The following is a 57,671-nucleotide window of genomic DNA, read 5'->3' on the forward strand; positions in this document are numbered from 1 at the left end:
GCCGCAACCAGCAATGATTTAGGGCTTATCAACAACACCTTAATTGATGGCGCTAAATTAATTGAAGTGCAAGGCACTGCGACGATTATCAATCCTTATAAAGTGCACCAATCGCATTTAGGTGAGCGCTACTATATTGGTTCGTTACCGCTGCACACACTTATTTGGTTCCACTTGTCAGATCATCCGCTGTTATTAGCATTTATGACCATTATTACATTACTTATTTTATCTGTTATCTTATGGCGTGTTCTCAATACTTTAGCGCGCAAACGTGTTGGTAATAAGGAAGACTAAATATGAAAAAGTTACTCATTGTATTATTGCTTCTAACGCCAACATTGCTGAAAGCAGAAAGTTGTATGGTGTGGCCTGAGTGGCAGACCTTTAAAAACAATTTTATCTCAAAAGAAGGTCGCGTAATTGATCTTGGGTCTGAGAAAAACATTACCACCAGTGAAGGTCAATCTTACGGTTTATTCTTCGCACTCGTGGCGAACGATAAAGAAACCTTTGATAAGTTACTTAATTGGACCGAGCGTCACCTTGCTGAAGGTGATTTAAGCGCACGTTTACCTGCTTGGCTTTGGGGCCGTAAAACGCCAACCAGTTATGGTATTTTAGATTCAAATCCTGCGTCTGATTCTGATTTATGGATTGCCTACGCGCTTGCAGAGGCGAGCCGTTTATGGAATGAGCGTCGTTACGCGGTACTTGCTGCGGTAATGGCAAAGCGCATTTTAAAAGAAGAAACTGAATTTTTACCTGGACTAGGGTTAACCCTATTACCTGCGCCTTATGGCTTTGAAGTAGGCGAACAAACATGGCGTTTAAACCCAAGTTATTTACCTCCGTTTATTTTCCAACGATTTGTTGAGCTCTATCCAAGCCAACCATGGCAAGAAGTGTTAAATTCATCGTTGGTAGTGCTTTCAGAAAGTGCACCAAAAGGCTTTAGCCCTGACTGGGTGTTATACAATCCCAAAAAAGGTTTCCACTTCACTAAAAAGCACAATGATGAGGGTAACTTCAATGCTATTCGCAGTTATTTATGGGTAGGTTTGTTAGCTGACGATGTTAGTTACAAAGAACAGCTGTTGTTTAAGTTTGACCCAATGGCGCGAAAAGTAAGTAGCAATCGCACAGTACCACTCAACACCTATGCTAAAACAGGACGTACTACAAAAACTGGCCCTCTTGGCTTTCAAGCAGCGATTCTACCTTTTATGAAATCATTTGGTGATCGCGTAACGGCAAGTATGATTAATCAAAAGATCAACGCCAACATAGACTATGAGCTGCGAAATAACTATTACAGCAGTGTACTTACATTGTTTGGCACCGCCGCAACCAATGCACGTTTTGAGTTTTTAAATGACGGTTCGTTAGTGCCGGCATGGAGCACCGAATGCAACTAAGAGCGGCAGCATTATTAGTAAGCTGTTTACTTGGGTCACAACTGCACGCCAGTGAAGGCCTTGATGCTCAGCCTATTAGTTGGCTTTTAGAACAAGTTGAACTCGGCGAGGCACAACAAAAGCCACAACTGGTGATTGATAGTCTCGCCCGATTAGAGCAAGTTGAACCTGGCAGTCTCGATATTCGCGCTGCCTGGATCCGCTACTACTTCGAGCAAGGTGAAACGGAAAAAGCCGTTGAAGAGCTCAAAGCATTTAAAAAAGATGAACCGTTTTATCCGTATATTCAACGCTTAGATAGCATTGCGTATATTCACTCACCTGAAGGTAAAGAAAAACTGCAAGCTGTGCGCTTATTATCACGAGCAGGTCAATCAAAAGAAGCTGCTAAGCAATTCAAAGCGCTATTTCGCGGCGAAATACCAACGGCGAGACTAAAGTTTGAATATGCCAACATACTTTCTGCCGATCCAGATAGTTGGCAACAAGCAAAAAAGTTATTTACTAAGCTGACGCAACGCTACCCTAATACTGCACAGTTTGAAGTCGCCTATGCGCGCCATATCTTAAAACGAAAACCCACTGACAAAAAATCGCTGGCAATACTGCGTAAATACGCAACCCATTCGCAAATGCGCATTGAGGTTGAGCGAGTATGGTTAAATGCGTTAGAAGATATGCCAATTAGCACCTTTACTCGCTCACAATACAGTTACTTTTTTAGCCTCTATCCGCAAAGTGATTTAGGTAAATTACAGTACGAAGTATTTAGTGAAAAATTAGTTGCGCAACTAAAGCTAGAAGCCGACCCTAACTACCAAGCCTGGCAGCGCGCAAAACGCCATATGGCAAAAGAAAACTACGCACTTGCAGAAAAGCTGTTACGTAAAGCAGCCGCTGGCAGACCAAAAGACGCTGATATAGTGGGCGACCTTGGCCGCAGTTTAATGGCACAAGGCAAACATGCCGATGCCCAACAATATTTTAGTAAGGCCGCCAAACTCGCAGACAGTAGCGATAAATCAATTTGGTTAGGGTTATTAAATACTGCCAAGTTTTGGGGGCTGATCAGCGAAGCAAGATCTGCAATTGATGCCTTAGAGCTGACAAAAGCCGAACAACTGTTAGCCAGTGCGCTAAAGCTCAAAGAAGACACTAATACCGTTCTGATTTATTCATCACAGGTAGCACAGGCCAAAGGTGACACAGCGCAGACGACAAAATACCTGCAAACCGTATTACGCAGTGACCCTAATAATGGCTATGCCCTGTCTTTATTGCTTAATATTGTAGAACAGCAACAAAGTATTAATGCACTAGAGCGATTTGAATCAAGTTTAACTAAAAAACAACGCGAAACGGTCAGTGCGGAAATAAACGCTGCAAAAACGGCAATTTACCGTGAACAAGCCGAAGAACTGTCTGCGCGAGGCGAGCCCAAAGAAGCGATTGCACTGCTTGAAAAAGCAATTAAAACTTCACCTACAAATGGCTGGCTTTATTATGACTTGGCCTTCGAGTGGCGCAAGTTAGGCGATATTGACACCAGTAAGAAGGTATACAACCAAGCGCTTTGGCGTTTTCCAATGAACCCAGAAATTCGCTATACCCACGCACTCTATATGCGTTCGCTAGGCGATTTTCGTGCTGGATTACAAAGCTTATCTTATATTCGGGTGAAAGATTACACGCCGCAAATAAAAGAATTAAAAGAAACGTTGGCACTCGGTGAGCAATTTGAACAAGTCGATGTGTTAATTGAGACCGAACAAAAAGCCTCTGCCCTTACCCTATTGCAAGACATCGAAAATCAAAATGATTTAAGTAACCTGCAAACAGCACAAATTGCAGCGCAATGGTACAAACTAGGCATGCATAACCGTGCCACCAGCCAGCTCAAAAGCGCGCTAAATAGCGCACCTAAACTCGACTTCTACTGGTATCAGCTCTACAGTGAATGGTTGCTTAGCGCAGACGACGCCGATGATCTCGATTCATGGTTTGCCAATTTGCATATGGCGCCGGCGCAAACCCAAAGTGAAAAGCGCGAAATTGAAAACTTAAAGGTGCGCTACCAAGTAAAAAAACAGCCTGATCGCGAAGAGATTATCTTAACATCATACCTTAGCAACAACCCATCGAGCATTCCTGCAAATGCACGCTTGCTTGAATTTGCGTTAAATAAAGGTGATTTTGAGCAAGTTGATTTTTTATATGAAAATGCGCACAAATACGGCGAATTAGAGTTCGAAACTGAGTATCAAGTTGCCGAAAAAGCCCTATTTAGTAATAAATATGCGCTGGGTGAAAAAGTAGTTAGACACTTAGTTTATCGCGTTCCGGCAGATGAAAACTATAATCAGCGCCGATTAATGGCCCTGTTACTCGATTTTAAAGATCAAGACAATGCGCTCAGATACCAAAAAGATCTACTCGCACTTTCACCAAGCGATGGCGAATTACTCAATCTTGCAGGCCAAGTAGCCGACAAATTTGGCCAAAGCGAACTTGCGATTGAATACTATCGTCAAGTACTTACAAAACAACGTGTTGATGTTGCCGACAAAAAAGTGCTGCATGACTTAGCACAAGACCAAGAAACCGATACTTGGTACATGCGTTCTGCTCGTTCGGGCATTGCAAAAATTAAAAACCGTACCGATGGGCATATTGCGCTTGCTGGGGACTTTAGCGGCCAAACCAGTACACAAAACGATCATGAATTGGGCTTAGGTGCAGCGTTATTTGAAGGCTACTTCCCATTTTTAGAGGGTCAGTTATTTGTTAAAGCGGATGCCGTTAGCATCTCAGCCCAACAAACTAACTTTTCAGAACGATTTGCCGCAAGTCGTTACGGCACTGGCGCACTTTGCTATGATACTTGCTCGTTATTTAGCATTACCCCTCGCGATCAAGGTGTTGCTTTAGGTGTTGGCTGGCAAAACGAAAACTGGCGTGTGGATATTGGTACCACACCACAAGGCTTCTTAATTTCAAATATCGTAGGTGGCGTGCTCTATCAAAATAGTCTGGGAGACTTTAGCTACGACATTGAAATTGAGCGTAGAGCACTCACTAACAGCGTATTGTCATATGCAGGCCTTGAAGACGTCAATCAAAATGAGATTTGGGGTGGCGTTACCAGCAATGGTATTACCCTTGGCTTGTATCACGATCTTGGCCTCGATTGGGGTTTTTGGGCGACGCTCGATTATCAGTATTATCAGGGCAAAAATGTACTTGATAACGACCGAAAACGAGCGATGACAGGTGCCTACTATCGCTTTATCCAGCAACCAGACTTTGAACTGTCTGTCGGCACTAACTTGTTGTATTGGGGCTATAAGCATAACCTTTCAGAAGAAACGTACGGCCATGGCGGTTACTACAGCCCACAAAAATACCTTGGTCTGTCAGTGCCTGTTACAGTAGATGGTCGATTTGAGCAGGACTTAGTTTATCGCCTCAAAGTGAACGGTGGCTATTCGCGTACAACCACAGATGCCATTGAACTTTACCCAAATAACCCGGAATTACAAGCTGTTGCAGAGCTCAAAGCAGTAGAAACGGGCATTGAACCAACATTTGCTGCAGATAAAAGCAGTGGATTTTCATGGGGTATTGAGGGCTTAGTTGAATACCGCGTGCAACCTCAATGGTTAATTGGTGCGAGCTTTAATATCGACCGCGCTGATTTTTACGAACCAAATTATGGTCAAATTTACGTGAAGTATTTGTTTAACCCAGTTTACGGTGAGCTGCCATTAGTACCAAGGCTAATCGTGCCTTACGCTAACTATTAATCACATAATTGAAAAAGGGAGCAAAGCTCCCTTTTTTATTTGTTAATTACTGACTTTGACTGCGCCAAAGAGCGGCATAACGCCCTTCTTTTTCAAGCAGTTGTTGGTGTGCCCCCTCTTCCACCAGCTGCCCTTGCTCTAAATAAAAAATGTGATCCGCATCGGTCACAGTTGAGAGGCGATGAGCAATCATAATCGCCGTATGATGGCGTGCCACTTTTTTGATGGTTCGCATTATGGCTTCTTCGTTATGGCTATCAAGTGCTGAAGTTGCTTCATCAAAGACCATAATGGGGGAATCTTTCAATAGTGCCCTCGCAATAGCAACGCGCTGTTTTTCACCTCCTGAGAGCTTTAAACCGCGCTCGCCAACATGGGTTTCAAAACCATCGTTAAGCGATTCAACGAAGGTTTTAAGATTCGCTGCTTCACTTGCTGCAATCACTTGCTCTTTCGTTGCCGATAAGTTGCCGTAATGAATATTGTCATAAATACTGGCATTAAATAACACGGTATCTTGTGGCACCACGGCAATAACTTCGCGCAATGAATCTAATTTAACCTGAGCGATATTCTGCCCATCAATTTGAATGCTGCCATTGGTTACATCATAAAACCGGCATAGCAACTTGGTTAAAGTACTTTTTCCAGAACCACTCGGGCCAACAATTGCAACCTTGCTGCCCGCCTTAATATTAAGAGACAGATTATTTAAAATTGTGCGCTCTTTTGCATAACCAAAGCTGACATTTTCAAATGTAATGGCCCCTTGGTTTACCGTCAGTGACTCACTTTTGCTATTGCGCGATACAGATGAGTTAACCTTGAGTAAATCGAACATGTTTTCAATATTGGTGAGCGAGCCTTTGATTTCGCGATAGACAAAACCCAAAAAGTTAAGCGGCATAAATATTTGCATCATAAAGGCATTAACTAATACAAAATCACCTAGGGTCATCACATTTGCTTCCACATCAAGCGCTGCAAATAACAGCATTGATGTCATCGCTGTCGCAATAACCAATGCTTGTCCGCCATTTAACGCAAACAGTGATAAACGGTTTTTACGGCGCGCTTTTTCCCAAGCCGCAAGCTCAACGTCGTACTCTTTAATTTCGTGTTCTTCGTTATTAAAGTATTTTACGGTTTCAAAATTTAACAGGCTATCAACGGCGCGGGTGTTTGAGCGATTATCCGCCATATTGGCTTCGCGAATAAACTTTAATCGCCAATTAGTCACATACACAGTGAAAGTAATATAAACCACCACTGAAGCGGCAATCACTAGCCCGTATTTAGCGCCATACTTGGTAGTTAAAATACCAATTACCAACATCAGCTCAATTAACGTTGGGCCAATATTGAAAACAAAGAAGCGCATCACAAAACTAATGCCCGATACCCCGCGTTCAATATCACGGGCAAGGCCACCTGTTTTGCGATCTAAATGAAATTTAAGGTCGAGGTGTTGTAAATGGCTAAATACTTTCATACTAATACGGCGCATGGCGCGCTCAGTAACACGGCCAAACAGCATGTCGCGTAATTCAGACAACACCACATTGGCAAGGCGCAGTACACCATAGGCGGCAATTAAACCAACCGTGCCTATTAACACCACATTATTTTGTTGATCTAACGTGTCTACCGTGTATTTCAGCACAAAAGGTAAATAAACACTGGCAAGCTTAGCAAATACTAAGCAACAAAACGCAATAATAATGCGCGTGCGAAATTCTAATAAATAAGGTACAACTTGTTTAAAGACGCGTATATTAAAGCTGTCATTTTCGTTTGGCACAGAAAAACCGCGGCGCATAACTCACTCGTGCTCATTAAGATCAAATATAGGATGTATTATGTATTGGCAAGCAGTTGAACAGCAAATAGAAATCGCACTAAAAACAAAAACGCTCCAGCCACTCACAACACAAAGCCAATCCTTTTTGGATAATAATATTCACTTCACGGTGCACTTACGCGTCGCTAAAAAAATCGATAAACCCCATCAAAGCACGCAAAAGACCAACCCATTTTTACCTCATGAAGAGGCGATGTTTGTAAAAGACTGCCCACCGTCACACAAGCTGCTGTTAAATAAGTTTCCGGTATTAAAACCCCATGCTCTTTTGTGCAGTAAAGAATTTGTGTCGCAGCAAAGCCCATTAACGGAATCTGATTTTTCAGCGTGGCTTGAACATTTAAATTCGCCTTATGATGTTGGCTTTTATAATGCAGGCCCTATTGCTGGTGCGAGCCAAGGGCATCGTCATATGCAGTTAATTCGCTTAGTACATAGTGACACCATTACAGCTATTGCAAAACAACTAGACGACATCAGCTTTGTGCGATTTGGCCCTCTAAATTTAGCGCTGTGTATCAAGTATTATCAACAAGCGCTTCAACAATTTGCTTTAAATAAAAGTGATATTGAGAGCGGTGCATACAACCTAATTATACATAAAGACTTATTCTGGTTAGTGCCACGAAAAACCGCGCATATCGAATCAATATTCGCTAACGGACTTAATTTTTGCGGCCATTTTCTGGTAAAAGATGAAGCGCATCTACACTGGTTAACGGAGCACGGTTTTATCGTGTTTTTAAGAGGCCTGTGCCAAGACCTGCATAAATAAACGGCAAAAGTGCATACAAACAGGTCAAATCTGTTAGATAAGGGCTTTTGTTTAAAAAACTCTCTAGGTATACTGGCCGGATGCAGTTTGTATTAATAACCTTATTTTACCCCTCGTTCAGTATGTTTATTAACACAAATCTGCTTTTTGGGTAACTGTTACCCAAACATAACTATTGGCCGCCCGTTCAAACCGAAAGGTAGTAACAACAATAATAATATTGGCCACAACAATAATTTGAATTAGGAAGCATACGATGAATTCAGTCCCTAAAGCAGGTGAAATGTTAGGCCACCCGAAAGGCCTATTCCTGCTATTCACTACAGAACTTTGGGAGCGCTTTAGCTACTACGCGATGCGCGCAATCTTAGTACTTTATTTAGTAGACCAAGTATATTCTGAAGGCGGTAACGGTATGGGTTGGACCCAAGCCGATGCACTTTCAATGTATGGTACATTTACCGGTCTTGTTTACCTTACGCCATTAATCGGTGGTTGGTTAGCGGATCAATACTTAGGGCAACGTAAAGCAATTTATATCGGCGGCTTCTTAATGGCTGCGGGTCAATTTATCTTAGGTACGCCGCACGCATGGGTACCTGGCATGGAAACGGAAGCGTTCTATGTAGGTTTAGGTCTATTAATTGCTGGTAACGGTTTATTCAAGCCAAATATTTCAACCATGGTTGGTGATTTATATGAAGAAGGTGATAACCGTCGTGATGGCGCATTTACTATCTTCTATATGGGTATCAACGTAGGTGCTGCACTTTCTGGTATCGTAGTAGGTTCAGTTGTTGCACATTATGATGGTAACTACCAAGCGGGCTTCATTTGTGCCGGTATTGGTATGATCTTCTCATTGATTATTCAATTCTTATTTGCGCAAAAACTACTTGGTAACATAGGTACAATCCCTGCGGCTAAGTTAGAAAAGCAACAACAAACAGAAGTACGTAAAGAGCCATTAACTGCTGTTGAGCGCGACCGCATTAAAGTAATCATGGTATTAGGCCTTTTCACTGTTGTTTTCTGGGCAGGCTTCGAGCAAGCTGGCGGCTTAATGAATATCTTCACTAACGAATACACAGACCGTAACATTGGTAGCTTCGAAGTACCGACTACGTGGTTCCAATCTTTAAATGCGATTTTCATCGTTGTATTTGCTCCGGTAATTGCGTCTATCTGGATCCGTCTTGGTAACAAAGAACCTAACTCACCAGTTAAATTTGCACTTGGCCTTATCTTATTAGGTATTGGTTTTGTATTTATGATGGGTGCGGTTATGGAAATGGACGGTGACCCATCAAACAAATCAAGCATGTGGTGGTTAGTAGGTGCATACTTCTTCCATACAATGGGTGAATTATGTTTATCACCAATTGGTTTATCAATGGTAACTAAACTAGCTCCGCTACGTATTGCATCATTAATGATGGGTGCTTGGTTCCTATTTATTGCTATTGCTAACAAAGTTGGTGGTATCGTTGGTTCATTTATTGGCCACGGCGATACGACTAAAGAAGAGCAACTTGCAAATGCAATGTCTATCTTTGGCGGTATCTTTATTACTGCGATTGCTTCAGGTGTTTTACTGTACTTTATGGCAGATAAACTTGTTGATTGGATGCACGGTGCAGAAGATCACCACCACACTGAAGAAGAAGTGTTAGAAGAAGAGCTTGAAGTAACAGCAACTCGTTAATAACGCACTTATTGCAAAAAAAGGCCTATACTTTCTATAGGCCTTTTTTTATGTCATTAAGTGTCATTGAAGCTTGGCTGCCAGATATGGTATTTTCCACTCTCAATTTAATTCTTTTGGGTGATATGTGAAAACTTCGAAGCTTTTAAGTTCATTACTAATATGTTTAGTGCTGAGTGCATGTGGTGGTGGCGAAACTGAAAAAGTATATGTGCCAGATCTAGAACAAGGTGGCTCAATCACACCATCGATGAGTTTAAACGCCAGCTTTGATAATGGCAGAATGGCGCTGCGTATACCCAAAGGTGTTTCAGACAGTGATTTCACCTTAAAAGTTACCACTTCACAAAGCGCGCCTTCAACGCAAACGCAACAGGTAATTTCAAACACCTATACGCTCTCTCCTGAAGACAAAACACTACTCAACCCAATTGAAATGGAAGTGTTTGTTGATTTAACTGAATATCAACAAGGCAAAGTGTATTTAGCCCGTTTAGAAAATACAACTTGGTATCCCATTACCAGCAGTGTCGGTGCTGCAAGCGTTAAAGCTAATCTTAGTCAACTTGGTCAATATGCGGTGCTTTTTGAGCCAAAGCGCGAATTAGAAATTAGTAAAGTGATTGGCCCAGAGTGTGATGCCAATGCCAATGAGCAAGCGCTACGCTTTATTCATGTTGCCGATTTACACTCTCGTTTTGGCTATAAAGAACAACTCTTCAGTCGCATAAAAGGCCACTACCAAAATGCCAAATCAGCACAGCCGTATACCTTATTCACTAATGGTGGCGACGACTATGAAAAAGGCACAGTAGCAGAACAAATTTCACAAGGGCTTGCCACGGTCGATGCGATAAAAGCAATGGAGTTTGATGTGCGTGTTGTTGGTAACCACGATTATGCCTGGGGACCAGCACAACTGTTAGATTATGCCAATGACGATCATGCCATTGTACTCGCCAGTAATACACGCTATATCGGCAATGACGAAAACGGCTTCGCCGCTGTTGATTTTGCCGCGGTGCAAGTAGGTTGTTTAAAAGTTGGCTTTTTTGGTATGACATCAGTACCATGGAACGAGCTCGATGAGCCCTTACAAACCGCTCCGATTCCAGATTTTATCCCCGACTTTAAAATGAACTGGGACTGGACTTCCGTTGCACAAAGTATTGTTAATACCTATCGTGAAGATGTTGATTTTATGGTTATGCTTAGCCACATGGGTATAGGTGGCGACACCCGTATTGCCGAAAACATCACTGGCGTTAATTTAGTATTAGGTGGCCATACCCACGGTGGTGAAAGTATTCAGGCACTCGATAACGGTGCGCTGGTTATTCAGCCAAACTTTTTTGCGCAAGGCCTAACGGACTTAACCCTGACGATAAATACCGATTCAAACACCATTACTAACTATGACTACAAAACATATTTAACGAGTAATATCGATGTCGTTGACCAACAAATGGTCGGCACTATTGAGCAAATTATGGGGCGCTACGCGCCTGATACTAATACCGCTATTGCCTTTTCTGAAAATTACCCTAATGAAGCGCAAACCGCCGAAATTTTAGCAAATGCAACATTCTTTACCCACAGTGTCGATGCCGCCTTGTTTGACCCAATTCAAGTACAAAACCGTTGGACTCCGGGCAAACTAACTCAAGAGAAATTTCACGAGATCTACTATGTTGAAAGGCAGCCATCTGATACGCCTGGGTTTAACGCACTTTATGAAGTCTCTGTTTCTGGCAGCGAGCTAAACCAAATGCGTTTAGCGCAGCCAGAATGGGTATTTAAACTGGCAAGTGATAAATCTATCAGCAATGACAAAACCTATCGCTTAGCACTACAAAAAGGCCCTGCCTATAACGGCAGCCTGTTCTTCTCGGGGGTTACGTTACCGACTCCTACAGAATTATCGGAATCTTGGTGGGCGCTAGATCAATATGCCCGCCAGCGAACCAGCCAATGTGTGCATATTGATACCAACCAACCGTTAAATAGCTGCCTTGAAGATAACTATGTCACAATTTGGAATTTCAATGATTTAGATGCGCCATTTAATGCCGACTTTGGCCCGAGTGAACTGAGCTATTTTGATCCACTCAATAAAGATTGGGGGCCGGAACGCAGTCCATTTGTAAGCACCAGCGATGCCAATATTGCAGATCTACCCGATGGCGGCTCTGGCGTGCTGGCTTTTGGTCGTCATAGCCCATCGCAAGGCTTGGCATTAAAGCACAATGTGCCCGCTAACGGCGATTTTTACCAAAACAATAAAGTAGCCGATTACACCTTAGTAATGGATATTATGTGGCCGCAAAGCAGTAGCAATGAATTCCGTGGGCTACTGCAAACAGACCCGCTTAACAACGACGATGCGGATCTATTTGTTGACCGCGACACCAATGGCGTAGGTATCACAACCCGTGATAGTGGCTTCTTTGGTAACCTACAACCAAACACTTGGTATCGCGTGGCGATTGTGTTTTATAGCGCGCCTGAAAATGGGGTTTTAAAAGTATTTATAAACGGTGAGTTAGTCGGTGAAAAAGACGAAGGTGAAATCGGTGAACGCTGGGCGCTCAGTAATACCTTGTTACTGCTTACAGACGACACTTATGAAACTGAGCCGGGCTATTTAAACGCACTGCTTTTTGCTGGACGTAGCTTCGATGCAGATGAAATAGCCAATCTTGGCGGCCCAAGTAAAACGATGCGGTTTAATCAAAGTACTCGGGCACTCAATCAAAAAGTGGAACGTCACAGTGAAAGTGTTGCCACGATGGCGATTAATCCCTGGTTAAAACAACGTGAAAAGTTCTTTAAGGCAAAAAAATAGGGATTTGATAAAAAGGGGCCTACGCCCCTTTTTTTGTGCGTACGCATCGCTTTCTCAAAATTGTAAACAAAACTGCACAAAAATGAGTAAAAATCACACGCCATTAACAGTGCTACATTTTAGCCTGTTTTTATCTACTCACCATTCACACCGCAGAAATCAAAATTTTACTCGTTCAAAATAGGCTGTTTTTTACGCACCAATAAATCGCAATAAAAGAAACAGCTAAATATTGCCTTTTTTGTATTTAAAAGTTTACAAAAAGCCACCCCTAGCAAAATCACCTTAGCTCTTTTCCTTTTACAACTTTTGCATAATTATCTAGCCAATTCGTGTTTAAAGAGTTGGCCACTCGAAACGTAATAAGCCATCTCTCACTCTTTAGGGGACAAAAAATGACTCAAGTAAATAACCCACTCGGTTTATTAGGTATCGAATTTACTGAATATGCGACACCAGATGCAGATTATATGGACAAGATCTTTGCAGACTTTGGTTTTTCAAAACTGAAAAAGTTTAAAGGTAAAGACATCACCTACTACAACCAACATGATATTCATTTTTTACTAAACAATGAGCGTGATGGTTTTTCAGCTGAATTTGCTAAATCACACGGCCCTGCAATTTGTTCAATGGGCTGGCGTGTAGCTGATGCACAAAAAGCATTTGATGTTGCTGTTGAGCGCGGTGCAAAGCCTGCAACAGATGCGGCTAATAAAGATTTACCATACCCAGCAATTTACGGTATTGGTGACAGCCTAATTTACTTCATCGACGTGTTTGGTGATAAAGGCTCTATCTATGCAAATGACTTTGAAGACTTAGCTGAGCAAAACATTGTTGAAGACAAAGGTTTCCTTCGCATCGACCACCTTACTAATAATGTTTACAAAGGCACTATGGAAACATGGGCGAACTTCTACAAAGACGTATTTGGTTTTGAAGAAGTACGTTACTTCGACATTAAAGGTCAGAAAACAGCACTACTGTCTTACGCACTTAAGTCACCATGTGGCACATTCTCGATTCCAATCAATGAAGGTAAAGACGATAACAACAACCAAATTGATGAATATCTAGATGAATACAATGGCCCAGGTGTTCAACACTTAGCGTTTTTAACTAACGACTTAGTGGGCTCACTAGATAAGCTTGACCAAACAAACATTGCAACTTTAGATATCGTAGATCATTACTACGAGACTATTTTTGACCGTGTTCCTTGGGTTAAAGAAGACAAAGATAAAATCAGAGAGCACCAAATTCTGGTAGACAGCCAAAGCGAAGATTGTTACTTACTGCAAATCTTCACTAAAAACCTATTTGGCCCAATCTTTATCGAAATGATCCAACGTGTTGACGATGGTGGCTTTGGTGAAGGTAACTTCCAAGCATTGTTCGAATCAATCGAGCGTGACCAAGAGCGCCGTGGTGTTCTCTAAGTTAAGATAAGCTAACAACATAAAAAGCAGCTTTCGTCTTTTTTGACCAGGCTGCTTTTGCTATTTCAAGGCTAACATGTTTTCAAACTTGAATTTATTAATTCAATCGCCATATTTAGCCTAAGCCAATAAAAGCAAAAGGAAAGACTATGTCTTTTATCAATGAAACGCACGATATTAATTTAAAAAGCTGGATAAGCAGCGCAAACGTTGCTGGCAATGACTTCCCAATTCAAAACCTGCCATTTGCTTCTTTCCGTCGTAAAGGATCATCAGAAGAATTTCGCGGTGGTGTCGCAATTGGTGACCAAGTATTAGATTTAGCCGTAGTTGCAGATGCGGGCATTTTCTCAGGCATTGCTCAAGAAGCTGTAATTGCTGCCAACGCACCTGCACTCAACGAATTTATGGGCATGGGTAAGGCACATTGGTCTGCTCTACGTTTAGCGCTTTCAAAAGCACTACGTGAAGGTTCTGAGCAGCAAAGTGCTCTTGAATCTGCACTTGTAGCACAAGATGACGTTGAATATGCACTTCCGTGCCATATTGGCGACTACACCGATTTCTACACATCGATTTACCACGCAACAGCCGTAGGTAGCTTATTCCGCCCTGATAACCCGCTTTTACCTAACTACAAATGGGTGCCAATCGGTTATCACGGTCGCGCATCATCAATTGGCGTGTCAGGTCAAAGCTTCCCTCGTCCAAAAGGGCAAACTAAAGCGCCTGATGCAGACGTACCGTCATTTGGTCCTGCAAAACGCATGGACTATGAGCTTGAGCTAGGTATCTACCTTGGTAAAGGCAACGAGTTAGGCGATGCAATTAGCATTGAAGATGCAGAAGATCATGTATTTGGTTTCTGTTTATTTAATGACTGGTCTGCGCGTGATTTACAAGCGTGGGAATATCAGCCGCTAGGACCATTCCTTGCGAAAAACTTCGCATCAACTGTATCGCCTTGGATTGTCACTACTGAAGCGTTAGCGCCTTACCGTACACAGTGGCATCGTGATGAAAACGATCCACAGCCGCTTGACTACCTTGAGTCTTCACACAACCGTGAAGCAGGCGCATTCGATATTCAGATGGATGTGTTACTTGAATCTGAAAAAATGCGTGCTGACGGTGCTGCACCAAGCAAGCTTTCTGAGTCGAGCTTCAAACACAGTTACTGGACAGTAGCGCAAATGGTGACACACCACACGGTAAATGGCTGTAACTTTATTCCAGGTGACATGCTAGGTTCAGGTACTCAGTCAGGCCCTGAACATGAAGAAGCAGGTTCAATGCTTGAACTATCTCGTGGTGGTAAAGAAAGCATTAAACTGAACAATGGCGAAGAGCGCAAGTTCTTGGAAGATGGCGATAAAGTGATTATGCGTGGTTGGTGTGAAGCCAACGGCTTTAACCGCATTGGCTTTGGCCGCGTTGAAGGCACAGTTTTACCTGCCAAGTAACCTCCTGCCCTTTTTAGGTGGCAAGCAAATTGCCACCTAATACTCCTTCTTAAGTCGTATTTCAAAAATTTTCCTGGATTTTTTGCAGTATGTTGGTATCTTGTACCGGTTAACTTGCCTGCTAATTAATAATAATCAAAGGCAGTATATTTAACTACGTCGGTTTTCATAATGTTAAAAGCACTTTTTCCAGATAAACAGTTACTGATCCGCCAAAACGGTGACGTAAAATACCTTACTTTGCCAAGCTGGCTGCAAGTAACGCTATTTTTCGTAGGTCTTGCTGTGTGCATTATTGCTAGTGCGGGTAGCTATCAATACGTTGAGCTAAATGGCGTGATCACCGAACAACAGCAAGTCATTGAGCAAAAGCAATCTGAACTTGATGCGCTACACCTATCCTATCGTGAAAAGCACAGCGAACTTTCAAGTCGCATTTCTCAAATTGATGAAAAATCGCAACTAATGACCAATATGCTTGAGTCATTACCTGAAGCGCAGCAAGAAGAATTTCAGGCGCAACAAGACGCCACACAAAAAGAAAGCCCAACAGTTCAAACAGAGCAACAAGCGAAAACATCTGGCACCGAAACAAAGCCTGTAGACGCTGGCGCGACAAAAAAAGCGCAAGATAAAAAACAAGATATCAAACCTGAGCCTAAGGCTGAAAGTGAAGGTGAATCTGACACGCAAGATGACAGCACTAGCGAAGAAACCATTGAAAGTGACATCGCGCGTGAAAACCAACTGCTTGATACTCAGTTTACTACTCTTTCTCAAGTTGTCGATGGCCGTACTGAGAGCCTATTAAAAGCGTTGGAAAAAGCTGGGGTTGACCACACAACCTTAATTAACAAAGAGTTAGATGAAACAGCTCAAGGTGGTCCATTTAATGCGGTTGATGCATCTGTATTGAGTAAAGAGCAGCAAGCGTTATTAGATAAAATAGTAGTACTTAATCAGCTAAGCGGTAACCTTGAATTACTACCGACCAGTTTGCCGGCTAAAGCATTTTATGTTTCAAGTAGCTATGGCCTACGTACCGACCCTGTTACCAAGCGCAGAGCAATGCACCGCGGCGTTGATTTAGCTGGCTGGCACAAAACTGAAATTTTTGCCCCAGCACATGGCACAGTAAAACGTGCAGGTCGCAATGGCGGCTATGGTAAATTTATCGAAATTGAACATAAGAATGGATTCGTAACACGCTACGGGCATTTGGCTAAAATTAACGTAAAACGTGGACAAGAAGTACAAAAGGACCAAGTTATCGGGTTAATGGGTAACTCAGGACGCAGTACAGGCACCCATTTACATTATGAAATTTTACACAATGAAAAACACATTAACCCGTTAAAATTAACTAAGGCATTTGAGAATGTTCTCCAATAAGAAAAAAAATTCGTTTCCTTCTATTATCTCATCAGACGTTGAAATCTCCGGGACAATTAACAACTCAGGCACAATTCAGTTAGAAGGCTGCATCATTGGCGAAGTGAATGTACAAAGCCTAACTATCGGCAATGACGGCCGTGTAGAAGGCGATATAAACGCGCAAGAAGTAATTGTAAAAGGTACCGTTAAAGGCACGATTAAGGCTAAAAAAGTGGTATTAGAGCAGTCGGCAAATGTAGTTGGCGATATTTTTCACGACACTATTAGCATTCAAGAAGGCGCTTCAATTCAAGGCTCTATGACACAAGCAGCAACGCCTGTAGTAACAAATACTGAAGAAAAAGCACCAAAAAAAGAAAAGAAGACAGCCTAAATGACTTTATTACGTAATACCCTACTCGCGCTTACATCAGCCGCTATTTTATCTGCATGTTGGTTTCAAGATCCTGCTGTAAAGCAAGTTGAACAATTTATTAGTGAACAAAAAGTCGATAAACAAGATGAGAAATGGCGCACCAAATTAACGCTGCCGCCAAAACTTGAATTTGCACAAGACACAACCTATTACTGGGTACTTAAAACAAGCTTAGGCGAAATGAAGTTTGAACTGTTTCATAAAACAGCGCCTATGCATGCCTCAAGTACGATTTATTTAACCAAGCTTGGCTTTTACGATTCACTGACGTTTCATCGTGTTATTAGCGATTTTATGGCGCAAGGTGGTGATCCACTTGGCAATGGGCAAGGTTTCCCAGGATATCGTTACGGCGGTGAATTTGAACCTTTAGTATCGCATGATCAAAAAGGCTTATTGAGCATGGCCAATGCCGGTCCAAATACCGACGGTAGCCAGTTTTTTATTACCTTTCGCGCAACTCCGCACCTAGATGGCAAACATACCGTGTTTGGCAAGCTAGTTAGCGATGAAGCAGTGTTAGATCTGTTTAACGAAAACGCGACACGCTTTGGTAAGCCAAAACAACAACTCATTATCCAATCAGCGCATATTATTACTGAATAACAAACCAGTTAGTAACCAAGCGCTAACCACAAGCCTTAAGCCAACGCTTAAGGCTTGGATCTTCTAAGCATAACGTATACAATTCACCGCCCCTGATAATTGTAGTGAGATTATGCTAAAATTCGCCCTCGTTCTGCTTGTAATCTTTTGTCCAATGGCAATCGACCTTTACCTACCAGCCATGCCTCAGATGGCTGACAAACTCGATACGTCAATTACCAATATTCAATCAAGCATTACTGTTTACATGCTATGCGTGGGCTTTGGACAGCTCTTATTTGGTCCCTTAAGTGACCGTTTTGGCCGCCAAAAAATAGCTATATTTGGCGTTTTTGCTTACTTTGTTGGCTCAGTACTTGCGGCGTTTTCCGATAGCGTCACCTTGCTAATTATCGCCCGTATCATTCAAGGTGTTGGAGCAGCGGCAACATTTGTTAGCACATTTGCGTTAGTGAGAGATAACTACAATGCCAACAAAAGTGCCCAAGTAATTTCTTACTTAAATGGTATTGTCTGCTTTATTCCTGCATTAGCTCCTATTTTAGGCGCTTGGCTAACCTTGCAATTTGGCTGGCAGAGTAACTTTTACTTTTTAGCCGGATTTGCCGCAATCGGATTTATCGTGTTGTTGATTGCAATTCCTAAACGCCCTGCTATTACAACTCAGCAACAAACTGAGGAAAAACTGTCTTATTGGCAAATAATCTCACACCCAACATTTTTGTTTAATGCCACAATTTGCATGCTAGCTATGGGCGCTATTTTGGCATTTGTTGCACAGGCCCCTAACTACTTAATTAACCAACAAGGGCTAACCGAGCAAGAATTTACGCTCTGGTTTAGCATTAATGCCACAGTGAGTATTATAGCCAGTTTCACGGCACCGCAATTAATCAAGCGCTCTACATCACTCGCCTTATTATGTGGTTTGTTGCTGATGGTCAGCGCTGCATGTTTGGTTTTACTATTTCAATTTACGTTTGCAAATGTTAGCAGCTTTATGTGTGCAATTTTTGTCGGCTCCATGGGCTATTCGTTCGCTATGGGCGCTGCTGCAGGTAACGCACTAGGGCCTTTTAAAAAGCAAGCAGGCAAAGCATCGGCCTTACTTGGCATGATGCAAATGAGTGGCGCGGGATTAATCGTTAGCTTAACCCAATACCTACCGCTTGCGATTCCATTTATTATTGCGCTGCACTTACTTAGTGTGTTGCCTTTTTTATTAACGCTAAAACGCTATCAAAGCGCGGTAAAACCGTCTTACAACTAGAGATATCAATTAATGATTAACTTTGAATCGCTGCTGTCATTTATCACCTTAAGCTTCTTACTTGCGGTGTCACCGGGGCCATCAAACGCGTTTCTAATGGCGCAAACATTTGCTAAAGGCAAAGCTGCTGGCATGCAAACAGCATTTGGCTTTGCCACCGCGGGCGTAATACACACAATATTAGCGGTAGCTGGCCTTAGTGTGATTTTAAAAACATCTCAATTAGCGTATCAAACGGTTCTTATAATAGGTGCGCTTTACCTTGTGTACTTAGGTGTCACCAGCATTATTGATAGCTTACGAAAACCAGAAATTATTCACTGCGAACTTACAAATAAAAAAGAAAAAAACATCTTTGTACAAGCCATGCTGACCGAGATTTTTAACCCCAAAGTCGCGCTCTTCTTTTTAGCCTTTATTCCGCAATTCGCCGACAGTTCGCTAAGCACACCAGTATGGTTACAGTTGTTGATTTTTGGCTTGCTTTACCCAATTTTGGCTTTCCCTATCGATGTGTTGTACGTAAAAAGCGGAAACAAGATTGCAGGTTACTTTAAACATCACCCCAGCGCGCAGCAATGGATTGACCGCATTGCCGGTAGTATTTTTGTTGTATTGGGGTTACGCTTGGTGTTCGAAGTATTTTAAAGTGTGAAAACATGGAACAAATTACCACTGCAATCCCCGCCAAAAAAAGCATTGCGCTTGTTGCCCACGATGGTAAAAAATCAGCGCTAACTCTATGGTGCCAAAAACACCAAGATGTACTCAGCCAACACAATTTATACGGCACAGGTACTACTGGCCACTTAATAGAAAAAACCACTGGGCTGGCGGTTGAAAAGCTTTTAAGCGGCCCTATGGGCGGCGACCAGCAACTTGGCGCTAAAATCGCCGAGCATGAAGTCAACCTACTGATTTTCTTTTGGGATCCACTTGCTTCACAGCCTCACGACCCTGATGTAAAAGCACTATTGCGACTTGCTGCGGTGTGGAATATTCCCGTTGCCTGTAATGAAGCGACTGCTGATATGCTGATTGCCAGCGAGCTTATGTCACAACAAATACATCGTACAATCCCTGACTACCATAATTATTTGGCCGATCGACTCGATTAAATCATTCAGAGTGCCTAACACGTAAAAACCGTGCAAAACGAGGCTTGCCGTATTTCGTCAAGCCATTGTAACGATATGTCACCATTGACCCTATCTCGGGCGGTGTGTTTCTCATAACATCTGACAAACCACTGCCCAGCTTGATTTGTTGACCGTTTGGCAGCTCAACAATTAATGCGCCAACTAACCCATGGTATTTTCCTTTACCCTGACTGTAACCCACCACCTTAGCCTCGGCATCTTGATACGGCTTAAGCTTGAGTAAATTATCACTACGGCCATCGCTGAACTGAGCGGCTTTTGCATGTAGCATAATGCCCTCGGCCCCCTGTTTTATTCGGGCTTGATAGTAGGCATCCAACTCCTGATGAGTAGTAAATTGACGCTGTTCAATTGCCGTCAAGTAGTCAGAAGGCGTTGCTTCTATCAATGTTTTGTAATTCAAGTAGCGCTGGTGAAATGCTTGGCTGTGATTCGGCATATCAAATACATAAAACCTTATTTTACGCCATGCTTGATGATTTGCCTTGGTATCGAGTACCGTGCTAGCAATAAACTCAAAATCACCATGGCGACTCCACAATTCACCATCAAGCCACTCACGCGGCCAATGTTCAGTAAACCAAGTTGGCGCATGAATAACGTTACCATTTCGGGTCACAAGCTGGTTGTTTTTCCATATGGCACGCACGCCATCAAGCTTCTCGCTCACTAGGTAATCTTTAATGGGCTGTTGTTGATAGGATTTAGCAAGCTGCACTTCGACACAATCAGCAGCAGATGTAATAAGTGATAAGGTTAAGAATAGAGAAATTTTAAGAGCCATTTTTTCCTCCTTGAAAATTCAACGGCTCTTTAAAGTGTACTTTAAATTTTAAAGTTTGCTGGCGATAAGTGCTTGAACATCAAAAAGCGATGAACAGCGATCATCAGCGTGTGAAAAGTCAGCACTTAGGCTGTATTTATTAGGCACCACAACAGTGTATAGTTCGGCTGATTTGGCACTGCTAGAGCCAGTAACGGTATCTTCAACCGCAAGTCCTGAACTTGCTGTTAATGAAAAATGTGCGATTGCCCTTAAATAAGGCTCTGGATGCGGTTTTGGCTGTTCAACATCATCACGTGTGAAAATCACATCAAAGTACTTTGCAAGATCGTGTCCTGTCAAAATAGAATGCGCTTCTTCTTTCGCACTCCCGGTCACTAACGCAACCTTTACCCCCTGCTCGCGACACCAGGCTAGCAACGCTTTCGCACCCGGTAACAATGCGGGTAAATGCAATTTAGATATCTCAGCGAATACAGTGTGTTTCTTCTTTGCTAATACCGATGCGGATAAACTCAGCTGGTGCTCTTCAACCAGCACTTTAGCGGCTTCAAGCGTTGGTTTACCAGCAAACTGCTGGCAAAACTCAGCCTCACTAAAGTGTAAATCAAACATCGCAAGTACTTTGTTCCAACTAACGGCATGCAAATGCTCGGAATCAACCAAGGTACCATCTAAGTCAAAATAAATTGCACTTAATGGCATTACCTTAACCTTGCTCTTGTAGGGACTCTGGTACTGGCGAATTTGCTACGTCACCACTTTCCACTTCAACCAATTCATAACCACGCGCTAAGCGTTTTACGGTGAGCACTGGCTTTTCTAAAGCCTGTTTTTGACGCTCAATATCTTCTGCTAAGCCCGTTAAACTCGTACCAAAAGAGCCTTCAGCCGTTTCAGACCAATTAACTGCTTTACCATTAATATTGTATTCAACAACATGTACTTGAAACAGTGTACCTTCATCACTTGGGCACTCAATAACGCGATAATTCCAAAATGCAGACATAATATTTTCCTCTAGTTAACGCGCGCTGACTGTAGCATATTTCACCTCAGATATGGATAACTAATGTGCTGCTAACGGTTATTTATACTGACTTCAATTTAACGTTATATGAAATAAATACCATCTCTCAGTAGTAAAGCTAGATTAACCTAGTTTGGGTGTCCGAAATAAACATAAAGTATGCAAAATCCAACTGCATAAAACTTGCATAAATATGCGCAAACTGTTTGTATATCAAATAAACAAGCAATTTAGTGTAGAAATTATGTGGTTGCAAAAAGTAGTTTTATTGCTGATATTCGGGTTTAGCGTTCAATCTAATGCTGAATCTAAAGAACTTATTGATGTACCCGTTTTAATTGCTGAGGATGTCAAATTACACTTACAACGCTTAAGTAAACAGACGGATATTCTGGCTATCTCAGATTTTTCAAATTTACCGCAGGGTCGTGATTTAGTTGATGTGATTCTACTCAATCAAGCACTGCACTTAGGCAAGTGCCAGTGTCGTTTAGTATATTTTGATAATTCAGTATATGGCCGCAATATCGAACTACTCAAAAGCGGAAAATACGCACTAAGTGCCGACACGCTATGGCTTTCTGATATTACAAGTCATCCCAATACATTACTCTCGAGCCAAGCGGTTATTCGCAATGGTGAATACGACGTTGGCTTATATACGTCAGTAAATAACGAGCGCGCATTAAAGGCGCAAAACAAAGATGATGTGTCGCGCTTAACCGCAATTTCAAATCGCTTTTGGAGTGCTGACTGGCAGGCAATTAATCAGTTAAACCCAATTAAGCTGGCACATATCGAATCATTTCCAAACATGAAGCGCCTTGTTAAAAGTGAAATTGCCGATTTTACCTTGCTGCATTTTCGCATAAATGACAATGATTTAAGCTTTGAACAGTTAACGCCTGTTCCAAATGTAAAAGCGGTACTGTGGGATAGCCGTCATTTCGCAATATCAACTCAATTTCCTAATTATCAACATATTGCAGACGCATTAAATAAAGGGCTTAAGCAACTTCATAAGCAAAATAAAATCAGTAGCGCTTATTTGGCGGTGGGCATTAACCACCCTCTCACTTCAGACTGGAAAATACTAAATGCGCCCGATTTTTAAAGCATTAATTTTTAATGCAGCTCTAATTACAACTTCGATTTATGCGAATGAATACAATACTCAATGCGCCAGCGATAAATACTCTCAGCACTTAGTCGATCTCATTATAAGTGACCACGAACAGCAGCGTACCAAATTGAGATGTGACAAGAGACTAGTTACCGCAGCTATTGAGAAAGTAGCTGAAATGGCCGAAACCGAATTCGTTTTTCATGGGCGAGCTAATGGTAGGTTACGTGATCAAGGTGTTGAACTGCCCATTTATTATGGTATTGGTAATGCCAATCAAGTAGAAGCATTAGCAGGCGGACAAAAATCGCCTGAAGTAGTTTGGAAAAGTTTTAAAGAATCGACTTCTCATGCAGATCACCTTTTAGCACGCAATGCATTTTATCGAAAACAAACACTTATCGGAGCTGCACACATTTATTTACCAAGCACAAGTCATGGTCACTATTGGGTGGTGTACATAACCGAAGAGGATAATGCATCAGAAAAAAATATTTTCCACGGTCCAATACCTAACAAAACCTCTCATGGTGTTTTTTATCAATCTCAAAACGAAAAAAAGCCCATCAACTGATGGGCTTTCTGCTATGAAATCTAAATAAATAGGTGCTTAGAAAAATGACACCTTAAACTCAACACCCATAATACGAGGTTGGTTTACCATAGCGGCATTGTTTGAGAAATCTACACCACCAATGAATACTTGCTCATCAGTAATATTTCTAACAAATGCAGATACTTCGTATTCGTTGTCGCCAGCTTCCCACAGGTAACCTGAGCGAATACCGCCTTCTAGTAATGCTTCGCCTTCAAATTCAACTGACTCATATAAGAAGAAGTCAATTTCACTGCGGTAAGACCAATCAGTGTATGCGAAGAACTCACCGTCGCCAATTTCTTTGCTGTAGCGTAGTGTGAAGTTAGAAATCCACTCTGGTGAATGTGGTAAGCTGTTGCCGTCTAAGCTATAGCCTTTACCTTCAACAAATGGGTCTGTAATTGTACAGTTAAAGCAGCCTTGCAAGAACAGTGAGTTGTCTTGTAATTCAGTTTTGTTGTAGCTGATGTTGAATGTAGCGAATAGCTCATCAGTTAAAATCCACTCTGAATCTAACTCTAGACCGTAACCAACTGTTTTATCAGCGTTAAGTAAACGGTTAAAGTTTGCAGAACCACCTACTGCAGTTACTTGCTGGTCATCCATCTGGAAGTAATATGTTGTCGCATTTACACGGCCACGGCCATCTAATACATCTGACTTAACACCAAACTCAATTGAGTTGATAGTTTCAGAGTCAGCTACAGTTACTTCGTCACCAAATAAGATTCGACCTTGAACACTTGGTGCACGGAAGCTGTTTGCTGCACGTGCGAATAGGTTTACATCATCAGTAAGCTTATAAGCTGCACTTAAGTCCCATGATACGTGTGAATCTTCTGGGTTAGCAGATTTTTCTAAGTCGATATTGTTGAAATCACCCGGAGTTACCAGACGTACCGCTCTAAAATCACGCTTGTCATCTGAATAACGAAGACCACCACTCACTTTTAACTTATCTGAAACGTGATAATCTGCCGAAGCAAAAACAGCCCAAGCCGTTGTATCTTGCTCTTGGAATACATAACCCCAGTTAAAGTCGCCACCTAAACCATCAAAACCAAAGGTTTCAATTGTTTGTTCTTCATTGTAGTAGTAAGCACCCACTTGGTAATTAAAATCACCCGCAAAGTTACTTGCTAAACGAATTTCTTGTGAGATTTGGTCATGTGATGGGATTGCATCAGCACTTTCTGATGCAAGGAAAATGAAGCCAGGGCCCATTTCAGGTGTTGGACAACCAAATACAAAATCGTTACCACAACCATAACCACCATCAACGTCTGCACGTGAGTAAATCTCAGCGCTTTCCCAACCAGTGATTGACGTTAGTGTGTGATCTTCAAAATCATACTCTAATTTGAGGCTTGAACCTTGAGACTCAACTTGCTGTGTAGCAAATTGTACTGAGTCTTGGTAAATCACTTCAGGATCAAAACCTGCAACAGGCTTGTTTGTGCCTTTTTCAATTGCATTTGCATGGAAAACAATTGGCTTACCATCTAAATCACGCGTGTGGTAATTTAGTAACGCAGTAAAATCACCTGCTTCATATAAAAATTGAATACGTGCCGCTTGCTCATCGTAACCACCGGTTACATCATTGATGAAGTTATTTGGCGCACGGTTATCAATATAATCATCGCGCGTTTGCTTAAGTACTGAAACACGAGCTGAAAGGTTATCGGTTAAACCACCGCCTACAGCACCTTCAAAATCTACTGAATTAAATGTGCTGTAAGATAATGCACCGTAACCTTCAAATTCTTGCGACGGCTTAACTGAGTCAAACTTTACAAGACCTGCAGGCGTGTTACGGCCGAATAATGTACCTTGAGGGCCACGAAGTACTTCTACACGCTCAACATCAAATACCGGAAAGCCTTTTAAAATTGGGCTTTCTTGTACAACGTCGTCTACCACTAACGATACTGGCTGTGATGCATTCAGATCGAAATCGGTGTTACCTAAACCGCGCACGTAAAAACGTGGGAAAGTACGACCAAAAGAAGATTCAACTGATAAGCTTGGGATTTTCGCGTTCATAAAACGGATATCCATACCAGCAGAACTGTATGCGTCTAGGTTATCGCCTTGTAGCGCAGAAACCGCAACAGGCACTTCTTGCGCGTTCTCAACACGTTTACGAGCAGTTACTTGAATCACTTCTAATTGTGCAGATTCAGCGCCTGCTTCTTCACCCTGTGCAACCGCAGCACCTGATAAAACTAATGATGAGAATAACGAGCCTTGAATTAATTTAGCTAGCTTTGACTTTTGTAGATATTTCATGGTGGTTTAAAACCTTGTGCACTCAAAATAAAACGTTTGATTAGCTGAACTCAGTTGCCTTGAGACAGTCATAATCATGCTTGTATCCTTTTAAAGTGAATGGCGAAGTTCAACTTTACACGTGTTTAACGCGGACCCATCAATACGAGTACTTAATACTGCGGGTTGAACATCGCCGCAACAGCCAGCCTTTCGGTTAACATGTTGTTTACACCCGTATCCATTTGCGGCAAAAATAATACAAATCGCCACCGTTTAAAAAGGACATATATCCTTGAAAAGTTTCAACAGATCGAATATGAAATATAGTTTAAATGCACTTTCTTGCATCTTTTAGCAGCATTTTTTGCAAAATACTCTAAAAAAGTACATTTAAAGAAAGGACAAATGGCCGCACAGCATTTACATTAAATTTACATTTTTATGCTGAGAGTAACTCCGGTGATGCCAAAGTAAGTTGATGTTGATGCAACAATGCCATAATTTGAAAGTGAATTTCATCACTAACTTGCAAGTAGGTTTCGAAGTTTGTGGTAGCAATATACGACAGTACGTACAATTCAACAGCAAACGGGCTAAACCCTTTAAAATAAACACGACACGGATTTTCATCTATCAACTCGTGATTATCTAACAAGGCCTTTAGCGCCACATTAAACTGCTCCAACTGGCTGTTTGACTCTGGCATCGCAAGCAATAACTTAGGACGAAACGCCATCTTTTCACGTTCCGAAAAGTTTTCAATTTCCATATCAATAAACTTAGCGTTGGCAATGTACACCACTGTACGTTCGATAGTGCGCACGCGGGTGGCGCGTAAGCCAATCTCTTCAACTGTGCCAATAAACTGGCCAATACGGCATAAGTTCCCTACTTTAACGGGCGTTGATGAATAGAGAGTGATCGCCCCAATTAAGTTCTCGACCGACTTTTGCGCCGCAAGTGCAACAGCCAAACCGCCAATTCCTAAACCAGCCATAATGGTAGTGGCACTGAATCCTAAATTCTCTAACCAAATTAAGGCAGCTGCAATCACCAATAATGACTTAATGACATTGCCTGCTGGCCTTAGTAAGTAAGTTGCATGATCTTTTCCCTCGGCAATTAGTTTTTCTGAATACTTTTGCTTGAACAAATCGGCAATTCGCCATAAAAACCACAACCACGCAAAAATAGACAATGTCGACGCTTCAGCAACGGCTTTTACCGCAAAAGTTACATTCGAGGTATCTGCGTAATTGCGCGCTAGAATCGTTGCAGTCAAAAAGCTTAATGGACCATAGAGAAACTGCAAATAATTAGCGACTTTGAGATTGGCAAAACGGGTAATACGGATTAACAGCCAAAAGCCCACTGAGGCAAGCACCACATAAAGCAGCAAGGTTACCGAAAAATAAAGCCATTGCCATAACATCACCCCCATAAAGCGATAACTTGGCAAATTCATCGATAGCCATTCACCTAACTCGCTGTAGCCGTAGTACTTATCGAGCAGCGGGGTTTTTGCCACCGTCGCATTAGAAATTTTCCAAATTCGATTATCGTTAAACGGAACTCGTTGCAGCAACACGGCAACTTTGCCTTCAGGCGTATCTATGGAGCCAACTAAATCGCGGTAGTCAGGTACATTTTCAGGCAAGGTGCCTAATGGGTCGTTCGATAAGCCATCAATATCAACCCAAAGCGCACGGTCTAAACTAACATGTAATTGGCGGGCGATTTCAGCTTTATGTGTCTCTTCTACCTTAAATGGTAGATTGCGAAAATCGAGGTAATTTGCAGCCTGTTCATAATCTGATTGACGTGCGGCGGTTAAAAACCCTTGCATGCTGCTGCGTGGTGTTTCGCGACCGAGCATATCCCAGCCGATAAAGGTGTTAAGTGACTTGTCTTGTGAATGAGTTTGCTCAACGTCTTCTTGTTCAAGCAAATCTTTAACGGTTACTTCGTTTTTCGGCTGCGCTAACGCGACGCCGAAAAACAGGAATAAACTCAAAAGCAAACTGTGCCAGATTGTGTCTTTCATGTGCTACATTCCCTATTCACATTTGAGTTTATTTTAGCGATTAACTGTGGCTTTTTACCTTATTAAATAACGCTACTTGTTCGTTACTTGGTTCATCAGTGAGACGACTGACAATCACAATCGCCAAAGTAGCAATAATAAAGCCGGGTACGATTTCGTACATTAAGCTACTTAAGCTATCACCATTTACACTAATTGGTAAATAAATCCACAGTAAAACTGTCACCGCACCCGAAATAATACCCGCAAGCGCCCCCTGCTTAGTCATACGCGCCCAATACAAGCTTAAGATAACAACCGGACCAAATGCCGCACCGAAACCAGCCCATGCATTACTTACTAAACTTAAAATTGAACTATTACGATCGTAAGCAAGGAATATAGCAAGCAGCGCTACAGCAAGCACTGAAATACGGCCAACCGTTACTAAGGTTTTTTGTGACGCTTGCTGATTAAAGAACGCTTTGTAAATATCTTCAGTAAGCGAGCTAGACGTTACCAACAGCTGTGATGAAATCGTACTCATAATCGCAGCTAGAATTGCTGCTAATAAAAAGCCTGCAATTAATGGGTGAAACAATACTTGCGATAATAAAATAAAGATGGTTTCAGCATCTTTTAATTCAGTACCCGTTTGATTGACATACACAACACCAACAAACCCTGTCGCTAATGCACCGATAAGCGACACAATCATCCAACTCATGCCAATACGACGCGCCGTTGGTAAATCTTTAACTGAGCGAATAGCCATAAAGCGCACAATAATATGTGGTTGTCCAAAATAACCTAAACCCCATGCCATCGCAGAAATAACACCCAGTACAGAAACACCCGACGCAAAACTGAGTAAGCTTGGGTTAATTTGTTCTACCGTTGCCACCGCATTAGATAATCCGCCAACTTCACTTAGTACCACAAACGGCACCAATACCAAGGCTAAAAACATAATGCAACCTTGTACAAAGTCAGTCAGGCTAACCGCCAAAAACCCACCAAACAATGTGTACACAACAACAACGCCAGCAGTTACATACAAACCTAACTCGTAGCTTAAGCCAAAACTTGATTCAAACAGCTTGCCGCCTGCAACCACACCAGATGAGGTGTAAAGTGTAAAAAATACAATAATTACAATTGATGAAATAACGCGTAGCACGCGCTTATCATCATTAAATCGGTTTTCGAAAAAATCAGGAAGCGTAATTGAGTCATTTGCCAATTCGGTATAACTACGCAAACGCGGTGCAACAATCAGATAGTTAAGATACGCACCAATAATCAAACCAATGCCAATCCATGCACTACTGAGTCCCGACAAGTACATTGCACCTGGCAGACCCATTAGCATCCAGCCACTCATATCGGATGCGCCCGCCGATAATGCCGTAACACTTGGGCTTAAATTTCTACCACCTAACATATAGCCTGATACGTCACTCGTTGACTTTTTATAAGCATAAAAACCAATGCCTAACATCACGATAAAATATAAGGCTAACGAAAAAATTGTGCCAAATTCCAAGTTATCTCTCCTAGGTACTAAACTTAGTACTTTATTCGCATTTTCACATCAAATGCGAGCTGTCATAATATTTCACTATATCAAAACATTACTTTGATTTGTTTATTTCTTGCGATTAATGCAACTGATAGTGCGTCAAATTTGTTCACCTAGGAAAAAATAACCAAAAACAGGTGAAATGCACACTCAATTATCCTATATTCAAGTCATAAAAAATTCTAAAGACAACATACAGGACCTCTGCTTTTATGTATTTTTATGCAGCGAGACAGCCTATTCTAAACCGAGAAAAGAAGCTAATTGGCTACGAACTACTTTTCAGAGACAGTTTAGAAAATGTATTTCCTAATATAAACGAAGACGAAGCAACATCACGTTTAATTGAGGGTAGCCAATTAAGCCTTGGTTTAGAGGATATGACAGGCGATAAGCCTGCGTTTATCAATTTCACTCTTGAGACGCTACTTAAAGGGTATGCAAAAACCCTTGAGACAAAAGAAGTGGTTGTTGAAATACTTGAAACCGTACAACCGGGCAAACGCCTATTAGCCGCCGTAAAAGAACTCAAAGAAATGGGCTATACGATTGCGTTAGACGACTACAAACATGCCCCCGTATGGCGTCACTTCTACCCTTTCGTCGATATTATCAAAATTGACTGGCTCGACACCTCACTTGAGCAAATACAAGAAATCATTGCTCAAACCAAAGACTTCCCAAGCATCAAATTTCTCGCAGAAAAAGTAGAAACACCTGAGCAATTTGAAAAAGCAATGGAACTTGGATTTGATTACTTCCAAGGGTTCTTCTTTGCTAAACCTGAAGTGGTACAAAGCCGTGCGCTAGCGCCAAACGAAATGACATTAGCTGAACTGCTTTACCAAACATCAAGCCCAGATATGGACTTAAAGAAAGTAACCGAAGTATTTGAGCGTGATGTTAACTTATCGTACAAGTTATTACGTTATTCAAATTCAGCGGCATTTAAGCGTCGCGCAGAAATTAGCACTATTAAACAAGCATTGGTTGTACTCGGTGTAGAAGAGCTGAAACGTTTCTTATCAGTACTATTTACCGCGCAAGTTGCTTCAGATAAGCCACCGGAACTAATGCGCCTTTGCTTAACACGTGCTAAGTTTGCTGAGCAACTATCTGAACAATCAGGTCAGTTCCAAGAATCATCTAAAGCGTTTTTAACTGGCATGTTATCGCTTATTGACGGTATTTTAGATCAGTCGATGGACGCCATTTTAGAAAAGCTACCGCTTTCTGAAGAGATTAAACTTGCCATTATAAAGCGTGAAGGCCGTCTAGCAGACTACCTTGGCTTGGTTGAAGCGTATGAACAAGCAAAATGGCAAGAAGCCAATGAGATTCAAACCAAACTGAACTTAAATGCAGATGATATTCCCACTGCATACCACGATGCATTGCAGTGGGCTAATTTACAAATGGAAGCAATGAGTAACTAAACTCAGAGACGATCTATTTTGCACAAAAAAAACCGACAATTAAGTCGGTTTTTTTATGTCTTAAGCGAAATTCTTTAGCACTTTACAAATTCTCGAAGAAATCGTCATTCGCAGTTTCTTCTTCGGTCTTTTCGACTTTTGGTAACGGTGGATTACCATCATGCAGTTCGTAAAGCTGACGCTGAAGATAAATATCTTTCATAAACAAATATGGATCGAGTGATTCGTTCAGCAAAGCCTCCTGAGGAATAAGCGATGCACGCGCCTCTAACACTTTGATCACCCACTTACCAATTGTGGCTGGCGTACCAAAGGAAATACTTGGCAATACAAATGCGTCCATCACATCACCAGAGATATTTCTCGCCGTACTTGGGCCGTAAGCAGGGAACATTAAATAAGGCCCGTTATCGGCGCCCCATACTCCCAGTGTTTGACCAAAGTCTTCCGGCTCTTCAACCAAACCAATCTCTGAGGCAACATCAAAAATACCAAAAATACCGACAGTCGAGTTCACTAAAAAGCGTGCAACGCTAACGCCCGAATTTGAAACCTTGCCCTGCAGCAACGAGTTTGTTGCATCAATTGGCGCATCGAGATTATTCGTTGCATTAACTAAACCATTACGCACGGGCTGAGGCGTTACCTTGCTGTAACCTACCGCAGCTGGGCGCAATACGTACGCATCCAACACATCCATATTAAAGTCATAAATCGGACGGTTCATCGATTGCAACGGATCTCGTGGATCGTCTTTTTCTGGTGGCACCTGTGCGCAACCTGCGAGCAGCAGTACAATAACTGCCGCTAACAGGCTAAACACAGACTGGATTTTTTGATTAAGCACTCAGTATCCCTATTAAAACTTACAGTAATGTATCAATCGTTAATTCAACTTGATTGACTTGCTCGATATCAAAACCTTTGGTCTGTCCTTCAAGTTCGCCAGCTTGCGTATCAACTTTATCGTCATTACTCACACGCGCTATCACTTTAACGCGGTTAAACTCAGCAAAACTCATGCCCGCAACCATCGCGTCACTTTCTGATAACGTTACTTGCAGCGGTAATTGCCATTGTGATTTTTTCACAACAGCTAACGGCATTAGTGGACCGCTTTCGGCTTTTGCAAAGACAAATAACACTCCATTACGCGGTAATTTGTCTTTCAGTTCATCTGATAACGTAATATTTACCGCGACTGAACGCCCTTGTCCAAGTGAATTTTGTTTAGAAGTGTTAGATTGCTCAGCAACCTTTGCTTTTAACTCTTCAACGCGCGCTGACAACATTGCATAACTCGGGTTAGTTGTCGACATGCGTCCCAGAATAAGCTCAAATGCGGCCAGTGACTGTTGCCAATCACCACGCTCATAAGCAATTAATGCTAGCATTGAGAGTGCGTCAGTGTTGCTTGGCTCTAACTTTAATACTTGAGACACCGCCTTCGCTGCTTGATTCATCGAACTTTCTGAACCTTCAAGCATCAGCACTTGTGCCTTACTAACCAACGCATTTACGCTTTTGGGGTTCATCGCAAGCGCTTTATCGAACGACATGTTTGCTGCTTCAAAATCATTTAGCATAAGCATAATACGTCCGAGTAACAACCAAGCCATCTCGTCGTCGCCTTGCTCGGCTAATTTAGTGCGAAGACCTAACGCCAGCTGCTGCATCTCATTATTAGACAATGGTTCGCCCTGCTGCAATACCGCGCGCTTGCCGAGCTCTGGCAAGTTATCTTTCGCTTGCTGCCACTGAGTAAGTAAATTAAAGCTGCCTGTCATTAAATAAAACACCGCGCAGAATGTTAGCGTAAACATACTTGCCGTGAGCGCAATAACCGAGCGGTTACCACGCTGATTTAATTGTTGCTCAGGCGCAAGCTCTTGTAACAAAGCTTGCTTTTGCTCTATTACCGCAGTGTTATAGGCATCGTCACTCAGCTTACCGGTATCAACTTCTTGCTTTAGTTCATCAAGGCGCGACTCATAATCTGAAATACGAAGTGCGTTCGCATTAGGACTCGTTTTTACCGCTTTTTCTTTGCGGATAAATGGAAAAACAACAAACAATAAACCAAATACAATTAACGCCGCAGCATAGATATAAAATGAGGTGATCATGCTACTTCCTTATACTTGGCAATCAGTTTTGACAGTTTTTGTTCATCTGCATCTGTCCACGTTGAACGACTTTGCGCTTGTTTCTTTTGCTTAAAAAGAATTAGCACAAAACCAAGCAACACAAAGCCAAGTGGTAACACCCAAAGAAGCAGTGTTAACGGTGTCACTGGCGGCTTGTAGTGAACAAAATAACCATAGCGATCGATCATATAGTCAACCACTTGATCTTTAGTATTGCCCTCTTGTACTAGCTGAAGCACTTTATCACGTAAGTCTTTGGCAACCACTGCATCAGAGTCTGCAATATTTTGGTTTTGACATTTAGGGCAACGTAATTCAGCCGTTAATTGGCGAAATAATTGCTCTTCTTCTGCGCTATTAAATTGATATTGGTTCTCGGCGGCAAATAGCTGCGCAGCAAATACCGTTAATAAAACCATTAAAAAATTCTTCATTACTGGAGCTCTAATAACTTAGGTGCAAACTTGGCACGCCATACTCGTTCATTAATATCACCGGTGTGATGTAAAATTATCTTACCGTTTTTATCTACTAGGAAGTGCTCTGGCGCACCCGAAACACCTAAATCTAACGCCAGTGTGCGATTAAGATCGAGAATGTTAAATTGATACGGGTCACCTGTGCGCGCCAACATACCCTTTACTTCACTTTGCAATGCAGGCAAATCAAACACATCACCGAAGTCTGGGTCATAGTTTTGTTCGTAATACAAACCGATAATTTTTACGCCTTGTCCGCGCAATTTAGTCAGATAAGGTAACTCAATTAAACATGTTGGGCACCAAGTACCCCACACATTTAATAAGTACACTTCACCAAGTAAATTTTTATCGCTCCAGCGCTTATTTTCATCCATTAGATCCGGCAGATTAAACGTTGGCATAGTGTGCCCTATACGCCCAGTTTCAATTTCCTTTGGATTACCAAATAAACCTTTCAGTAAAAAAACACACAGCACAGCAAAAACAATAAACGGCACTAACATTAACGTTTTGTTTTTCATGCAATCGCCCCTTTAATGGTTGCCTTAGATGCCGCCGTTTTACGACGATAGCGTTTATCTAGCATCATAAATACGCCAGCAAGCGACATTAAAATACCGCCAAGCCACATCCAGCGCACAAACGGCTTTTCATAAATACGCAGTGCCCACGCGCCGTTACTTAGCTGCTCACCTAACGCAAGGTATAAATCACGACTTAACTTGGCATCGATGGCTGCTTCGGTCATCACTTGCATGCCTACATCGTACTGACGTTTTTCGGCGTAAAGCTCTGTTACTTTTTGGTTATCTTTAAAGACAGTTACAACGCCAGCATGACCTTTATAATTAGGGCCAACAATGGCTTTTACACCGTCAAAGCGATAGCTGTAATCATTGAGTTGAACTTGCTCACCAGGGTTAACCTTTACTTGTTTCTCTACCGAGTAAGCAGACGTCAGAGTGACACCGAGTACTACAAAAGCAAAGCCTAAGTGGGCAGTATGCATCGCCCAAAAACTGTTACCCAACTTTGTCAGTGACATGCCTTCCTTGCTTAACTTTTCAAACAAATCAATCGCCACTGTTAAACAAACCCAAAGGGCAAAGAAAACGCCAACCAAGGTGGTAGTCGACACATTTTCATAACTTGAATAAAGCCATGCAAAAGTAACAACAGCTGTAACAACGAGTGCGCCAACCAGCTTTTTTATTACATGAGAAAACTTATTTTGTTTCCAGCGCAGCATAGGCCCTAAGCCTAATAGTAGTGAGAACGGCATTAACAAGTAGAAGAACATTTGATTGAAGAAAGGTACACCAATTGAAATTGTGCCCATTCCAAGCTCTTTGTGCACCATAGGCAATAAAGTACCAAGCAGTACTATTAACATTGAAACACACAATAATAAGTTGTTGAGCCACAGCGCTACTTCACGAGAGAAAAACTTATAACGCGACGTCGATTCGACCGTGCCTGCTCTTAATGCATAAAGTAGCAAACTACCGCCTACAACAATGGCAAGGAACGACAGAATAAACGAGCCACGACCCGGATCAGTGGTAAAGGCGTGTACCGATACAATAATACCCGAGCGTACAATAAAGGTGCCAAGCAGCGTTAACGAGAACGCAGCAATCGCAAGTAATACCGTCCAAGACTTAAACACACCGCGTTTTTCAGTTACCGCAAGTGAGTGGATAAGTGCAGTTGCTACAAGCCATGGCATTAGTGATGCATTTTCAACTGGATCCCAGAACCACCAGCCGCCCCAGCCAAGCTCGGCATAGGCCCACCAAGAACCAATTGTAATACCAAGTGTTAAGAACAACCACGCGGCCATCGTCCAAGGACGTGACCACTTTGCCCAGGTATTATCTAACTTACCCATTAAAAGCGCCGCAATCGCAAATGCGAACGACACCGATAAACCTACGTAACCCATATACAGTAATGGCGGGTGAATAATCATGCCCGGATCTTGTAACAATGGATTTAAATCGTGCCCTTCAATTGGATAGTAAGGCAGTAAACGCTCGAATGGGCTCGACATTAGCAGCGTATAAAGAATGAAGCCAAGGCCTAAGAAGCCTAAAATCGACAGTACGCGCGCACGCAATTGCCACGGCAGTGATTTAGACGCAAATGCAACAATCGCCGTCCAACCAGTTTGCATTAATACCCAAAGTAATACGGCACCTTCGTGACCACCCCAGGTAGAGGTAACTTTGTAATACCAAGGCAACTTAGTACTGCTGTGACTCGCCACATACGCCACTGTGAAATCATCAATTAAGGTAACGTAAATTAAAATAGCGAAGGAAATCGCGGTAAATATAAACTGCGCTAAGGCAAACGATGGTGCGCTTTGCATTAGGCGTAAATTGCCTTTTACAGCACCATACATAGGATACACAGTGAGTAATATCGAAAACGCTAACGCCAGCGTTAACGATAAATAGCCTAATTCAGCAATCATAATTAGTAACCGCCGTTATTTAGGTTATATTTTGGTTTTTCGTGTTTAATGCCCTTAACTGCTTCTGCAACATCAGCCGGCATATATTCTTCATCGTGCTTAGCCAGTACTTCAAACGCTTCAATTACATTAGACTCTATTAGCACGCCCTGCGCCACAATCCCCTGCCCCTCACGGAATAAGTCTGGAAGAATACCGTGATAACGGATCGTTACTAATGGACCGGTATCAATCAGTTTAAATTCAACATCTAACGATTCTTCGTTACGTACTACTGAACCCGGCACAACCATACCGCCAATGCGTAGCTTTTGACCGATAAATGGCTTTTCTTTATTTGGCCCTTTACCATCAATTAGCTCTGACGGGGTATAAAATAAATTGATGTTTTCTTGCAACGCATAAAGCGTTAGGCCTATTGCCGAGCCAATACCCAAAAGCACCGCAATAATGGTAAACATTCGTTTTTTACGTCTTGGATTCACAGCCCCTGCTCCTTCGCCTTTTTAATACGTGCTTCGCGCGCAATTTGCGATTCTACATCTTCTAAAATTTTGCCGTGAGTGCGTTTACTCGATATAAAAATACCTAATAAAATCACTGCACATGCCCCATATGAGAGCCAGACATAAAAGCCATAGCCACCCATCGCGAAAAATTCTGAAAGCGAGTTAAACTGCATTCTTACCTCCACTCACTAAATTACGCACCCAGGGGCGGTGCTTTTCTCTTTCTAAAATTTCATTCTTTAAACGCATTAGCACGATAACAGCCATTAAGCATGCAAATGCCAAAATATTAATAAGCAATGGATATAGCATGCTGCTATCAATTGCTGAACCATCAAACTTGGTAATCGTTGAGCCTTGGTGCAAGGTGTTCCACCACTCTACTGAGTAATGAATAATAGGCACATTAACCACACCAACCATGGCTAAGATACATGATGCACGGCCTGCCGCACCTTTATCTTCAAACGCGTGATAAAGCGCAATCACACCAACATACAAAAACAATAAAATCAGCATAGTGGTTAAGCGCGCATCCCATACCCACCAAGTGCCCCACATAGGTTTACCCCATGCAGCACCTGTGATTAATGCAATAGCTGCGACTGCTGCGCCCACTGGTGCAATAGCAATTACGGCCAATTCAGCATTTCGGATCTGCCACACCATCGCAATAAATGCGGTAATTGCCATTGAGGTGTAAGCCCCCATTGACAATATGGCGGAAGGAACATGAATAAAGATAATTCGATAACTGTCTTTTTGTTGATAGTCAGCTGGCGCATACGCAAGACCCCAAGTCCAACCCACAATCAAACCAATCACGGCAACGACGGCAAAGTACGGCATCAAGGTATTGCATACTTGATACGCTTTTTCTGCTTTCGCATATGGATGTAACCACTTCCACATAACTAACTTACACTCACTTTTAAAGATGATGAAACGGCAAATGGCGCTAATACACTTGCACCAGCAAGCAGCGCCCCTAATATGGCTAGTTGACCCGAGTAGTCAAGCGACATAGAGCCTGCATCGATTGCAGATGTCGCAAAAATTAGTACCGGAATATACAAAGGCAATACCAACAAGCTAAGCAGTACGCCGCCTTTTTGTAATCCCACAGTTAACGCCGCACCTATCGCCCCGATTAGGCTTAATAACGGCGTACCAATAAGTAGCGTTAACAAGGTCGCCGTTAACGCTTCGCTTTCTAAATTAAGTAATAAGGCGAACATGGGTGTCATTAGCACCAAAGGTAACCCAGTAACCGTCCAATGTGCAGTAACCTTAGCTAACACAGTCAATGATGTTGGAAATGGACTCAACATCATTTGCTCCAACGTACCATCCACGTAATCATCGCGGAACATTTTATCTAAACCTAACATGGTAGAGAGCAATGCCGCTACCCAAATGATTCCTGGTGCCATGCGCGCTAGAAGATTAGGCTCAGGACCAACCCCTAACGGAAATAAGGTGATCACAATAATGAAAAATAAAACAGGATTGATAATTTCTGAGCGCTGACGAAATGCCAACGTCAGATCTTTTTTATAAATACTTGAAAATAAGCGCCAGTAAGAATCGTGAGTTTTCATTTAAAAACGGTACTCCAATACTAAGCGCGACAGCTCGGGGAAGTGTTCTGTTAGGTCTTGGTGGCTAGTTAAAATAATCGCGCCACCTTGTGCTAAATGTTTTTTAAACTGCTGCTGTAACAGCACAACGCCTTTTTTATCAACTGCGGTAAACGGCTCGTCGAGCATCCAGAGCGTTGCTTTATTAAGCCAAAGGCGCGCAAGTGCAACACGACGTTGTTGCCCAGCCGAGAGTAAACGTACTGGCACATCTTCAAGGCCAACTAAGCCAAGTTGCGCTAATACATCGTGCAAATCTTGCTGTGTTTCTAAACCGTGGGTTTCAAGCCAGAAGGCAAGATTTTCAACTGCGGTTAATTGCCCATTTACCCCAGTTTTATGACCAATATAAAGTGTATCACTTGCAAATTGCAGATTATCTTTGGCAATGTCTTGACCTTGCCACAATACCTTGCCTGACTCAGCACGCACAAATCCCGCCAGAATACGTAGTAGCGAGGTTTTACCCGCGCCATTTTGCCCTTCTAACTGGACAATTTGCCCTTGATGTAATTCAAAAGAGAGATCTTCAAACAAACATCTATCTTGCCGAATGCAGCAAATTGAATCTACTTTTAACAAGTTTAATCATCTCTCGACCTAAAATTGGGCATTAGTCTAACATAATGGTATTGTAAAACGTAATCTCCTCGACAAGAGAAATTGGCAATAGCTTGATTTAAAACAGATGACCGATATTCAATCTTTGCTAAATGTTGTTAGTAGCGCCACTGTTGATACAGAGCAAAGTGCGTTATCGCAATTAAGCCCCACACAGCAAGACCAAGTAAAACAATTGCAACAGTTAATGCAGCAGTTGAATTTACCCACAAAAACAAGTCAAAAATTGCTCTCGGCACTGCTAAACGAAACGCTAAATGTCAGCAATGTTGATATTAGCCAAAATAAGCTGTCGTTTAATTTACCCCAATTAACGCCAAAACTTATTGAACTGATTATTCCTAATCAAACAATACAGTTACAGTCAGATAAGGCACAAGTAACGTTAAGCACCTCGCTAACTGATTTGTTAGTCTCCCTGCCAAAGCATGAAATTAAGTTACCAAATAACATCGTTTTTCAGCTTCTTCAAATCGCCACAAACGATAGCAGCACGCAACCTACGCTCAAATTACCGGCACACATTGTCAATCAACCCAATCTGCTTGCAGTGGAATCGCAAAAGGTAACAATCACCAGTGATTTACCAAAAAACTTAGTCAGCTTAGTGAAGCACAATCAACCCGCAATAATTGAAATAGCGACCAAACAAGACAAGTTTAGCTTTAGCGTAAAACTCGACAAACACAGCCAACCGGTGCTAACCCAACCTTTGTCGATGAAAAAAGTAATTGATTTGATCAAACTGCAAAATGCACCACTACAACTTGATACCGCTAAAGCCCTGGCGATTAAAATTAACCAAAATGCCGTTCAATTGCCGTTAGAGAGTCACCTTGTGTCAAATCAAGTACTCAAGCCGAGTCTAAAAAATTTAGGTGATAAGGCGGTACTCGCTGTGTCAAAGCTTGAAATGACGATTAAATTAGCCCAATCAGATACTAAACAGCTAAAGGCGCAAGACTTGATTGCTGCACCTAAACCACAAAGCCATCAGCTACCCGTTATTAATCAACTTGCGTCGTTAAAAGCACGTGTCGCTAAACCGCTACTTGAACCCATTATGGCAAGTATTCATTCGCTATTATCAGGACGAGAAGTCACGATTAAACATGCCTCAAAAGGCAGTATCAACTTGCAAGTGACTACACCAAGCCCAAATACAAAAACAGATGTTACATTACCTAAATTTGAGATAAAAAGCGGCACTGAAAAACTTCCTACATCGCCTATTCAAAGCGAAGCGCAAGTTCAAAAAGCACCGATTTACGCTCGCCCACTTGTCACCACACCCTCGCTTAAACCAAGCGCGAGTCTGCAAGTTCCAGTTTTTGTGCCTAATCAAAGTGCAACTAATATAAAATCGAACCATAGCGAGCTTAGTGCCAAACTAGAGGCTACAGCAAAACAAAATCCACTCAGTATTTTGACCCAGCAAATTAGTAAACTTGCGTCAGAGCCAAAACTGCCTGAACCATTAGCCCGATTAGTTAATCAAGCGTTTACACGAATAATCAGCGAAGGCACAGCGGTGCCACAAACTGTACTGCAATTGAAATCGGTAGTAGCACCACTGCAAAATACCCAAACTGATACATTACAAACGCCTTTCGGCGCGATGGAACATGCCAAAATTTCTCTTGCAAGCAACGGCGTTTTTCAACAGGCAGCGCTCAATCATGAACTGCAAGGCAAACTTGAGAATTTACTGCCCATTTTACTTGGACTATCGAAAGGGCTAACAAATAAAAAAGACAGTAAATCCTTAAAAGGCCAGTTAGCGCTACCAGCATTACTACAAAAAAATATGACAGACAGCCTTAGCGCGCTGCAAAAAGGGATACAAGGAAACGCCAGCAGCGCATCACAACAAACAGGCAGTACCGAACAACCACAAGTCAATATGCAGTTTTCGATACCCATGCAACAAAACGAAAAACTGACCACAACACCTATTTCAATTGAAGAAGAAAAACGAAAAACGAAAAACGGCGAATTAGTATCTGTGTGGCGTATTAATTTAGCGTTTGAAGTAGAAAGTTCAATTTTAAATATTGGTGCAGAGCTTATTAAAAAGCAGTTATCTCTCAGTTTTAACTCATCACACACGCGATTGATTGAGAAAGCAAAAACCCAAGCGCCTTTATTACAACAAAAACTAACGCAACACGGTATTGAAGTAACACAAAGCGAATTTCATGTATCAGAACAACAATCACTGTCAACACGCTCCGGCATAGTTAACATTAAGGTGTGATATGACGCAAAAATCAGCAATCGGCTTAATATATGATGGCGAAGGCGCGCCAGAAGTAAGCAGTAAAGGGTTTGGTGAATTAGCCGAACACATAATTCAATATGCGAAAGACAATGATATTTTACTTCATCAAGACGAAGCGCTAGCAAACAGCTTAGCAAACCTCGAAGTGGGGCAAGAAATTCCAGAAGAGCTTTATTATGTTATTGCTGAACTCATCGCATTTTCATATGTACTGCAAGGAAAGTTCCCACCGGGCTGGTTAGCGCTGCACAATAAGTTAAATGTAAAAGTGTAAGCTTATACCAATTTACTTCAGTAGTTGATCATCCTAGCGGATTAAATATCATGCTAACTGCGTTAGAATTTATCAATGTAGAACAACTACATAAGAAAAATTCCGCCTTGCTATCATTTCATTTATCCAGCGCTATCCCTGATCTCACACTTCACAGAATTGGTATTATTTGCACTTTTGTATGCATAAGTAAACGCTAAAGCTCATTGAGCCGTTGTGAATTTAGCTCTATATCGCAGCCTAGCGCTAATCGATCATTTAACGCAGTTTAAGGTGCAATGGAAAGGTAACCTAGAGCAGCCGCCCTAGGTTAGAAAGTAGTAATTACTCACCTTCTTTTTGATGAAGCGTAAATAATAACTCGGCTTCTGCGCGAGGCAATTCGCACTCTCGCATCACTTCTTCAATATCAGCCCCAAGCTCAATCATTTTCACTGCGCGTGAGTAAATTTTAGATTCAGGATCAGCCAACTGAATATCTTGTTGTTTTTGTTTTAGCTCTTGCGTTTCAGATTGAAGTTCCATCACGTGCTTACCAATTTTAAGTAGGCCCGAACGGATCTCTTCTATTTCGTTTTTATTAATTGTTTGCTGTTTGGTTAACTGCGATTCACTTTGTGAGTTAACAATTTGCACCTGTTTTAAACGCGAAAGCGCGCGAAACGCAACAACACAGGCACAAACCGCAACACAAAGAGCAAGAATAGAGATAATTTGCCAAATCATTAGAAATTACTTAGCTCGTCCCACTCTTCATCACTTAGAAGTTTATTTAGATCTACTAAAATAAGTAATTCGCCATCGCGATTAGAAACACCTTGGATAAACTTAGCACTTTCTTCAGTGCCGATATTTGGTGCGCTATCGATTTCAGATGTGCGTAAGTAAACTACTTCTGCAACGCTATCAACCAAAATACCGATCACTTGCTTTTCAGCTTCAATAATCACAATACGCGAGTTATCGGTAACCTCTGCACTTTGTAAACCAAAGCGAGTACGTGTATCAATTACTGTAACTACGTTACCACGTAGGTTAATAATACCTAGCACATAACCCGGAGCGCCTGGTACAGGAGCAATTTCACTGTAACGCAACACTTCTTGCACTTGCATTACATTAATACCGTACGTTTCTTCACCTAAGTGAAACGTAACCCATTGCAATACTTCATCATTTACGTCGGCTGCATTTGACGAAAGAACTCTTTCTTCACTCATTTTTAAGCTCCTATCCAATGTGGATATGTATTAACTGCTACTAACTAAACGACTTAGCGCTATGCCTCATCGTCTTGGCTATCTAAACCTTGATCTAATAATTCAGTCATTGCTGATACATTAATTAAAGCACACATTTTCTCTTTAATTAATCCCGCAAGCCATGGTCTACGACCACCTTTATCACGCCATTTAATATCTTGATGCGATAAACTGACATTATCAATTAAACGCTCAGCTAACAGTCCCCAGTTAGATTCACCTAACATTATAAGATACTGATAGTTTAGCGCTTCTTCTAACTTTTTGTTATATTTTTCTGGCATTACCCAACGCGCTGAATCAACTACGTTGAGCTTTTGTTCACGATGAAGCATGACACCTTTAAACCAGTCAGGTTTACCAAATATTTGATTTACTTCACCTAATTGGTAAATTCCACCTAACGCCTTGAGTGGCACAGCAAGCGTTAAGCCTGCTACTTCAAAGTAAAGCGCCTGGAATTCGTCATCATCATATGTGGCATCTTGAGTGCGTGCTGGCGGTAAAGCAACTTCAACCGCTTCAACCACCTCTACCTTTACTTCCGGTACAATTACAGGCTCTTTTACAACTGGTTTTGCTATTACCTTTTCAGTTGTAGCCTGTTGATGCTCGGCAGCTTTAACTTCAACGTCACTTAATAAATTTTCAACTGGATTGGCGACTGAGTCGCGCGCAATATCTTCTTGCAATAAGGCATCTAGATACTGCTTCATTACCTTTTCATTTGCAAAAAGTTGCTTAGTCATTCACTGCCTCTTCAATGTGTTCTAGCAAAGCAGTATAAGCAAATACCCCCCGTGATTTAGGACAATATTTGTGTGGTGCCTGCATGGCTAAACTTGCATCTCGTAATTTAGTATCTACTGGCACGACGCCCGGCCATACTTTTTCGCCATAAGTAGCACGTAATTTTTTATATGCTTCAAGTGACGCTTTGGTGCGCTTATCGTACATAGTGGGCACAATCGTATAGTTATACGATTTATTTTGTGAACTTTGCATTAGTTCCATAGTACGCATCATACGGTCTAAGCCTTTTAGTGCTAAAAACTCCGTTTGCACTGGAATTAATACGCGGTTACATGCAGCGAGTGCGTTAACCATTAATACACCTAGTACTGGCGGGCAATCCAAAATCGCAACATCGTATTCGTCGCTAATTTTATCGAGTGCATTACGCAAAATAAGGCCCATACCACTTTTTTTACCGAGACTTCTATCTAGTGTGGCAATTGCCATAGTAGCTGGCAATATATCTAAATTTTCTACCCCAGACGGACACAGTGATTGCAAAATTTCTTCACGCGCCATGGTTTTACCACGTGAGAAAATATCAAACACACTCACTTCTAGCTCTTCAGAGTCAATACCAAAATAATAAGTCAATGACGCGTGTGGATCAGTATCAATCAGCAACACACGTTTACCACGAGACGCTAATAAGCCTCCCAAGGTGACTGTGGTTGTGGTTTTACCCACACCGCCTTTTTGATTTGCTACCGTCCAAATTTTCAAGCGAATACCTATTGTTCTTGTTCTCGGGTTGTTATGCGAATACCACCATTTGGTAATTCGATTACTTTAAGTGAATCGTCTTTTTCTGCATCCTGCTTTAACTTCTCCACCGCTTGCTCAGTGGTTTGTTTTGCGTTAGCTGTTATCTCAGTTTCATCGGTTTCTGGCAATGCATATTTTGAAATTGCGATCACCACCTTGCGATTTTGTTGACGCCCTTGTTCATTATTATTATCGCTAAACGGTGAGTACTCACCATACCCCTCAATTGCCATTCTTGCAGGGATTATGCCGAGATACTCAAGCCATACCAGCACTTCGGTCGCACGGGCTACCGATAAATGCCAATTAGAACGAAATACTTCATTATTTATCGGCTGATTATCGGTGTAACCACGCACTCTTAAGTAGTTTCGGTTAGCATTTAAAATTGGTAGTAATGAACGTAAAACAGTTCTTGCACGTTCAGTGGCAACCGCACTACCACTGGCAAACAACAAGCTTGAACTTAGCTCTATGGTAAGCCAATTCATGTCTTTTTCTAACTGCGCTTGCCCCGCTTCAATTTCATCAGATATCGCTTTTTTAAGCTCTTCTTCAAGCGCATCGAGCGGGTGGCCTAAATACTTTTGCTGTAAATTACTCAGCTCTCCTCGCCCATCGACAAGTTCTGGCCCTTTTTCTTCATTTACAATACTAATGCCGTGCAGTTGTGAATCAACTTCTGGTTCGTTGCTCGTAAGAATACCTTCACCAGATACGCCTTTTCCCGCACCTTTACTAAATTGGTCTGTTGTTTTAAACACATGAGAAATTGTGTCTGACAACACTGAAAATTTTTCTTCTTCGATAATGGCCATCGCGTACATCACAACAAATAACGCAAACATTAATGTCATGTAATCGGCATAAGAAACTAACCAGCGATGTGTGTTATCGTTTTGTTCGGTTTGCTTAAAAGGCTTAAAGCGTGGCATACGCGACTACCTAAACAACGACTTATTATTTTTTTCGATTAAGTACGCCGAAAGCTTTTGTTCAATGGCATTAGGCGTATCACCTTTAAGAATGCAAAACATCCCCTCAGCTAACATTTGATGATACCGGCAATGTTCGTCCACTAAATAAGCCAATTTATTGGCAATTGGAATATAAAGAAGATTCGCAAAACCAACACCGTAAATAGTAGCAACAAACGCAGTGGCAATACCCGCACCTAACATATCGGGTTGTTGAATAAAGTTCATTGCTTGAATAAGACCGAGTACGGCACCCAGAATGCCAAGAGTTGGACTGTAACCCCCCATGGCATGATACACTTGGCTTGACTCGTTAAGTGCATTGCGACGTTGCAATATTTCGTTTTCCATGGTGTCAAAGAACTGCTGCTCGTCACTACCGTCAACAAGCAAATTTAGGCCTTTTGATACAAAGCGATCTTTTTCATCAATAGCAAGGTTTTCTAACGATAAATAGCCGTCATGACGTACTTTTGCAGCCCAACTTTTTACTTGCTCAATGCCTTTTGCAAAATCGTGCTTAGGTGGCGTTATCACCCAAGGCAGCATTTTAATGGCTGTGGTAAACTGGTATTTAGTTGCCTGCAACATTACCGCGCCAAGCGTACCGCCAAACACAATTATGAATGCTGACAAATCAAATAAATTCGCCAGCACACCACCTTCAATGGTATATCCTAAGCCAATTGCTACAAACGCGATAATCGCACCAAAAACGGCTAGTTTATCCAAAACCTATTTCCGTGTTGATATGTTTAGCAACGTCATCCAATGCGATGCTTTTCTCGCTTAAACCAGCACTTGCAACTGCTTGTGGCATACCGTATACAACGCAAGAGGCTTCATCTTGCGCCCAAATTTTAGATCCTGCCTGTTTTAGCATGCGTGCGCCATCTCGGCCATCAGCTCCCATACCGGTAAGTACAATTGCCAACACAGAGTCACCGTAACTTTTTGCTGCACTAGCAAAAGTGATATCAACGCTTGGTTTGTAGGTGACACGAGCGCTATCATCTTCATAGATTTTTAGCTTTTGATTGCCGCTACGACCTTCCACTAGCATTTGCTTACCACCAGGTGCTAAATATGCAACGCCTGGTCTGAGCAAGTCGCCGTTTTCTGCTTCTTTAACTTTGATTCGACAAAGTGAATCCAATCGCTGTGCAAACGCCGGTGTAAATGCACCTGGCATGTGTTGAATCAACAAAATTGGATGGGGAAAGTTAGCTGGTAACTGCGTAAGTACTTTTTGCAGCGCAACCGGACCACCTGTAGAAGTACCAATTGCCATTAACTTGTATTGTTTACCAGATGCTTTGGGTCTTTCGCTTTTAGTTGCCGCACGCGAATCAGCCGGTGTGGAGCGAGCAGCAAAGGTTCTATCAGGCTGGCGTAACGTTGAGCTAGTGCTGCGCTCAGGTGTTGTTCTTGCCGTTGGCGCTTGATTTAATGTTGCACGCTGTGGCCTAAAACCACCTACTCGGCGACGGCCTATTTCTTTAACTTTTTGTTGAAGCACTTTCGTTGCTTCTTCTTTGTCGCGAGCAATGTCTTCAAACTTTTTAGGTAAAAAGTCTAACGCGCCGGCATCAAGTGCATCAAGCGTTGCACTTGCTCCATCATGCGTTAACGAAGAGAACATTAATATTGGTGTCGGCGTTTGCTGCATTATTTGCTTTACAGCGCTAATACCGTCAAGTACAGGCATCTCAATATCCATTGTGATAACAGATGGTCGTAATTCGGCAGTTTTTTCAACCGCCTCTTTACCATTGTTAGCTGTGCCAATCACTTCAATATTGGGATCTTGACTCAAGATTTCACTCACACGACGGCGAAAAAAGCTTGAATCATCTACTACTAAAACCCTAATTGTCATTAAGTGCTCTCTTACTTTTTATTGCGACCTTGGCCTGCGTAGTGCTTTAACAAACTTGGTACATCTAAAATTAGTGCAATGCCACCATCTGACGTAATTGTTGCGCCCGCCATACCCGGCGTACCTTGCAATAAAGCGTCTAATGGCTTGATTACCACCTCTTCCTGACCAATTAAGGAATCAACCACAAAGCCCATTTGTTGCGTACCTAATTGCACAATAACAACATGTCCCTGCGAACGCTTTTGTTCGCTGCGAGGGTTCCGTAACAACCATCTTTCTAGATAGAATAACGGAATCGCTTTATCACGTACGATAATCGTTAGCTGCCCATCAACTAGATTTGTTTTAGTAAGATCTAAGTGGAATATCTCGCTTACACCCGCAAGTGGTAATGCAAACGTTTGCTGACCAACTACGACCATTAAGGTAGGTAGAATAGCGAGCGTCAGTGGTACTTTAATTTCAAGTACTGTGCCTTTACCTTTTTCTGATTCGATATTCACTGTACCGTTTAATTGGGTAATTTTGGTTTTAACCACGTCCATACCCACGCCACGACCAGAAATATCAGAAATCTCTTCTTTGGTAGAGAAACCTGGCGCAAAGATTAAGTTATACGCTTCGTTGTTTGACAGTCGAGCTGCCTGATCGGCATCTATTACACCTTTACCAATCGCTATACTTTTCAGCTTTTCTGCGTCCATACCCGCACCATCATCTTCAATGGTAAGCAAGATATGATCACCTTCTTGTGATGCTGATAACGTCACCGTACCGGTGCGTGGTTTACCTGCAGCTTCACGATCGTCTGGCATTTCAATACCGTGATCCACCGAATTACGTACAAGGTGAACTAGCGGATCTGCAAGTGCCTCAACAAGGTTTTTATCTAAATCGGTTTCTTCACCAACTAGCTGTAAATTAATTTCTTTTTTCAAGCTGCGAGCTAAGTCACGAACAACGCGAGGGAAACGGCCAAATACTTTTTTGATTGGCTGCATCCGGGTTTTCATTACCGCGCCTTGTAAGTCTGCGGTCACCACATCTAAGTTAGAAATGGCTTTACCCATACTTTCATTGCTAACGTTAGCACCTAAGCTGACAAGTCGATTTCGAACCAATACCAGCTCGCCGACCATATTCATGATTTGGTCAAGGCGTTTGGTATCAACACGCACTGTCGTTTCAGCCGGTGGCGCTGCCGGTTTAGCTGGCGCTTTACTTGGCGCTGCAGCTGGTTTGGCTGCACTTGGCGCTGCAGGCTTAGCAGCTGCTGGTTTTGGCGCTGGCGCTTTTGGTTTCGCCGGCGTTGGCTTAGCTGCAGGAGGTGGTGTTGGCGTTTCCAGTTTTGCCGCTACCGCATCAGTATTAAATGACTTTTCAGCAGTGCTTGGCGCACTGCCCTTGCCATGAAGCTCATCAAGTAAGGCTTCGAATTCATCTTCGGTAATATCTTCATCGTCACCCGATGAAGCCGCAGGAGCCGCACTTTCTGGTGCACTCGTCTCAGACCCGCCACCGAATGAACCAGCCCCATGTAATTCGTCTAGTAAGCTCTCAAATTCATCATCAGTGATTTCATCAGAGTCGCTACTTTCACTCGCTTCTGGCGCTGCATTAGCGGCAGGGCCATTACCAGAGCCGTGTAACTCATCTAACAGGCTTTCAAATTCTTCTTCTGTAATATCGTCAACGCTATCGCCAGAAGATTGTGCTTCATCACTTGGCGCATCAGCATCAAATAAAATATCACCAAACGGGTCTTCTTCGACAGCTTCTGGCTCGACAATTTCTTCTGCTGGCGCTTCGGCTACCGGTGCTTCATCCGCGCTTTCAGGCTGACTAAGTCTATGTAGTTCTGCCAGTAGCTGCGGGTCAGCAGGATCGGGCTGAGCGCGATTTTGAATGTGAGCAAACATTTCATTGATGGTATCAAGTGCCTGTAAAATCACATCCATTAATTCAGGAGTAACCCTGCGTTGGCCTTGTCGTAAAACATCGAAAATATTTTCTGCGCCGTGACATGCATCGACTAGCTCTGTCATAGACAAGAAGCCAGCGCCCCCTTTTACGGTATGAAACCCTCTAAATATCGCATTCAGTAAATCAGCATCTTCTGGATTATTTTCCAGCTCAACTAACTGTTCTGAGAGCAACTCTAAGATTTCACCGGCTTCGACTAAAAAGTCTTGTAAAATATCTTCATCGACATCAAAGCTCATGCATTTTTCTCCGATTAGAAGCCCAAACTAGACAGCAGATCGTCTACTTCATCTTGACCTGAAACCACATCTTCACGTGATTCAGCATTTATAATTGGACCTTCAGCTACTTGGTCTAATTCACCATCAGCAACCATTTGTTGTTCTTGTTGTATTGTCGTTTCAGGCGACTCATCATGTTCTACAGGTGTGCCAAACACGGTTAACATATGAATCAGGCTATCTTCGACTTCGCGGACAAGCTCGATCACACGTCGAATAACTTGACCTGTGAGGTCCTGATAACCTTGGGCCATGAGCACTTCTGTCATTAATGCATTTAATTTATCAGAATTAGTTTTTGCTTCGTCCATAAAGCCGTTTAGCTCATGACATAACACTTTAAACTCACCAACTTTAAGATCTCGCGACATTAATTTGTCCCATTTGGGCTTAATATTGTTGAGACCTGTTTGCAAGTTATCGGCAATAGGCAGCGATGCTTCAACGGCGTCCATCGTTGTATTCGCAGCTTGCTCTGTCATTTCCATAACATAATTGAGACGTTCTTTTGCGTCAGGAATAGACTCATTTGTTAACGCCGATAAAGTGGTATCAAGTTGAAAATTTTTCAATGAATCATGCAGTTGACGAGTTAGTTTGCCTACCTCACCAAATAATTCATCTTGCTCAATTGCCGTAACTTGCTTTAGCAGCTCTTGCGCTTGTTGTTGCTCATCGTTTTCAAGAAACGCAACTAGCTGCTTAGCTTGTTCTAAGGTAATTTGAGGCGCAGCACTTGCTGACATAAACCTCTCCTTCCCGTTAGCCTAAACGCTCAAAAACTTTATCAAGCTTTGTTTTAAGCGTTGCTGCTGTAAATGGTTTAACGATATAACCGTTTACACCTGCTTGTGCTGCAGCAATGATCTGCTCTTTTTTGGCTTCCGCAGTTACCATTAGTACCGGTATGTGTTTTAGACTGTCATCCGCGCGAATCGCGCGCAGCAAATCTATACCTTGCATACCTGGCATATTCCAATCCGTAACTACAAAGTCAAACTCTTGGTTTTGCAGCATAGGAAGCGCAGTGCTACCATCGTCTGCTTCTTGCACGTTTGTGAAACCAAGATCTCTTAACAGGTTTTTAATGATTCTTCTCATCGTTGAAAAGTCGTCAACTACAAGAATTTTCATGTTTTTATCCAAAATATCCTCCAGTGAGGTATGCACCTAATTGTTTACTTACTACTTTTATTCTATATCCAGTCATGGACTTTTGCTTTAAGGCGCACCATGGCCTGACTATGTATTTGGCTCACCCTTGATTCACTCACTTCAAGAATTAGCCCAATTTCTTTTAAATTCATTTCATCATTGTAGTAAAGTGACAGCACTAACGCTTCTCTTTCTGGCAAAGTTTGTATTGCCTCTACTAACGCTTTATTAAATTTATCTTGTTGAATATCAACTAATGGATTTTGTTCTTTATTGCCAAGCCCTGCGTCGATGACATCTTCATCAACACCGAGATCTTCAATGCCGATAATTTTACCATTGCTTATATCCCTTAGAATATGATGGTACTCATCTAGCGTAATATCAAGTTTTTCAGCTACTTCACTGTCTTTTGGTTCACGCCCGAGTGATGATTCTAGCTGATTTATGACCGCGGCGACTTCACGGGCGTTTTTATGTACTGAGCGAGGTACCCAGTCCCCTTTGCGCGTTTCATCGATTATTGCACCGCGAATACGAATACCCGCATAGGTTTCAAAGCTCGCACCTTTACTGCCATCAAAGTTCTTAGCAGCCTCGATTAGTCCTATCATGCCCGCCTGAATAAGGTCTTCGACAATCACGCTTGCCGGCAGACGCGCTAAAATATGGTAGGCAATGCGTTTAACCAACGGCGTATGCTGTTCGACAAGTTGCGATAATTGATTTTGATTAGCATAGGCAGCGGTTCTTTTCATAGGCGTTCCTAATTACTAACCAGTTTCTCAATGAAAAACTCTAGGTGTCCTGACGGCTGATTTGGAATTGGCCAGCTCGCCGCTTTAGTTGCAAGTGCTTTGAACGCAATTGCTGCAGGCGATTTTGGAAATACGTCAACAATGGTTTTTTGTTTACGAATCGCTTTTCGAATATTTTCATCAAATGGAACTGTCGCGACTAGCTCAAGTGATACATCTAAAAAGCGGTCGGTTACTTTTGATAATTTTGCGAAAAGCTCTTGGCCTTCTTTTAAGCTGCGTACCATATTCGCAACTATTTTAAATTTGTATACACCGTGCTCACGACTTAACACTTTAATCAGTGCATAAGCATCGGTTATTGACGTTGGTTCATCACACACAACAACAAGCACATCTTGTGAAGCGCGAGAGAAACTAAGCACCATATCTGAAATACCGGCCGCTGTGTCAACGACTAGTACATCATAGTGTGAGTCTAATTCGCCAAAAGCGCGAATAAGGCCAGCATGTTCAGATGGTGTTAATTCCACCATGTTTTGAGAGCCAGATGTCGCAGGTACAATTTTCATACCGTATGGCCCTTCAACTAAAATATCTTCGAGGTCACATTCACCTGAAAGCACGTGAGAAAGGTTGCGCTCTACACGCAAACCCAGCATTACATCACAGTTTGCTAAACCCAAATCGGCATCGAGTACCAGTACTTTTTGGCCTTGCTGAGCCATGGCAATTGCCATGTTAAGAGAGACATTGGTTTTTCCAACACCCCCTTTACCTCCAGTTACCGCAATTACTTTTACAGCCTTGTTGTTGTTTTTCATTTTCCGCAGGCCACTAGCTTGATCTAATTCTGGGTTAATCATACATTCCTACTGCTTGATGCGCCATGCTTGATGCACGTCTTGCTTGCGCGTTTGTTCGTTTTGCATACAGCTGCTGAGCTTTGCTGACCAATTTTTCCGCATTTGCCACACGAATGTCCTCTGGTACACGCTGCCCATTGGTAAGATAGCCTATTGGCAGACGATTTTGAATGGCTACACTGATAATTTCACCTAAACTTAGACATTCATCAAGTTTTGTGAAGATACAACCACTTAACTGTACCTGTTTGAACTGTTTAATCGCCTCTTGCTGTACTTCAAGCTGTGCTGTTGAACTTAACACAAGGTAACTGCGAATATCTACTCGGCTATTGCGCATTAACGTGTTGAGTTGCTCAGTCAAACGTATATCTCGTTGGCTCATTCCTGCTGTATCAATTAATACTAGACGCTTATTTCTTAAATGATAAAGAATTTCAGTGAGTTCTTCTGCATTTTTAACTTGCTTTACTGGGCAGCCAATAATGCGACCATAAGTCGATAATTGCTCATATGCGCCAATACGATAAGTATCTGTTGTGATTAGCGCAATATTGTTGGCGCCAAATTTTTGTGCGCCAAGCGCAGCTAGCTTTGCAACTGTGGTAGTTTTACCCACACCAGTAGGACCAACTAGCGCATATACGCCGCCACGACGCAAAATCTCATTATTTGCAGTGTATAGCTGTTTGCTCAGCATATTAAGTGTTTCTTGCCACGCTTGACGCGGTGCTACATCATCTGGAATAAAACACGCAAGCTGGTCCGCTACTGCCTCACTGATACCCATGCCTTTCAAACGGTCAAGTAAAAGAGCACGAGTTGGGTCACGGCGCGCCATATCTTCATTCATTAAACCAGAAAGTTGGTGCTCAAGTAACTGTCTGATCGATGCCATTTCATCACGCATCGCTTGCATTTCATCAAGCGACTGAGCTTGGTTACCATAACTGCTTTGTTGCTTTGGCTTAGCAAAGTTATCGAGGGCATCTTGCTGTGTCGATGTGAGTGAATCATCGTCATCAAACCAATTACGAGGCTGCTTTGGCTCAGGTGCTTTATCAAATTGAGGTGATTTTTTCGCTTGGCGCTCAAGTAATGCCGATAAACTATCTGCTACCGCTGCTTGTTTTTCAGGGGTCGCTGTTTGTGGTTTTGGCTTAACAAAATTATTACTAAAACGAGGCTTTTCTTCGCTTAACTTAGGCGCTGCAGGTGCAGCTTGAACTGACTTTTCATAATCAACAGCTGCCACAATTTCAACACCATCAGCCATGCGCTTATTTGACATGATAACTGCATCAGGACCTAGCTCATGCTTTACTTCATTCAATGCGCTGCGCATATCTTTAGCAAAAAAACGTTTAATTTTCATGTGACACCTCGTCTCTACTTATCACTGTTGACCGACTGAGCAAACAATTTTGATCTGTTTTTCTTCAGGTACTTCCTGATATGACATCACGCGCAAACCCGGTAGGCTGTGTTTCACAAATCGCGATAACACGCTGCGCAACATACCTGATGTCAACAGTATTGAAGGTTCACCTGCCATTTCCTGGTTTTGATGCGCATCGCCGAGAGAATTTTGTAGTCTTTCTGCGAGCCCTGGCTCAATGCCAGCACCTTCGTCACCTGCACTTTGAAGGGACTGATGCAACATCTGTTCCAACTCAGGTGCCAATGTTATGACAGGGATTTCTGGTGCGTTACCAGCAACGTCTTGAACGATTAATCGACGTAGTGAAATTCTAACTGCAGCCGTTAGTACGTCTGGGTCTTGGCTACGAGGGCCGTACTCAACGAGGGTTTGAACAATCGAGCGCATATCGCGAATTGGCACACCTTCATTAAGTAAGTTTTGCAGTACTTTTACAATGGTAGTGAGCGGTAAAATATCGGGTACTAAGCCTTCAATTAAACGCGGATGTGACTTGGCTAGCATATCAAGTAAGTTTTGAACTTCTTCATGGCCTAATAACAAGGCTGCGTTATTGTGCAATAACTGAGAAATATGTGTTGCAACCACAGTTGCAGCATCAACCACGGTATAACCAAGTGATTGTGCTTCGTCTTTTTGTTCTGGCGCAATCCATACTGCTTCTAAGCCAAATGCAGGGTCTTTGGTCGCAACGCCTTTTACTTCACCAAATACTTGGCCTGGGTTAATCGCCAATTCGTTATTGTGTTTTAATTCACCGTTACCACTGGAAACCCCCATTAATGTGATGCGGTATTCGTTCGGATCTAGCTCTAAATTGTCTCGAATATGAACCGGCGGTACTAAAAAGCCAAGCTCTTGAGATAACTTTTTACGCACCCCTTTAATGCGGCTCAGTAATTCACCACCTTGTGCTTGGTCGACAAGTGGAATTAAACGGTAACCAACCTCTAGGCCAATTACATCTACTTGCTGTACATCATCCCAACCCAACTCTTTTTGCTCAATTTGCGCTTGCTCTTGGCCTGGTGAGCCGCCTTTTGCAACCTGTTTCGATTCTTCTTCTGCTTTTTGCGTTTTAATGCGCTGATTCACATAAGCCACACCGCCAATTAAAAAGCCTAACCCCAAGAACGCAACTTTCGGCATGCCTGGCACTAACCCCATTACAATCAAAATACCTGCTGCGATATAAAGGGCCTTGTCGTTACCTAATTGGGCATGAAATTGCTCGCCCATGTTTTGCGATTCATTTTGACGCGTTACCACAATCGCGGTACCGATTGATAAAAGTAACGATGGTAATTGAGCAACAAGGCCATCACCTATCGTAAGTAGCGTATATACTTCCATTGCACGACTAAACGGTAAATCGTGCTGGATCATGCCAATAAATAAACCACCAATAATATTGATAACAAGAATGATAATGCCGGCAATAGCATCCCCTTTTACAAACTTACTGGCACCATCCATTGAACCGTAGAAGTCTGCTTCACGAGTTACTTCGGTACGGCGCTCTCGCGCTTGTTCCGCGGTTATAAAGCCTGCATTTAAGTCTGCATCAATCGCCATTTGTTTACCTGGCATTGCATCTAAGGTGAAACGTGCAGACACTTCTGAAATACGGCCTGCACCTTTGGTAATTACCACAAAGTTAATAATAATTAGAATCAAAAATACAACTAAACCAACAGCATAGTTACCGCCGATCACAACTGAGCCAAATGCTTCAATTACCTTACCCGCTGCATCGCCGCCCTCGTGACCTTCAAGCAACACGACTCGGGTACTGGCTACATTCAGCGCAAGGCGTAAGATAGTGGCTATTAGCAAAACGGTTGGGAAAATACCGAAATCAAGCGGCTTCAAGGTATACAAGGTAATAAGTAGAACGACCAGCGATAACGCTATGTTAAAAGAGAACAGTATATCGAGTAAAAACGCAGGCATTGGCAATACAACCATACCGAGCGCAGCAAGCACCAGAATAGGTGTACCTATGCCTTTTAGGTAATCCGATTTATTTGCGTTTAGTTGATTTAATGTGGCCTTGAAGTCCATACAACAGCTATTCAATATATTGACACTGGTATAGCTAAAGCAAATACCGTTCCAACAAGAAAAATAGCGATAACTTACTGTTTAGTATTTGAAATCTTCAGGTATTGGCAGCTCTTTAGCGAGCTTTTCTGGGCGTTTACCGCGCCCTTTATTAAACTGTTTTAATTGGAAAACATAAGCAAGTACTTGTGCCACCGCAACGAACAACTGCTCCGGAATTTGCTGACCCACTTCACCGGTGTGGAACAATGAACGCGCCAATGCGGGCGATTCGACAATGGGGACTTCGTAGCGATCCGCTATTTTTCTAATTTGCAGCGCTATTTGGTCACCGCCGATGGCAATAACCATGGGAGCGCCGGCTTTCGCCGTATCATATTTAAGTGCAACAGCGTAGTGAGTTGGGTTTGTAACTACCACATCAGCATCTGGCACGTCTTGCATCATTCTGCGCTGCGACATTTCTCGCTGGGTACGACGAATACGGGCTTTGATTTGAGGATCACCTTCGCTGTTTTTGTATTCATCTTTAACCTCTTGCAAGGTCATTTTTAGCTGTTCGTTATGGTTCCACTTTTGAAATGGTGCATCAATTGACGCTATAACGATTAGCGTCATCGCCAGGGCAAAAAACATCCACGCCAAGATCCACAATGCGTGTTCAATATTACCAGGCACAGCTTCTAAGCTCAGGGTAAGAATTTCGGGGAAATAGCCTTTGATTAAGTACACAGCAACCGTTGCAATCAGGCCAAACTTTAATAATGCTTTAACTAATTCAATGGCGGCTTGTTTACCGAACATGCGAGCAAAGCCCTTAAGAGGTGACATTTTACTCGCTTTAGGTGCTGCTGCTTGCCAACTAAAATTAAAACCACCTAAAAATGTATTGCCAATGACACCTGCAACCAATAAGCACAACACAAACATTGTCATGCCATACCAAAGCTCATTCGCAACTTCGCCCCATACCGAGAACATTTTGGTTGTGTCATAGACTTCATTACGATTAAGCGAAAGCAAACGCCCCATCACATTATATAAGCCTACAGCGATGTCTTTACCAAACAGTAAAAAGCTCACGGCAGCAGCAATCAAAACAAAGGTTGTGCCCGTTTCTTTTGAGCGCGCTACCTGCCCTTTTTTCGCTGCGTCTTGCAGCTTTTTTGGGGTGGGTTCTTCGGTGCGTTCTTGATCTGAGCCTTCAGCCATCCCCTTTCCTTACACCTGACAACCAACAAGATCGCACATTAGCTCAACCATTTTTAGCCATTGAAATTCAAACTGCGCAGTAAAGTTAGTCATTGTTGCCCAAATAATTACAAGGCCTGCAAGCAATGTAAACGGGAAACCTATGGTGAAAATATTAAGTTGCGGCGCGGCGCGAGTCATCACACCAAATGAGAAGTTGATTACTAGCATGGCAGTTAACGGCGCTAACGATAACACTAAGGCTGTCGCAAACATCCAACTGCCCCATAACGCCAGTTTTTGAAAGTTTGCAACAGGCCACCAGGTACCATCAATAGGTAACGCAGTAAAGCTATGTACAAGCATTTGGATCATCATTAAATGACCGTCAAATACCCAGAAAAGCAAAGTCGCAAGAATTAAATAAAACTGACCGACCGCAGGCACACTTTGCCCATTTGCAGGGTCAACAATTGAAGCAAAACCAAGGCCGGTTTGCATTGCAAGTATTTGACCTGCAAGAATAAAAGTATTAAGCATCATTACTGACGCAAACCCCATGGCAACACCAATCAATATCTGCTGCAGCACTACAATGACCATTTGAAAGCTGAATAGCTCGTTAAATTGACTAGGTGGTAAAATCGGCATTACCAGCAAGGTCACCAGTACCGACAGCCCAACTTTTACGCGCGTCGGAACAGTTTTCACGCCAATGCCTACCATTACCATAAACATTGCCGCAATACGTGATAACGGTAACAAAAAGTCCGAAAGGTATTGTACTAATTGCGAAAATAAAATTTCCAT

General features: G+C 42.3%; 52 protein-coding genes (1 of these 52 only partly in view). 19 read left to right on the plus strand and 33 right to left on the minus strand.

Annotation, left to right across the window (positions count from 1 at the left end; genetic code table 11):
* The 3 genes in view from bcsB to L1068_RS13765 are tightly spaced (at most 2 nt apart) and all read left to right on the plus strand, a layout consistent with a single transcriptional unit that may run on beyond the window.
* On the plus strand, positions 1–297 hold the final stretch of the coding sequence (gene bcsB / locus L1068_RS13755; RefSeq protein WP_237130740.1) for a cellulose biosynthesis cyclic di-GMP-binding regulatory protein BcsB. The gene continues 2,016 nt to the left of window position 1, outside the view; the window shows 297 of its 2,313 coding nt (coding positions 2,017–2,313); its start codon lies beyond the left edge, outside the window; it ends in the stop codon at positions 295–297.
* A gap of 2 nt (positions 298–299) precedes the next feature.
* A complete protein-coding gene (gene bcsZ, locus L1068_RS13760) occupies positions 300–1,418 on the plus strand; it encodes a cellulose synthase complex periplasmic endoglucanase BcsZ (protein WP_237130741.1) in 1,119 nt (372 codons plus the stop codon).
* Entirely contained in the window at positions 1,409–5,221 is a 3,813-nt protein-coding gene (locus L1068_RS13765; protein ID WP_237130742.1) for a cellulose synthase subunit BcsC-related outer membrane protein, read from the plus strand. Before bcsZ ends, L1068_RS13765 begins: the two co-directional genes overlap by 10 nt.
* 46 nt (positions 5,222–5,267) lie before the next feature.
* Here the strand turns inward: L1068_RS13765 and L1068_RS13770 are convergent, their stop codons facing one another.
* Positions 5,268–7,040, minus strand: coding sequence for an ABC transporter ATP-binding protein/permease (locus L1068_RS13770; protein ID WP_237130743.1), 1,773 nt, complete (start codon positions 7,038–7,040; stop codon positions 5,268–5,270).
* Between the two features lie 40 nt (positions 7,041–7,080).
* Between L1068_RS13770 and L1068_RS13775 the strand changes: the two genes are divergently transcribed.
* From L1068_RS13775 to L1068_RS13825, 11 genes are all read left to right on the plus strand, one after another.
* Positions 7,081–7,857, plus strand: a complete 777-nt coding sequence (locus L1068_RS13775; protein ID WP_237130744.1) for a hypothetical protein — start codon at positions 7,081–7,083, stop codon at positions 7,855–7,857.
* Between the two features lie 256 nt (positions 7,858–8,113).
* The gene (locus L1068_RS13780) at positions 8,114–9,562 is read left to right on the plus strand and encodes a peptide MFS transporter (protein ID WP_054978353.1); all 1,449 of its coding nucleotides are present in this window, start codon (positions 8,114–8,116) and stop codon (positions 9,560–9,562) included.
* Between the two features lie 127 nt (positions 9,563–9,689).
* Positions 9,690–12,407 (plus strand): metallophosphoesterase, encoded by a 2,718-nt coding sequence (locus L1068_RS13785; RefSeq protein ID WP_237130745.1) that lies wholly within the window; start codon positions 9,690–9,692, stop codon positions 12,405–12,407.
* Between the two features lie 395 nt (positions 12,408–12,802).
* Positions 12,803–13,849: a 4-hydroxyphenylpyruvate dioxygenase gene (hppD, locus tag L1068_RS13790; protein ID WP_237130746.1), complete on the plus strand. Its 1,047-nt coding sequence runs from the start codon at positions 12,803–12,805 to the stop codon at positions 13,847–13,849.
* Positions 13,850–13,998: 149 nt separating this feature from the next.
* Positions 13,999–15,312 carry a fumarylacetoacetase gene (gene fahA, locus L1068_RS13795; RefSeq protein WP_054978350.1) on the plus strand — a complete coding sequence of 438 codons (1,314 nt, stop codon included), beginning with the start codon at positions 13,999–14,001 and terminating at the stop codon, positions 15,310–15,312.
* Between the two features lie 171 nt (positions 15,313–15,483).
* Positions 15,484–16,704, plus strand: coding sequence for a M23 family metallopeptidase (locus L1068_RS13800; RefSeq protein WP_237130747.1), 1,221 nt, complete (start codon positions 15,484–15,486; stop codon positions 16,702–16,704).
* Complete coding sequence (locus L1068_RS13805) at positions 16,691–17,080, plus strand: polymer-forming cytoskeletal protein (protein WP_054978348.1); 390 nt, start codon at positions 16,691–16,693, stop codon at positions 17,078–17,080. The genes L1068_RS13800 and L1068_RS13805 overlap by 14 nt, the downstream gene beginning before the upstream one ends.
* Positions 17,081–17,728 (plus strand): peptidylprolyl isomerase, encoded by a 648-nt coding sequence (locus tag L1068_RS13810; RefSeq protein ID WP_054978347.1) that lies wholly within the window; start codon positions 17,081–17,083, stop codon positions 17,726–17,728.
* Between the two features lie 112 nt (positions 17,729–17,840).
* Entirely contained in the window at positions 17,841–18,998 is a 1,158-nt protein-coding gene (locus L1068_RS13815; RefSeq protein WP_237130748.1) for a multidrug effflux MFS transporter, read from the plus strand.
* A gap of 12 nt (positions 18,999–19,010) precedes the next feature.
* Complete coding sequence (locus L1068_RS13820) at positions 19,011–19,646, plus strand: LysE family translocator (RefSeq protein ID WP_054978345.1); 636 nt, start codon at positions 19,011–19,013, stop codon at positions 19,644–19,646.
* Between the two features lie 11 nt (positions 19,647–19,657).
* Positions 19,658–20,116: a methylglyoxal synthase gene (locus L1068_RS13825; RefSeq protein WP_054978344.1), complete on the plus strand. Its 459-nt coding sequence runs from the start codon at positions 19,658–19,660 to the stop codon at positions 20,114–20,116.
* Between the two features lies 1 nt (position 20,117).
* Here L1068_RS13825 and L1068_RS13830 read toward each other — a convergent pair whose 3' ends face one another.
* Genes L1068_RS13830 through L1068_RS13840 form a run of 3 tightly spaced genes read right to left on the minus strand, consistent with a single transcriptional unit; the run spans position 20,118 to position 21,951 of the window.
* Positions 20,118–20,942 carry a DNA ligase gene (locus tag L1068_RS13830; protein ID WP_237130749.1) on the minus strand — a complete coding sequence of 275 codons (825 nt, stop codon included), beginning with the start codon at positions 20,940–20,942 and terminating at the stop codon, positions 20,118–20,120.
* Positions 20,943–20,990: 48 nt separating this feature from the next.
* Positions 20,991–21,647 (minus strand): HAD family phosphatase, encoded by a 657-nt coding sequence (locus L1068_RS13835; RefSeq protein ID WP_237130750.1) that lies wholly within the window; start codon positions 21,645–21,647, stop codon positions 20,991–20,993.
* A gap of 4 nt (positions 21,648–21,651) precedes the next feature.
* Entirely contained in the window at positions 21,652–21,951 is a 300-nt protein-coding gene (locus L1068_RS13840; protein WP_054978341.1) for a hypothetical protein, read from the minus strand.
* A 214-nt stretch (positions 21,952–22,165) separates the two neighbouring features.
* On the opposite strand from L1068_RS13840, the gene L1068_RS13845 reads away from it, so the two are divergent.
* Both L1068_RS13845 and L1068_RS13850 read left to right on the plus strand, forming a co-directional pair.
* Positions 22,166–23,086 carry a hypothetical protein gene (locus L1068_RS13845; protein WP_054978340.1) on the plus strand — a complete coding sequence of 307 codons (921 nt, stop codon included), beginning with the start codon at positions 22,166–22,168 and terminating at the stop codon, positions 23,084–23,086.
* Positions 23,070–23,669 (plus strand): hypothetical protein, encoded by a 600-nt coding sequence (locus tag L1068_RS13850; RefSeq protein WP_054978339.1) that lies wholly within the window; start codon positions 23,070–23,072, stop codon positions 23,667–23,669. The genes L1068_RS13845 and L1068_RS13850 overlap by 17 nt, the downstream gene beginning before the upstream one ends.
* A gap of 36 nt (positions 23,670–23,705) precedes the next feature.
* Here L1068_RS13850 and L1068_RS13855 read toward each other — a convergent pair whose 3' ends face one another.
* The 3 genes from L1068_RS13855 to putP form a co-directional block, all read right to left on the minus strand.
* Positions 23,706–25,985 (minus strand): TonB-dependent receptor, encoded by a 2,280-nt coding sequence (locus L1068_RS13855; RefSeq protein WP_054978338.1) that lies wholly within the window; start codon positions 25,983–25,985, stop codon positions 23,706–23,708.
* Positions 25,986–26,406: 421 nt separating this feature from the next.
* Positions 26,407–28,011 carry a mechanosensitive ion channel family protein gene (locus L1068_RS13860; RefSeq protein WP_237130751.1) on the minus strand — a complete coding sequence of 535 codons (1,605 nt, stop codon included), beginning with the start codon at positions 28,009–28,011 and terminating at the stop codon, positions 26,407–26,409.
* A gap of 40 nt (positions 28,012–28,051) precedes the next feature.
* Complete coding sequence (putP, locus tag L1068_RS13865; RefSeq protein WP_054978336.1) at positions 28,052–29,536, minus strand: sodium/proline symporter PutP; 1,485 nt, start codon at positions 29,534–29,536, stop codon at positions 28,052–28,054.
* A gap of 248 nt (positions 29,537–29,784) precedes the next feature.
* On the opposite strand from putP, the gene L1068_RS13870 reads away from it, so the two are divergent.
* Positions 29,785–31,008, plus strand: coding sequence for an HDOD domain-containing protein (locus tag L1068_RS13870; protein WP_054978335.1), 1,224 nt, complete (start codon positions 29,785–29,787; stop codon positions 31,006–31,008).
* 82 nt (positions 31,009–31,090) lie between these two features.
* On the opposite strand, the gene L1068_RS13875 is transcribed toward L1068_RS13870, so the two are convergent.
* Genes L1068_RS13875 through ccmA form a run of 10 tightly spaced genes read right to left on the minus strand, consistent with a single transcriptional unit; the run spans position 31,091 to position 38,847 of the window.
* Positions 31,091–31,855 carry an MlaA family lipoprotein gene (locus L1068_RS13875; protein ID WP_237130752.1) on the minus strand — a complete coding sequence of 255 codons (765 nt, stop codon included), beginning with the start codon at positions 31,853–31,855 and terminating at the stop codon, positions 31,091–31,093.
* 19 nt (positions 31,856–31,874) lie between these two features.
* Positions 31,875–33,134 carry a c-type cytochrome biogenesis protein CcmI gene (gene ccmI / locus L1068_RS13880; RefSeq protein ID WP_237130753.1) on the minus strand — a complete coding sequence of 420 codons (1,260 nt, stop codon included), beginning with the start codon at positions 33,132–33,134 and terminating at the stop codon, positions 31,875–31,877.
* Positions 33,131–33,589, minus strand: a complete 459-nt coding sequence (locus L1068_RS13885) for a cytochrome c-type biogenesis protein (RefSeq protein WP_054978333.1) — start codon at positions 33,587–33,589, stop codon at positions 33,131–33,133. The genes ccmI and L1068_RS13885 overlap by 4 nt, the downstream gene beginning before the upstream one ends.
* Positions 33,589–34,158 carry a redoxin family protein gene (locus L1068_RS13890; protein ID WP_237130754.1) on the minus strand — a complete coding sequence of 190 codons (570 nt, stop codon included), beginning with the start codon at positions 34,156–34,158 and terminating at the stop codon, positions 33,589–33,591. Before L1068_RS13890 ends, L1068_RS13885 begins: the two co-directional genes overlap by 1 nt.
* Entirely contained in the window at positions 34,155–36,116 is a 1,962-nt protein-coding gene (locus tag L1068_RS13895) for a heme lyase CcmF/NrfE family subunit (RefSeq protein ID WP_237130755.1), read from the minus strand. The genes L1068_RS13890 and L1068_RS13895 overlap by 4 nt, the downstream gene beginning before the upstream one ends.
* A gap of 2 nt (positions 36,117–36,118) precedes the next feature.
* Positions 36,119–36,601, minus strand: coding sequence for a cytochrome c maturation protein CcmE (ccmE, locus tag L1068_RS13900; protein ID WP_237130756.1), 483 nt, complete (start codon positions 36,599–36,601; stop codon positions 36,119–36,121).
* Positions 36,598–36,798: a heme exporter protein CcmD gene (gene ccmD, locus L1068_RS13905; RefSeq protein ID WP_237130757.1), complete on the minus strand. Its 201-nt coding sequence runs from the start codon at positions 36,796–36,798 to the stop codon at positions 36,598–36,600. The genes ccmE and ccmD overlap by 4 nt, the downstream gene beginning before the upstream one ends.
* The gene (locus L1068_RS13910; RefSeq protein WP_010560554.1) at positions 36,788–37,537 is read right to left on the minus strand and encodes a heme ABC transporter permease; all 750 of its coding nucleotides are present in this window, start codon (positions 37,535–37,537) and stop codon (positions 36,788–36,790) included. The genes ccmD and L1068_RS13910 overlap by 11 nt, the downstream gene beginning before the upstream one ends.
* A 2-nt stretch (positions 37,538–37,539) precedes the next feature.
* Positions 37,540–38,226, minus strand: coding sequence for a heme exporter protein CcmB (gene ccmB / locus L1068_RS13915; protein WP_010560555.1), 687 nt, complete (start codon positions 38,224–38,226; stop codon positions 37,540–37,542).
* Positions 38,227–38,847 (minus strand): cytochrome c biogenesis heme-transporting ATPase CcmA, encoded by a 621-nt coding sequence (ccmA, locus tag L1068_RS13920; RefSeq protein ID WP_010560556.1) that lies wholly within the window; start codon positions 38,845–38,847, stop codon positions 38,227–38,229.
* 106 nt (positions 38,848–38,953) lie between these two features.
* On the opposite strand from ccmA, the gene L1068_RS13925 reads away from it, so the two are divergent.
* Positions 38,954–41,143 carry a hypothetical protein gene (locus L1068_RS13925; protein ID WP_237130758.1) on the plus strand — a complete coding sequence of 730 codons (2,190 nt, stop codon included), beginning with the start codon at positions 38,954–38,956 and terminating at the stop codon, positions 41,141–41,143.
* 1 nt (position 41,144) lies between these two features.
* The gene (locus L1068_RS13930) at positions 41,145–41,441 is read left to right on the plus strand and encodes an EscU/YscU/HrcU family type III secretion system export apparatus switch protein (protein WP_237130759.1); all 297 of its coding nucleotides are present in this window, start codon (positions 41,145–41,147) and stop codon (positions 41,439–41,441) included.
* A gap of 324 nt (positions 41,442–41,765) precedes the next feature.
* On the opposite strand, the gene L1068_RS13935 is transcribed toward L1068_RS13930, so the two are convergent.
* The 16 genes from L1068_RS13935 to fliR all read right to left on the minus strand — a co-directional run bounded on the left by L1068_RS13935 (position 41,766) and on the right by fliR (position 57,671).
* Positions 41,766–42,167 (minus strand): DUF2802 domain-containing protein, encoded by a 402-nt coding sequence (locus tag L1068_RS13935; RefSeq protein ID WP_010560559.1) that lies wholly within the window; start codon positions 42,165–42,167, stop codon positions 41,766–41,768.
* Entirely contained in the window at positions 42,167–42,661 is a 495-nt protein-coding gene (locus L1068_RS13940; RefSeq protein WP_054978325.1) for a chemotaxis protein CheW, read from the minus strand. Before L1068_RS13940 ends, L1068_RS13935 begins: the two co-directional genes overlap by 1 nt.
* Before the next feature lie 59 nt (positions 42,662–42,720).
* Positions 42,721–43,452, minus strand: a complete 732-nt coding sequence (locus L1068_RS13945) for a chemotaxis protein CheW (RefSeq protein WP_237130760.1) — start codon at positions 43,450–43,452, stop codon at positions 42,721–42,723.
* A complete protein-coding gene (locus L1068_RS13950; RefSeq protein ID WP_054978323.1) occupies positions 43,445–44,221 on the minus strand; it encodes a ParA family protein in 777 nt (258 codons plus the stop codon). Before L1068_RS13950 ends, L1068_RS13945 begins: the two co-directional genes overlap by 8 nt.
* Positions 44,222–44,229: 8 nt before the next feature.
* A complete protein-coding gene (locus tag L1068_RS13955) occupies positions 44,230–45,198 on the minus strand; it encodes a flagellar motor protein MotB (protein WP_237130761.1) in 969 nt (322 codons plus the stop codon).
* Positions 45,199–45,204: 6 nt separating this feature from the next.
* Positions 45,205–45,972: a flagellar motor protein gene (locus tag L1068_RS13960; RefSeq protein ID WP_237130762.1), complete on the minus strand. Its 768-nt coding sequence runs from the start codon at positions 45,970–45,972 to the stop codon at positions 45,205–45,207.
* Positions 45,965–47,119: a chemotaxis response regulator protein-glutamate methylesterase gene (locus L1068_RS13965; RefSeq protein ID WP_237130763.1), complete on the minus strand. Its 1,155-nt coding sequence runs from the start codon at positions 47,117–47,119 to the stop codon at positions 45,965–45,967. Before L1068_RS13965 ends, L1068_RS13960 begins: the two co-directional genes overlap by 8 nt.
* 11 nt (positions 47,120–47,130) lie before the next feature.
* Complete coding sequence (locus L1068_RS13970) at positions 47,131–49,344, minus strand: chemotaxis protein CheA (RefSeq protein ID WP_237130764.1); 2,214 nt, start codon at positions 49,342–49,344, stop codon at positions 47,131–47,133.
* 14 nt (positions 49,345–49,358) lie between these two features.
* Positions 49,359–50,132: a protein phosphatase CheZ gene (locus L1068_RS13975; RefSeq protein WP_054978318.1), complete on the minus strand. Its 774-nt coding sequence runs from the start codon at positions 50,130–50,132 to the stop codon at positions 49,359–49,361.
* Positions 50,133–50,148: 16 nt separating this feature from the next.
* A complete protein-coding gene (gene cheY, locus L1068_RS13980) occupies positions 50,149–50,532 on the minus strand; it encodes a chemotaxis response regulator CheY (RefSeq protein ID WP_010560568.1) in 384 nt (127 codons plus the stop codon).
* 50 nt (positions 50,533–50,582) lie between these two features.
* A complete protein-coding gene (locus L1068_RS13985; protein WP_010560569.1) occupies positions 50,583–51,299 on the minus strand; it encodes an RNA polymerase sigma factor FliA in 717 nt (238 codons plus the stop codon).
* Between the two features lie 8 nt (positions 51,300–51,307).
* Entirely contained in the window at positions 51,308–52,165 is an 858-nt protein-coding gene (locus tag L1068_RS13990; RefSeq protein ID WP_010560570.1) for a MinD/ParA family protein, read from the minus strand.
* Entirely contained in the window at positions 52,158–53,540 is a 1,383-nt protein-coding gene (gene flhF / locus L1068_RS13995) for a flagellar biosynthesis protein FlhF (protein ID WP_237130765.1), read from the minus strand. The genes L1068_RS13990 and flhF overlap by 8 nt, the downstream gene beginning before the upstream one ends.
* A gap of 21 nt (positions 53,541–53,561) precedes the next feature.
* A complete protein-coding gene (gene flhA / locus L1068_RS14000; RefSeq protein ID WP_237130766.1) occupies positions 53,562–55,670 on the minus strand; it encodes a flagellar biosynthesis protein FlhA in 2,109 nt (702 codons plus the stop codon).
* Positions 55,671–55,751: 81 nt separating this feature from the next.
* Complete coding sequence (flhB, locus tag L1068_RS14005) at positions 55,752–56,882, minus strand: flagellar biosynthesis protein FlhB (protein WP_237130767.1); 1,131 nt, start codon at positions 56,880–56,882, stop codon at positions 55,752–55,754.
* 9 nt (positions 56,883–56,891) lie between these two features.
* Positions 56,892–57,671 carry a flagellar biosynthetic protein FliR gene (gene fliR, locus L1068_RS14010; RefSeq protein ID WP_105170690.1) on the minus strand — a complete coding sequence of 260 codons (780 nt, stop codon included), beginning with the start codon at positions 57,669–57,671 and terminating at the stop codon, positions 56,892–56,894.

It is taken from the genome of Pseudoalteromonas sp. MMG024, assembly GCF_021654175.1.
GTDB lineage: Bacteria > Pseudomonadota > Gammaproteobacteria > Enterobacterales > Alteromonadaceae > Pseudoalteromonas.

What these genes read in the sequence shown, in the direction of transcription:
- L1068_RS13945 (WP_237130760.1), bottom strand. Translation starts at nt 43,452, where the DNA reads ATGACTAAGCAACTTTTTGCAAATGAAAAGGTAATGAAGCAGTATCTA.
- L1068_RS13775 (WP_237130744.1), top strand. Translation starts at nt 7,081, where the DNA reads ATGTATTGGCAAGCAGTTGAACAGCAAATAGAAATCGCACTAAAAACA.
- L1068_RS13965 (WP_237130763.1), bottom strand. Translation starts at nt 47,119, where the DNA reads ATGACAATTAGGGTTTTAGTAGTAGATGATTCAAGCTTTTTTCGCCGT.
- flhB (WP_237130767.1), bottom strand. Translation starts at nt 56,882, where the DNA reads ATGGCTGAAGGCTCAGATCAAGAACGCACCGAAGAACCCACCCCAAAA.
- L1068_RS13810 (WP_054978347.1), top strand. Translation starts at nt 17,081, where the DNA reads ATGACTTTATTACGTAATACCCTACTCGCGCTTACATCAGCCGCTATT.
- L1068_RS13850 (WP_054978339.1), top strand. Translation starts at nt 23,070, where the DNA reads ATGCGCCCGATTTTTAAAGCATTAATTTTTAATGCAGCTCTAATTACA.
- L1068_RS13975 (WP_054978318.1), bottom strand. Translation starts at nt 50,132, where the DNA reads ATGTCAGCAAGTGCTGCGCCTCAAATTACCTTAGAACAAGCTAAGCAG.
- L1068_RS13955 (WP_237130761.1), bottom strand. Translation starts at nt 45,198, where the DNA reads ATGCCACGCTTTAAGCCTTTTAAGCAAACCGAACAAAACGATAACACA.
- L1068_RS13800 (WP_237130747.1), top strand. Translation starts at nt 15,484, where the DNA reads ATGTTAAAAGCACTTTTTCCAGATAAACAGTTACTGATCCGCCAAAAC.
- ccmD (WP_237130757.1), bottom strand. Translation starts at nt 36,798, where the DNA reads ATGCAGTTTAACTCGCTTTCAGAATTTTTCGCGATGGGTGGCTATGGC.
- L1068_RS13845 (WP_054978340.1), top strand. Translation starts at nt 22,166, where the DNA reads ATGCGCAAACTGTTTGTATATCAAATAAACAAGCAATTTAGTGTAGAA.
- L1068_RS13830 (WP_237130749.1), bottom strand. Translation starts at nt 20,942, where the DNA reads ATGGCTCTTAAAATTTCTCTATTCTTAACCTTATCACTTATTACATCT.
- L1068_RS13870 (WP_054978335.1), top strand. Translation starts at nt 29,785, where the DNA reads ATGTATTTTTATGCAGCGAGACAGCCTATTCTAAACCGAGAAAAGAAG.
- L1068_RS13860 (WP_237130751.1), bottom strand. Translation starts at nt 28,011, where the DNA reads ATGAAAGACACAATCTGGCACAGTTTGCTTTTGAGTTTATTCCTGTTT.
- fliR (WP_105170690.1), bottom strand. Translation starts at nt 57,671, where the DNA reads ATGGAAATTTTATTTTCGCAATTAGTACAATACCTTTCGGACTTTTTG.
- flhF (WP_237130765.1), bottom strand. Translation starts at nt 53,540, where the DNA reads ATGAAAATTAAACGTTTTTTTGCTAAAGATATGCGCAGCGCATTGAAT.
- L1068_RS13820 (WP_054978345.1), top strand. Translation starts at nt 19,011, where the DNA reads ATGATTAACTTTGAATCGCTGCTGTCATTTATCACCTTAAGCTTCTTA.
- L1068_RS13940 (WP_054978325.1), bottom strand. Translation starts at nt 42,661, where the DNA reads ATGAGTGAAGAAAGAGTTCTTTCGTCAAATGCAGCCGACGTAAATGAT.
- L1068_RS13805 (WP_054978348.1), top strand. Translation starts at nt 16,691, where the DNA reads ATGTTCTCCAATAAGAAAAAAAATTCGTTTCCTTCTATTATCTCATCA.
- L1068_RS13990 (WP_010560570.1), bottom strand. Translation starts at nt 52,165, where the DNA reads ATGATTAACCCAGAATTAGATCAAGCTAGTGGCCTGCGGAAAATGAAA.
- L1068_RS13910 (WP_010560554.1), bottom strand. Translation starts at nt 37,537, where the DNA reads ATGTGGAAGTGGTTACATCCATATGCGAAAGCAGAAAAAGCGTATCAA.
- L1068_RS13890 (WP_237130754.1), bottom strand. Translation starts at nt 34,158, where the DNA reads ATGAAAAACAAAACGTTAATGTTAGTGCCGTTTATTGTTTTTGCTGTG.
- flhA (WP_237130766.1), bottom strand. Translation starts at nt 55,670, where the DNA reads ATGGACTTCAAGGCCACATTAAATCAACTAAACGCAAATAAATCGGAT.
- L1068_RS13970 (WP_237130764.1), bottom strand. Translation starts at nt 49,344, where the DNA reads ATGAGCTTTGATGTCGATGAAGATATTTTACAAGACTTTTTAGTCGAA.
- fahA (WP_054978350.1), top strand. Translation starts at nt 13,999, where the DNA reads ATGTCTTTTATCAATGAAACGCACGATATTAATTTAAAAAGCTGGATA.
- ccmB (WP_010560555.1), bottom strand. Translation starts at nt 38,226, where the DNA reads ATGAAAACTCACGATTCTTACTGGCGCTTATTTTCAAGTATTTATAAA.
- bcsZ (WP_237130741.1), top strand. Translation starts at nt 300, where the DNA reads ATGAAAAAGTTACTCATTGTATTATTGCTTCTAACGCCAACATTGCTG.
- L1068_RS13835 (WP_237130750.1), bottom strand. Translation starts at nt 21,647, where the DNA reads ATGCCATTAAGTGCAATTTATTTTGACTTAGATGGTACCTTGGTTGAT.
- L1068_RS13885 (WP_054978333.1), bottom strand. Translation starts at nt 33,589, where the DNA reads ATGAAGAATTTTTTAATGGTTTTATTAACGGTATTTGCTGCGCAGCTA.
- L1068_RS13840 (WP_054978341.1), bottom strand. Translation starts at nt 21,951, where the DNA reads ATGTCTGCATTTTGGAATTATCGCGTTATTGAGTGCCCAAGTGATGAA.
- L1068_RS13765 (WP_237130742.1), top strand. Translation starts at nt 1,409, where the DNA reads ATGCAACTAAGAGCGGCAGCATTATTAGTAAGCTGTTTACTTGGGTCA.
- L1068_RS13855 (WP_054978338.1), bottom strand. Translation starts at nt 25,985, where the DNA reads ATGAAATATCTACAAAAGTCAAAGCTAGCTAAATTAATTCAAGGCTCG.
- L1068_RS13825 (WP_054978344.1), top strand. Translation starts at nt 19,658, where the DNA reads ATGGAACAAATTACCACTGCAATCCCCGCCAAAAAAAGCATTGCGCTT.
- L1068_RS13895 (WP_237130755.1), bottom strand. Translation starts at nt 36,116, where the DNA reads ATGATTGCTGAATTAGGCTATTTATCGTTAACGCTGGCGTTAGCGTTT.
- L1068_RS13770 (WP_237130743.1), bottom strand. Translation starts at nt 7,040, where the DNA reads ATGCGCCGCGGTTTTTCTGTGCCAAACGAAAATGACAGCTTTAATATA.
- L1068_RS13935 (WP_010560559.1), bottom strand. Translation starts at nt 42,167, where the DNA reads ATGATTTGGCAAATTATCTCTATTCTTGCTCTTTGTGTTGCGGTTTGT.
- L1068_RS13985 (WP_010560569.1), bottom strand. Translation starts at nt 51,299, where the DNA reads ATGAAAAGAACCGCTGCCTATGCTAATCAAAATCAATTATCGCAACTT.
- L1068_RS13780 (WP_054978353.1), top strand. Translation starts at nt 8,114, where the DNA reads ATGAATTCAGTCCCTAAAGCAGGTGAAATGTTAGGCCACCCGAAAGGC.
- L1068_RS13930 (WP_237130759.1), top strand. Translation starts at nt 41,145, where the DNA reads ATGACGCAAAAATCAGCAATCGGCTTAATATATGATGGCGAAGGCGCG.
- L1068_RS13925 (WP_237130758.1), top strand. Translation starts at nt 38,954, where the DNA reads ATGACCGATATTCAATCTTTGCTAAATGTTGTTAGTAGCGCCACTGTT.
- L1068_RS13815 (WP_237130748.1), top strand. Translation starts at nt 17,841, where the DNA reads ATGCTAAAATTCGCCCTCGTTCTGCTTGTAATCTTTTGTCCAATGGCA.
- ccmI (WP_237130753.1), bottom strand. Translation starts at nt 33,134, where the DNA reads ATGATCACCTCATTTTATATCTATGCTGCGGCGTTAATTGTATTTGGT.
- hppD (WP_237130746.1), top strand. Translation starts at nt 12,803, where the DNA reads ATGACTCAAGTAAATAACCCACTCGGTTTATTAGGTATCGAATTTACT.